39 protein-coding genes and 1 tRNA gene (1 of these 40 cut by a window edge) are annotated in these 57,671 nt (G+C 34.6%); 16 read left to right on the top strand and 24 right to left on the bottom strand.

Annotation, left to right across the window (positions count from 1 at the left end; translation table 11 throughout):
- The 7 genes from bglX to FFWV33_RS11125 all read left to right on the top strand — a co-directional run.
- Positions 1-1,177, top strand: partial view of a beta-glucosidase BglX gene (bglX, locus tag FFWV33_RS11095; RefSeq protein WP_108740958.1) — the 3' portion only. It extends 1,106 nt beyond the left edge of the window; only the last 1,177 of its 2,283 coding nucleotides appear in the window; its start codon lies beyond the left edge, outside the window; it ends in the stop codon at positions 1,175-1,177.
- Positions 1,178-1,408: 231 nt separating this feature from the next.
- On the top strand, positions 1,409-5,536 hold the full coding sequence (locus FFWV33_RS11100; RefSeq protein WP_108740959.1) for a hybrid sensor histidine kinase/response regulator transcription factor: 4,128 nt from the start codon (positions 1,409-1,411) through the stop codon (positions 5,534-5,536).
- Positions 5,537-5,947: 411 nt separating this feature from the next.
- The gene (locus FFWV33_RS11105; protein ID WP_108740960.1) at positions 5,948-9,046 is read left to right on the top strand and encodes a SusC/RagA family TonB-linked outer membrane protein; all 3,099 of its coding nucleotides are present in this window, start codon (positions 5,948-5,950) and stop codon (positions 9,044-9,046) included.
- Between the two features lie 61 nt (positions 9,047-9,107).
- A complete protein-coding gene (locus FFWV33_RS11110; protein ID WP_108740961.1) occupies positions 9,108-10,628 on the top strand; it encodes a RagB/SusD family nutrient uptake outer membrane protein in 1,521 nt (506 codons plus the stop codon).
- Positions 10,629-10,636: 8 nt separating this feature from the next.
- Positions 10,637-11,758, top strand: a complete 1,122-nt coding sequence (locus FFWV33_RS11115) for a CIA30 family protein (protein ID WP_108740962.1) — start codon at positions 10,637-10,639, stop codon at positions 11,756-11,758.
- A 127-nt stretch (positions 11,759-11,885) separates the two neighbouring features.
- A complete protein-coding gene (locus FFWV33_RS11120) occupies positions 11,886-13,286 on the top strand; it encodes an endo-1,4-beta-xylanase (RefSeq protein ID WP_108740963.1) in 1,401 nt (466 codons plus the stop codon).
- 75 nt (positions 13,287-13,361) lie between these two features.
- Positions 13,362-16,016 carry a glycoside hydrolase family 3 C-terminal domain-containing protein gene (locus FFWV33_RS11125; protein ID WP_108740964.1) on the top strand — a complete coding sequence of 885 codons (2,655 nt, stop codon included), beginning with the start codon at positions 13,362-13,364 and terminating at the stop codon, positions 16,014-16,016.
- A 543-nt stretch (positions 16,017-16,559) separates the two neighbouring features.
- Here the strand turns inward: FFWV33_RS11125 and FFWV33_RS11130 are convergent.
- Positions 16,560-16,644 (bottom strand) — tRNA-Tyr (locus FFWV33_RS11130).
- Between the two features lie 484 nt (positions 16,645-17,128).
- Between FFWV33_RS11130 and FFWV33_RS11135 the strand changes: the two genes are divergently transcribed.
- Genes FFWV33_RS11135 through FFWV33_RS11145 form a run of 3 tightly spaced genes read left to right on the top strand, consistent with a single transcriptional unit; the run spans position 17,129 to position 20,586 of the window.
- Positions 17,129-17,617: a SixA phosphatase family protein gene (locus FFWV33_RS11135; RefSeq protein WP_108740965.1), complete on the top strand. Its 489-nt coding sequence runs from the start codon at positions 17,129-17,131 to the stop codon at positions 17,615-17,617.
- Between the two features lies 1 nt (position 17,618).
- Positions 17,619-19,691, top strand: a complete 2,073-nt coding sequence (gene ppk1, locus FFWV33_RS11140) for a polyphosphate kinase 1 (protein ID WP_108740966.1) — start codon at positions 17,619-17,621, stop codon at positions 19,689-19,691.
- 4 nt (positions 19,692-19,695) lie between these two features.
- On the top strand, positions 19,696-20,586 hold the full coding sequence (locus FFWV33_RS11145; protein ID WP_108742531.1) for a Ppx/GppA phosphatase family protein: 891 nt from the start codon (positions 19,696-19,698) through the stop codon (positions 20,584-20,586).
- A 76-nt stretch (positions 20,587-20,662) separates the two neighbouring features.
- Here FFWV33_RS11145 and FFWV33_RS11150 read toward each other — a convergent pair whose 3' ends face one another.
- The 6 genes from FFWV33_RS11150 to FFWV33_RS11175 form a co-directional block, all read right to left on the bottom strand.
- On the bottom strand, positions 20,663-22,480 hold the full coding sequence (locus FFWV33_RS11150; RefSeq protein WP_108740967.1) for a BamA/TamA family outer membrane protein: 1,818 nt from the start codon (positions 22,478-22,480) through the stop codon (positions 20,663-20,665).
- Between the two features lie 75 nt (positions 22,481-22,555).
- Complete coding sequence (locus tag FFWV33_RS11155) at positions 22,556-23,092, bottom strand: mechanosensitive ion channel domain-containing protein (RefSeq protein WP_108740968.1); 537 nt, start codon at positions 23,090-23,092, stop codon at positions 22,556-22,558.
- Between the two features lie 4 nt (positions 23,093-23,096).
- Positions 23,097-23,681, bottom strand: coding sequence for a Maf-like protein (locus FFWV33_RS11160; RefSeq protein WP_108740969.1), 585 nt, complete (start codon positions 23,679-23,681; stop codon positions 23,097-23,099).
- A complete protein-coding gene (locus FFWV33_RS11165) occupies positions 23,674-24,600 on the bottom strand; it encodes a geranylgeranylglycerol-phosphate geranylgeranyltransferase (RefSeq protein ID WP_108740970.1) in 927 nt (308 codons plus the stop codon). The genes FFWV33_RS11160 and FFWV33_RS11165 overlap by 8 nt, the downstream gene beginning before the upstream one ends.
- An 8-nt stretch (positions 24,601-24,608) precedes the next feature.
- On the bottom strand, positions 24,609-25,136 hold the full coding sequence (locus FFWV33_RS11170; protein ID WP_108740971.1) for a KdsC family phosphatase: 528 nt from the start codon (positions 25,134-25,136) through the stop codon (positions 24,609-24,611).
- Positions 25,120-25,893, bottom strand: a complete 774-nt coding sequence (locus FFWV33_RS11175; protein WP_108740972.1) for a Rossmann-like and DUF2520 domain-containing protein — start codon at positions 25,891-25,893, stop codon at positions 25,120-25,122. The genes FFWV33_RS11170 and FFWV33_RS11175 overlap by 17 nt, the downstream gene beginning before the upstream one ends.
- Before the next feature lie 264 nt (positions 25,894-26,157).
- On the opposite strand from FFWV33_RS11175, the gene FFWV33_RS11180 reads away from it, so the two are divergent.
- The gene (locus FFWV33_RS11180) at positions 26,158-26,775 is read left to right on the top strand and encodes a Crp/Fnr family transcriptional regulator (RefSeq protein ID WP_108740973.1); all 618 of its coding nucleotides are present in this window, start codon (positions 26,158-26,160) and stop codon (positions 26,773-26,775) included.
- On the opposite strand, the gene FFWV33_RS11185 is transcribed toward FFWV33_RS11180, so the two are convergent.
- From FFWV33_RS11185 to FFWV33_RS11225, 9 genes are all read right to left on the bottom strand, one after another.
- Positions 26,767-28,125, bottom strand: coding sequence for an alkaline phosphatase family protein (locus FFWV33_RS11185; protein ID WP_108742532.1), 1,359 nt, complete (start codon positions 28,123-28,125; stop codon positions 26,767-26,769). The two genes, FFWV33_RS11180 and FFWV33_RS11185, sit on opposite strands and share 9 nt — an antisense overlap.
- A gap of 34 nt (positions 28,126-28,159) precedes the next feature.
- Entirely contained in the window at positions 28,160-31,321 is a 3,162-nt protein-coding gene (locus tag FFWV33_RS11190; protein ID WP_108740974.1) for a TonB-dependent receptor, read from the bottom strand.
- A 279-nt stretch (positions 31,322-31,600) separates the two neighbouring features.
- Complete coding sequence (locus FFWV33_RS11195) at positions 31,601-33,673, bottom strand: hypothetical protein (protein WP_108740975.1); 2,073 nt, start codon at positions 33,671-33,673, stop codon at positions 31,601-31,603.
- A 537-nt stretch (positions 33,674-34,210) separates the two neighbouring features.
- On the bottom strand, positions 34,211-35,050 hold the full coding sequence (locus FFWV33_RS11200) for a carboxylesterase family protein (protein ID WP_108740976.1): 840 nt from the start codon (positions 35,048-35,050) through the stop codon (positions 34,211-34,213).
- Positions 35,051-35,365: 315 nt separating this feature from the next.
- Positions 35,366-36,484, bottom strand: coding sequence for a DNA polymerase III subunit beta (dnaN, locus tag FFWV33_RS11205; RefSeq protein WP_108740977.1), 1,119 nt, complete (start codon positions 36,482-36,484; stop codon positions 35,366-35,368).
- A gap of 194 nt (positions 36,485-36,678) precedes the next feature.
- Complete coding sequence (gene gldG / locus FFWV33_RS11210) at positions 36,679-38,364, bottom strand: gliding motility-associated ABC transporter substrate-binding protein GldG (protein ID WP_108740978.1); 1,686 nt, start codon at positions 38,362-38,364, stop codon at positions 36,679-36,681.
- Positions 38,364-39,089, bottom strand: a complete 726-nt coding sequence (gene gldF, locus FFWV33_RS11215) for a gliding motility-associated ABC transporter permease subunit GldF (RefSeq protein ID WP_108740979.1) — start codon at positions 39,087-39,089, stop codon at positions 38,364-38,366. Before gldF ends, gldG begins: the two co-directional genes overlap by 1 nt.
- Complete coding sequence (locus tag FFWV33_RS11220; protein WP_108740980.1) at positions 39,089-39,919, bottom strand: class I SAM-dependent methyltransferase; 831 nt, start codon at positions 39,917-39,919, stop codon at positions 39,089-39,091. Before FFWV33_RS11220 ends, gldF begins: the two co-directional genes overlap by 1 nt.
- A gap of 6 nt (positions 39,920-39,925) precedes the next feature.
- The gene (locus FFWV33_RS11225) at positions 39,926-40,753 is read right to left on the bottom strand and encodes an SAM hydrolase/SAM-dependent halogenase family protein (protein ID WP_108740981.1); all 828 of its coding nucleotides are present in this window, start codon (positions 40,751-40,753) and stop codon (positions 39,926-39,928) included.
- A gap of 195 nt (positions 40,754-40,948) precedes the next feature.
- On the opposite strand from FFWV33_RS11225, the gene FFWV33_RS11230 reads away from it, so the two are divergent.
- The 4 genes from FFWV33_RS11230 (at position 40,949) to FFWV33_RS11245 (ending at position 44,781) form a co-directional block, all read left to right on the top strand.
- Positions 40,949-41,896 (top strand): PhoH family protein, encoded by a 948-nt coding sequence (locus FFWV33_RS11230; RefSeq protein WP_108740982.1) that lies wholly within the window; start codon positions 40,949-40,951, stop codon positions 41,894-41,896.
- Positions 41,897-41,984: 88 nt separating this feature from the next.
- Positions 41,985-42,797 carry an SDR family NAD(P)-dependent oxidoreductase gene (locus tag FFWV33_RS11235; RefSeq protein ID WP_108740983.1) on the top strand — a complete coding sequence of 271 codons (813 nt, stop codon included), beginning with the start codon at positions 41,985-41,987 and terminating at the stop codon, positions 42,795-42,797.
- 100 nt (positions 42,798-42,897) lie between these two features.
- Positions 42,898-43,731, top strand: coding sequence for a Cof-type HAD-IIB family hydrolase (locus tag FFWV33_RS11240; protein ID WP_108740984.1), 834 nt, complete (start codon positions 42,898-42,900; stop codon positions 43,729-43,731).
- A gap of 99 nt (positions 43,732-43,830) precedes the next feature.
- On the top strand, positions 43,831-44,781 hold the full coding sequence (locus FFWV33_RS11245; protein WP_108740985.1) for a phosphoribosylaminoimidazolesuccinocarboxamide synthase: 951 nt from the start codon (positions 43,831-43,833) through the stop codon (positions 44,779-44,781).
- A gap of 61 nt (positions 44,782-44,842) precedes the next feature.
- Here the strand turns inward: FFWV33_RS11245 and FFWV33_RS11250 are convergent, their stop codons facing one another.
- The 8 genes from FFWV33_RS11250 to FFWV33_RS11285 all read right to left on the bottom strand — a co-directional run bounded on the left by FFWV33_RS11250 (position 44,843) and on the right by FFWV33_RS11285 (position 55,590).
- Positions 44,843-45,448, bottom strand: a complete 606-nt coding sequence (locus tag FFWV33_RS11250) for a DUF2238 domain-containing protein (RefSeq protein WP_108740986.1) — start codon at positions 45,446-45,448, stop codon at positions 44,843-44,845.
- A gap of 142 nt (positions 45,449-45,590) precedes the next feature.
- Positions 45,591-48,689 carry an efflux RND transporter permease subunit gene (locus tag FFWV33_RS11255; RefSeq protein ID WP_108740987.1) on the bottom strand — a complete coding sequence of 1,033 codons (3,099 nt, stop codon included), beginning with the start codon at positions 48,687-48,689 and terminating at the stop codon, positions 45,591-45,593.
- 12 nt (positions 48,690-48,701) lie between these two features.
- Complete coding sequence (locus FFWV33_RS11260) at positions 48,702-49,970, bottom strand: carbohydrate porin (RefSeq protein WP_108740988.1); 1,269 nt, start codon at positions 49,968-49,970, stop codon at positions 48,702-48,704.
- A gap of 2 nt (positions 49,971-49,972) precedes the next feature.
- Positions 49,973-51,058: an efflux RND transporter periplasmic adaptor subunit gene (locus tag FFWV33_RS11265; protein ID WP_108740989.1), complete on the bottom strand. Its 1,086-nt coding sequence runs from the start codon at positions 51,056-51,058 to the stop codon at positions 49,973-49,975.
- 7 nt (positions 51,059-51,065) lie between these two features.
- The gene (locus FFWV33_RS11270; RefSeq protein ID WP_108740990.1) at positions 51,066-52,316 is read right to left on the bottom strand and encodes a TolC family protein; all 1,251 of its coding nucleotides are present in this window, start codon (positions 52,314-52,316) and stop codon (positions 51,066-51,068) included.
- Positions 52,317-52,388: 72 nt separating this feature from the next.
- Positions 52,389-53,750: a sensor histidine kinase gene (locus FFWV33_RS11275; RefSeq protein ID WP_108740991.1), complete on the bottom strand. Its 1,362-nt coding sequence runs from the start codon at positions 53,748-53,750 to the stop codon at positions 52,389-52,391.
- Positions 53,747-54,427: a response regulator transcription factor gene (locus FFWV33_RS11280; protein WP_108740992.1), complete on the bottom strand. Its 681-nt coding sequence runs from the start codon at positions 54,425-54,427 to the stop codon at positions 53,747-53,749. The genes FFWV33_RS11275 and FFWV33_RS11280 overlap by 4 nt, the downstream gene beginning before the upstream one ends.
- Before the next feature lie 74 nt (positions 54,428-54,501).
- On the bottom strand, positions 54,502-55,590 hold the full coding sequence (locus FFWV33_RS11285) for a M42 family metallopeptidase (protein ID WP_108740993.1): 1,089 nt from the start codon (positions 55,588-55,590) through the stop codon (positions 54,502-54,504).
- Positions 55,591-55,672: 82 nt separating this feature from the next.
- Here FFWV33_RS11285 and FFWV33_RS11290 point away from each other — a divergent pair, with 82 nt between their 5' ends.
- Entirely contained in the window at positions 55,673-56,356 is a 684-nt protein-coding gene (locus tag FFWV33_RS11290; protein WP_108740994.1) for a DUF4294 domain-containing protein, read from the top strand.
- Positions 56,357-57,671 lie beyond the last annotated feature (1,315 nt).

Below are 57,671 nucleotides of genomic sequence, written 5' to 3' on the forward strand. Positions count from 1 at the left end.
TTATAAATATTGTGACGAAGCTCGTGAGAAAGCAAGTATTGGTAGCAAAGCACACAACGATGATGTGTTAGATATGGCAAAAAAATCTATTGTTTTGCTTAAAAATGAAAAAAATCTATTGCCATTGAAGCAATCAGGAGCAAAGATTGCTTTGATTGGTGCGTTGGCTAGTGATAAAAATAGTCCTTTAGGTAGTTGGCGTATTGGCGCAGACGATAATACGGCTGTATCTGTACTTGAAGGAATGCAACAGTATAAAAACAACAGTTTGGTTTATGCTAAAGGAACAGAGGTTGCGACCAACAAGCAAGTTTTTGTGAACGAAGTTGAAATTAATTCAACTGATTTTTCTGGATTTGAAGCAGCAAAAAAAGCGGCAAAAGAAGCAGAAGTAGTAGTGATGGTTTTGGGAGAAATTGGTTTTCAAAGTGGTGAAGGTCGTAGTAGAACAGAACTTGGTTTGCCAGGGAACCAACAACAATTATTAGAAGAGATCTACAAAGTGAATCCAAATATCGTTTTGGTTTTAAACAACGGACGTCCTTTGTCATTGCCTTGGGCAGCTGAAAATATTCCAGCTATTGTTGAAGGATGGCAATTGGGAACGCAATCTGGTAATGCGATTGCTCAAGTACTTTATGGCGATTACAACCCAAGCGGAAAATTACCTATGTCTTTCCCAAGAAACGTAGGACAATGTCCAATTTATTACAATTCATACAACACGGGTAGACCGGTGAATAAAGAAAGTAATGTATTCTGGTCACATTATAGTGATGTAGAAAAAACACCTTTATATCCTTTTGGTTTTGGATTAAGCTACACTTCTTTCGAATATAAAAATTTGAAATTGAGTAATAGCTCTTATAAAAAAGGAGACAAAATTGAAGTTTCAGTAGAGGTTTCCAACACTGGAAATTTAGATGGAAAAGAAGTGGTACAGTTGTACATCAATGATGTTGCAGCAAGCATTGTTCGACCAGTAAAAGAATTGAAAGGTTTTGAGTTAGTTGCCTTGAAAAAAGGAGAAACCAAAACTGTAAAATTCACTTTAACAGAACAAGAATTAGGATTTTATGACAATCAAGGGAAGTTTTTAGTAGAACCTGGAGCTTTCAATGTCATGGTAGGATGGAATTCTAACGAAGGACTTACACTCAAATTTGAACTAAAATAGTGCTGAAAACGCCAATGTAATCCTAGTTTAGCCCACAACAATAGCCTGATTGTTTAAGCAAATACTAACCTGAGTTCGATTAATTACAACATAATTGATCGAGCTTGGGTTTTTGGCATATATAGAAATTTTGTACCTTCAGCAAGAGCCAATCAGTTTTGTTTTTGTACTATTGCTTGCCCCAATTTACACTTATTATTTTCGAATACAATTTTGATACGTATTATAACTATGTCCAATACCTTACGCTACTACCTATTTACCGTTCTTTCATTACTTTCGAGCGTTGTTTTTGCACAAGATAAATTTGAAAACTACCAATTTCAGAGCATTCAAGAAGCAAGTTCGCAAAGAGCAATTTCGTCGATAATCCAAGATAAAAACGGTTTAATTTGGGTTGGGACTAATGGTGCAGGGCTCTATCGTTATGATGGAGTGCACTACAACATGTATGGATACAACGCAAAAGTTGAAGGTACAATAAATAGTAATTTGATTTATAGTACGTATGTAGACAGTAAAAATGACTTATGGATAGGTACAGATGAGGGCTTGTGCAGGTACAATAGGGATCTCGATAATTTTACCAAAATTAACATTCAAGATATTGTAGCAAAAGGCTATGACGAACCTATATCTGTCAAAACCATTAACGAGGACAATCACGGAAATTTAATCATAGGAACCTTTGGCTTTGGTGTTTTTAAAATGAATACTAAAACATTGCAAGTAGCACTGATTCAGTCGCCTTTACTCAAGCGGTCCAACATACAAGTCAATTGCTCTGTAAAAAATAAGCAAGGAACTATTTTCTTAGGAACTGGTTATGGGCTTTTTTCTATTGATTATAAGGGAGTTGTAGCACAAGTATATAAAGATAGATTTAAAAAAGAACCTATAAATCTTGAAATTGAAAGTCTAGCTGTTGATAGCTTTGGGTTTTTGTGGGTAGGGACGACCAATCAAGGTTTGTTGCGAATTAAAACAGATGCGGATAATTATCAGTTCGAAATTTTTCCGGTGACTAAGAATAATATTTTGGCTTTAATCCAAAGCAAAAGTGGAGACATTGTTTGCGGTACAGAGAATGAAGGACTGCTCATTGTGAATCACAAAGGGCAGATTGTTAAGCAATTTTTACACAGTAAATACAATAATTTTAGTCTTAAATCCAATTCTGTTTGGTCACTATTTCAAGATAAAGAAAAGCGATTGTGGTTGGGTTACTACAATAAAGGTTTAGGGATTTTTTCCAAACCCAACAACAAGTTCATGGCGGTAGAGTCGCTCCTGAATAATGAAAATTCCCTTCAAACAAGTTCTGTTACTGGTGTCGTGCGTAACAAGGCAGGTAAATTGTTAATCAGTACTGAAGGTGGCGGACTCGATATTTATGATACCACTAACAAGAAATTTATTCATGTGAATAAAAAGAGTCAAGGTTATTATTCGGGTTTAAACTCAGAAGATATACAGACTGTATTTGTAGATAGTAAGCAAAATTTATGGTTGGGTAGTTGGAGCGGAGGTATTTACTTTCTAAAAAACGGAAGCAATAAATTTGTGAATTATAACACTGCAAATACTTCGGGCTTAAAGTCCAATCGTGTTTTTAGCTTTTCAGAAGATGCTAGTGGTCGTATTTGGATTGGTAGTTTTATACAAGGACTACATTATTATGACCCAGCAAAAGGTGCTTTTGTACATTGCGAGGCTAAACCTTTTGCAGCAAGTGCACTCGATGTAGCCTACGTTCGAAAAGTATTTGTAGATTCAGACAATGACATTTGGGTGGGAACAATTTTAGGACTCTACAAAGTTCATGTGGAGAATCAAAATAGTTTTCAAGTAACCTCTATGCGCGAGGCGATGTTCAAAAACATGACCAAGCATAACAGTATTCAAACTATTTTGTCGGTTTATGAATCGAATGATAAGATGATTTGGATAGGGACAGATGGCGGTGGTTTATTTAGTTATAATAAAAAAACGAAAGTCTTTACTAATTACAATGATTTTCCAGGTTTTAAAGAAAGGTCTGTGCGCGCTATTATATCAGACAATAATGGATGCTTATGGGTGAGTGGCGGACTAGGTTTGACGAAAATTGATTTTAAAAACAAAATAAGCACCAATTTTACCAAGGATGACGGACTCATTGTAAATGAGTTTAACAACAATGCCGTTTTTAAAGATGCTAACGGACTACTGTATTTTGGGAGTTATGAAGGGATGAATTATTTTAATCCGAATCAAATCAAAAAAACAGATAAGTCACCCAGTTTGTACTTAAGTGATTTTAAAATATTCAATAAATCAGTGAGCCCAAATGATGAAGGTTCACCGTTGATAAAGGTTATTTCGCAGACCAAAGAATTAGAACTTAATTACACCCAGTCTGTTTTTTCTATTGAATATGTAGGGATCAATTACAATTTTTTAAAAAAGAACCAATACGCTTATTATCTAGAAGGTTTTGAAAAAGACTGGAATTATGTAGGTAGTAACCGTGTGGCAACCTATACCAACCTTGCGCCAGGAGATTATGTATTCAAAGTGAAAGCGGCTAATTCAGATGGATCATGGACACAAAATCCTCTCGAATTGAAGATCAATGTCTTACCACCTTGGTGGAAATCAATTTGGGCTTATCTTGTTTATGCTCTAATAGTGTTTGGGGTTATTTTGTATCTCAACAAAATATATCAAAATCGTTTTAAGGCCAAGCAAGCTATTTTATTCGAAAAAGAAAAAATTCACCAGCTAGAGAAATTGAATGCTAAAAAATTGCAATTTTTCACTAACATTTCGCATGAATTTAGAACACCTTTGACCTTAATTATTAATCCGTTAGAGGATTTGTTGCGAACAAAAAAACTTTCGCCAGAGATTCATAGTAAGTTGGTTACGATTCATAAAAGTTCCGACCGACTTTCGAGATTAATTAATGAATTGATGGATTTTAATAAGTTTCAGTTCAATAAAGTCTTTCTACAAGTCAAGAAAATTGAGCTCGTTGCTTTTACTGAAGAGGTGATTAGCTATTTTGATGAAGAAGCGAATACTCGTAATATAACAATTGAATTCAATCCCTCGGTAGAGCGCTTGGTAGACTGGTTGGATCCAAAAATGGTGGAGAAAATTATTTTCAATATCATTTCCAATGCCTTCAAATTCACGCCCGATGATGGTTTTATTCGAATAGGAATTGACAAAGTAGAAGCGGAGCATTCATTGATTATTGATGGCGAGAAGGTGCCTACTTTTTCGATTACCATAAAAGACACCGGATCTGGAATTCAGAAGAAGGATATTAACAGAATCTTTGACCGATTTTACCAAGTCAATAGCTTGAATAAAGTGTATTATGGTAGCACCGGAATTGGTCTCGAGGTCGTAAAAGAGTTTGTAGAACTGCATAAAGGAAAAATTACTGTCGAAAGTCAGGTAGGAGAGGGAACAGAATTTAAGGTCTGTTTCCCGTTAGGGAATTCTTTTTACAATGATGCAGAGATTGTTGATGAAACCCATGTGATTGAAAAACATCAATCCAAAAAAATCTTGGAACCAATAACGGTTGATGAAGACGATGAAGAGGATATTGTTGAAAATGTAGAAAAGGTTTATACTGTTCTTGTGGTAGAAGACAATGCCGAATTGCGTAATTATTTGAAACAAGAATTGAGTAAAACCTATAAAGTTCTCGTTGCCTTAAACGGTAAACGCGGGTATGAAATGGCAATTGAAAAGCTACCTGATCTAATTGTCACCGATGTGATCATGCCTGTGATGGATGGCTTGCAATTGTGTAAAAAAATAAAAGGGGACCTTAAAACAAGTCATATTCCGTTGTTGATGTTGTCGGCAAAAGCGATGGTCAAAGACCGTTTGGAAGGAATTGATTCTGGTGCCGATTTGTATTTAAGCAAACCCTTTGAGATGGATATCTTGAAGTCAAGTTTAGCGCAGTTGATTACGAGCAGACAAATTATGTTCAAAAAATTCTACAGCGGAATCACAAAGGATGGTAAGGAGAAAACGACAACCTTGGACAATGAATTTATTCAAAAAACGCTACAATTCATAACAGATAATTTGAGTGATTCACAATTGAGCGTAGAGTCATTGTCGTCAAAATTATTCTTAAGTAGAAGTCAGTTGTATCGAAAAATAAAAACGCTTACAGGAGTTTCTGTAAATGAATTTATAAGAAACGTTCGATTAGAAAAAGCAAAGGAAATTATGAGTAAGGGTTATTCGAGTGTTAGCGAAGTAAGTTATACAGTTGGCTTTACATCGCCTTCTTATTTTACCAAATGCTACAAATTAAAATACGGCGATTTTCCAAAAAGAAGTTGAAGTCAACAAAATATCTACTGTGTCAAGGGGTTTCAAATATAGTTTGAAACCCCTTTTTATTTGCTTGCATTTTGCGAATCGTTATAATTTTTTTGATTTAAAATTAAGTTAATGAAAAAATAACTATATATTTTTGGTATTATGGTATTTTTGAAGCGTTTTAAGGTCGAGTTCTTGTCTTTCAGGCGCTTAACTTTTTATTTTGGGGTGTTTATGCATCAAATGGTCATAAAAACGCATCATTTGTTGTTGTTTAGGGTACGCCTTTGATGTAATTTGCTTAAGAATTAATTAACAAATTGCTTTCTTTTTATTTCGATGGAAAATGAAAAGGTATCTAGACAATTTGCAACTATTTAAATTTCACAAAACAACAACTAATTTACAAACGTCAAAAAACAACCAATTTTTATGAAGAAACAATTAATACAAAAGCTACTGTTTCTACTAGTAATCTTGTGGGGAAATGTATTCTTCGCACAGATTGTTAAAGGTAAAGTGACATCGGCTGGGGCAACTTTGCCTGGAGTTAGTGTCCTAGTAGAAGGAACTACAAATGGAACTATTACAGATCTAGATGGTGCTTTTATTTTAAATAAAGTAGCGCCAAAGGCAAGCTTAATATTTAGCTATGTTGGTTTCAAGAATGTCAGCATGAAAGCTGCACCAACAATGAATGTAGTCATGACAAGCGACTCTCAAAATCTTGAAGAGGTTGTAGTTATTGGATATGGAACATCGAGAAAAAAAGATGTAACGGGAGCTATTTCATCGATCAAAGCTTCTGAAATTCAGGACAAGCCATTTACTTCGATTGATCAAGCACTTATAGGTAAAGCCGCAGGCGTAAATGTTACACAAAACTCGGGAACACCTGGAGGAGGAATCTCAGTTCAAATTCGTGGTATTACCTCAATCAATGGTAACGAACCATTGTATGTTATTGATGGTACTCCAGTATTTGCAGACAAGAATAATGATTCGTTTTCGTTTAGCGCCTTAGGTGGAGGAAACGGTCAAACAAAAAACTCGGCTCTGTCAAGTTTGAATATTGCAGATATTGAGTCAATAGATATTTTGAAAGATGCTTCGGCAACTGCAATTTATGGTGCCAATGGTGCCAATGGTGTTGTATTGATTACAACGAAAAAAGGGAAAAAAGGAAAATCTACAGTAGTGTATGAAACCTATATGGGAATACAAAAAGCCAACAACTTTGTGTCGGTTTTAAACTTACCACAATACGCGCAGTACCAAGCTAATATTTATAAATTAAATGGAGAGCCTGTTCCTTTTCAATATCAAGCTCCAGAATTATTAGGTAATGGTACTGATTGGCAACAAGCACTTTTTAGATCAGCACCAATGTACAGTCACCAATTGGCTTTTTCTGGTGAGAAAGATGGAACACGTTATTATACTTCGTTGAACTATTTCAATCAAGAAGGAATTGTTCTGAATTCTGATTTCGATAGATTGTCCTTGCGTTTGAATGTAGATTCGAATGTGAAATCATGGTTGAAAATCGGTAACAATATGTCGATCAGTAAATCATCTCAAAAAGTTGTTCGTAATGATGACCGTGGAGGTTTGGTGATGAATGCATTAAGACAATCGCCAGAGTTGCCTGTTCGTGCATCTGATGGTTCGTTTGCCGGACCTACAACTGGTTTGGGTTCTTCTGCCAATGAGGCGACCAATCCAATCGCTTTGTCAGAATATAATAATGCAACAACAAATAGATACAAGATAAACGGGAATATGTTTGCAGATTTCACGCTTACCAAAGGTTTGGTTTTTAGAACAGAAGTTGGGTATGATTTAAACTTTTCAAAGAGTAGCACATTCGCTCCAAAATATACTTTAGGAAATGTGTCTGAATTGTTGAATAAATCTTTCAAACAACAAGATCAAAGTTTTTATTGGAATGTTAAAAATTACATGACATACAATAAAAGGTTGAATGATAAGCACAACTTCACAGTATTGTTGGGTCAAGAAGCGCAAGAAAGTCGTTATGAGTATTTGAGTGGATATAGAACTGGAGAATTCTTGAATACTAGTTTTACTAATTTGGATATTGGTGATATTGACACTGCCTTAAACGGAAATGGATCTGGAAGATGGTCAATGAACTCGTATATCTCAAGATTGAACTATAGTTTTTCTGACCGTTATTCATTTTCTGCTTCTTTGAGAGCAGATGCTTCATCAAATTTTGGACCTAATAACAAATGGGGGTACTTTCCAGCATTCTCTGGAGGATGGACAGTAAGTAATGAAAAATTCTTTGAGCCATTGGTAAATACAGTGAACTACATGAAATTTAGAATTGGTTATGGATCAGTAGGGAATCAAAATATTCCTGCAAACAGATACCAAACTATATTGACATTACTTTCATCTCCATTTGGAGGAGTGTCACCTACCATTGATAACCTAGGAAATCCAGATATTAAATGGGAGTCATTGAAATCATTAAATACTGGAGTAGAATTTGGATTACTAAATAACCGCTTAAAAGTAGATTTTGATTACTACGTTAAAAAATCATCTGATTTCTTGACGCAACAAATCAATGATGAGTCCAATCAAAGTGCACTTAACTTTTATTTGAATACAGGTGAGATTGTAACCAAAGGGGTTGATTTGACGATCAACACTAGAAACATTGTAGCCAAAGATTTTTCATGGGATACCACAATAATCTTTTCTAAATACAACAATGAGTTAACTAAGTTTCAAGGAGTAGGGAAATCACTATTAGGGAAAGTACAATTTGATTTGTACACAATTACCAGAACAACAGAAGGACAACCTGTAGGGCAGTTTTATGGATATGTAACTGACGGTCTTTATAGAAATGCTGCAGAATTGGCTGCTGGCCCAATACAAGAAGCGGGTACAGCTGTTGGAGACATCCGATTTAAAGATTTGAATGGTGATGGAAAAATTGATTCAAAAGATCAAGCAGCGCTTGGTAGTGCAATTCCAGATTTTACGTACTCAATGACTAATACTTTCAAATACAAAAACTTTAATTTCTCTTTTGTATTGCAAGGAAGTCAAGGAAACGAAATTTACAATTTTACACGTCATTATATTGATGGTATTTATCCAGGTTTTGGAGACAGATATAGTAATGTAAGTACTCAGGTTTTAAATGCTTTTCAAGTAGGAGTTAATGAAAACACAAACGAACCTCGCGTTACATTGAATGATCCAAACGGAAACGGAAGAATCTCCAACCGATTTGTGGAAGACGGGTCGTACCTAAGAATTCAAAATGTTTCATTAGGATATGACTTGCCATCTAAGATTTTTGATAAATCTATTTTTACCAAAGCAAGAATTTATGTAAACGTACAAAACTTGTACACTTTTACCAAGTACTCAGGATTTGATCCTGCATTGGGGAATTTAAATCAAAATGTGACCTTAAGCGGAATCGATTTAGGAAGATATCCAGTTCCTAGAACAACTTCGATAGGTGTTAATTTAGAATTCTAATTTTCGAAAAAAATAATAGTCACTTTAATGGTTTTATATCATTAAACAAAAAATAATAGTTATGAAAAAACGATTTAAAATTTTGATGTTAGGGGTTCTAGTGCCACTATTGTCTTTATCTTCTTGTTCAGATGAGTTTTTGGATGCACCATCCGAAAATCAATTGACACCATCTGATTTACCAGAAGGAATTACAGCATTTGATGGAATTGCAGAGAGTTTATACTTTAAACCTTGGTTCACTTTCAATGATAAATTTTTGATTGCAGTAGGCGACATGTATGCGGGAAATGCTTTTACTTTTGATGGTGCTTATGCACAATTTAAAGATGGCCAAGTAACGTCTCAAAATCCTATTTTGACAGAAGGTTATACATCCCTATTTTCTGTTGTCGATCAATCCAATAATTTAATGAAATTGGTAGAAGAAAGAAAAAGCGAATTGCCTGAGGCATCTTATAAAAGTTCAATTTCAATAGCGCGATTCATGAGAGCCAATGCTTATTTTTATTTGGTACGCACCTTTGGAGCGGTGCCAATTGTAGCAGGAGCTGGTACAGCAGCGCAGCCAAAAAGGAATTTGGTTGATGATGTGTACAAATTCATAAAATTGGATTTGGAATATGCAATAGCAAATTTGCCTGATACGTCTGCTAAAAAAGGGTATGTCAACAAAACGGTTGCCATGGGAATATTGGCTAAAGTACATTTAACACTAAAAGAATATACTGCAGCCGCTGCCCTAACACAGCAAGTGATGGGAAAATATTCTTTGATTTCAGAATACGGAAACTTATTCAGTAGTCCAGAGAATAATAACAGTGCAGAGAGTATGTTTGCTCTTCAATGGAAAGCTATTGCTACCCAATGGGGAACTCAAAATACCAATCAGGCGTATATTGTACCTGCTGGTACGGGTATCACTGGTGGTGGTGACGGATGGGGAGTTTACCTTCCTTCGATTTCTTTAATCAGTATGTATGATGCTAAAGATGTTCGAAAAACAAAAACGATCATGACAGATGGTGATGAATATCCCGAGTTGCTAATTAAAAGCGGAGGTTTCAAGTATAAAAAAATATTGTCTGCGACTGGTGCAAATTTTAGAAAATATATTGTAGGATCGGCAGCAGAAAGAAATGATGTCTTTTTTATGAGAACATCACAAAATACAATCATATTAAGATATTCTGATATTTTGTTAATGCATGCTGAGGCAATTATGGCTGGTGCTGCATCAACTTCAGACGGTGCTGCTTTAAGTGCTTTTAATGCTGTTCGAACAAGAGCAGGATTGGCAACTAAATCTATCTTGACAAGAGATGATTTGTTTAACGAAAGAAGGTTGGAGTTTGCTCTAGAAGGACAATACTTTTTTGACCTAAAACGTCGTGGATTGGCTGAAGCAAGTGCGATAGTAGCTCAGCAAGAAGTAGGATTTTATTCTGATGACGCTAGAACTGCTTTGATTTCGAGAAAAATTACGCCTAATGCTAACTTTTTTCAATTGCCATTGCCTCAATCTGCAATAGATACAAACCCATCTTTGTTAGAAGCCCCCGTTTCTTATAACTTTCAATAATTTATACTATGATCAATACATTAAAATATACACTGATCCTTCTGTTGACTTTTGCTTCTTTTACTAGTTGTCAAAATGACGAGGCTGTCACTGCCACTGTTGATGCAATGGTTGCAGAACCAGGAGATGCATTAAACCAATCGCTTCCGGGCAAAAAAATTAGAGTCGAAGGGCAAGGTTTAGGTGGATTAAAAAAAATCACATTGGACGGTAAAGTAAATGTGCCTTTTAATCCAAACTATAATTCTGATCAATCCTTTATTTTTTCAATACCTTTTGATGACAAATTAGGCAGTAGATTCGGATTGCAAAAAATCACTTTTGAAACAGCAAACGGAAGTGTAACTAAAGATTTTACTATTCTGCAGCCTGTACCTACAGTAGAGAGTACGGTTCCCGTAGTGCCTACTCCGGGCTTTCCTCTAGAAATTGTTGGAACATGGTTCTATAACGTTTCTTCAGTTACTTTGGGTGGTAAGGCAGTTACTTATTCTGCAAATACTTCTTCTTCTATCGTGATTGCACTTCCGGCTACAGCTGCATCTGGTTCAGAATTGGTGATTACAACTCCAGGAGGTTTGGCTAAGAAGATTATTAATTTTGAAACAGTTGTCATTGTTTCTGATTTTGATGGTGGAGGATTAAGAGCTGCTTCTGCATGGAGTGCTTACGGTGACGTTACATCATTTAGTGCAACTACAACGGGTGGACCAACGGGTAACTTTGCAACCTTTACATGGGCAGGATCAACTGCAAATGGATACAACGGAAGTAGCGGTGGAAACGGTGGTGGTCCAGGTGTTAACTTTTTACCAGCGGCTAGTACAGATGCTACAAGAGCGTTCTTAGACATTGATGTTAGCGCAAATGTAGTTGGTACAAACGTAGCAATACAGTTAAATACAATTGAAGGATTGAACTACGGTTACAATTTTAAAATAACAGATGTAAATTGGGCGACTAAAACAATTAAAATTTCTGATTTCAAAGACAACTATGGATTTGGTGCTAATGATGCTTCCGCTTTAAATGTTTCTAAAATCAACGAAATCAAGATTGGTATTGCACAAGGAGATTCTCCAAATCCATCAATTTTGAAATTTGATAATATCAAAGTTCGTTACAGATAAATAATTTCATTTTTAAGTTGTTAGTTGTAAAAGGGTTGTCCTCAAAAAATAACCTTTTTTATAAACAAAAAATAATCACAATAGTAAAGTTGTCTAGTGTACGGCTAACTATAAAATAATAAAAAGTATGAAAAAAATATTTTTACTAGTGCTATCCAGTTTCGTTTTCTTTGCGATGAGTTGTACAAAAGATGATGAAGCAGCTGCGATCACGCTAAAAGTACCAACTGCAATTGAGCCGTTGGATGTTAAAGATACCGGTTTTAAAGCCAAATGGTTTTTTGTCTCAAAGGCGCAATCTTATCTTTTGGATATTTCCACAGATGCCAGTTTTGCTACATTTGTGACCAATTATAAAGCGAAGCCTGTAACAGATTTGAATGAAGTAGTAGTTGGATTGGCTGCTGGAACTCAATATTTTTACAGAGTACGTGCGCAACGTGATGCACAAATTACAGACTACTCCAATGTAATTTCTATAATTACTACTGGTACCAATGCTACTCCTGAAGACCCTACGTTCTTGAAGGTAAAAGCGAACAAATTAGCTAATCCATTTTTTATTGGAATGGCGGTAAAAGCAAATCAGTTAACTGCGGGTAGTAAGTACGATGTTATTTTGAAAAATGAATTCAGTAGTATTTCAGCTGAGTACGAAATGAAAATGGATCAAATCTCGACAGCTAGTGGTGTATACAACTGGACTGTAGCAGACAAAATTGTTGCTTATGGAAACGGAAACGGAATCAATGTACACGGTCATGCACTTGTATGGCATAACTCGGTTCCAACTTGGTTAGCAAATTATACTGGTACTGATGCTGCTTTTGCATTAGAAGTGAAAAAATACATTACTGATGTGGTAACGCATTACAAAGGAAAAGTAAAATCATGGGATGTTGTCAACGAAGCTGTAGAAGATGATGGAACTATGCGTAATACTATTTTCTTGAAGAGAATGGGAGCAAATTATGTAAATGACTGTTTTAAATGGGCTCGCGCTGCTGCAGTTGCTGCTGGTGATACACAATTGTTATTGTTTTATAATGACTATGCAACATCAGATAATACTAGTAAGCAAAACAAAATGTATACTATTATTGATGATTTAGTAGCAAGTAAGATTCTTGATGGGGTAGGTTTTCAAATGCACAATACCATCTTTGCACCGTCAAAAGCGCAAATTGAATCAGATATCAATAGAGCTGTAGCTAAAGGATTGAAAATTCATATCTCCGAATTAGACATGCAAGTGAATCCTGGAAACGCACCAGCTAATTTAACAGCAACTTTTACCAATGAACTGCGTTTGGCTCAAAAAGACAAATACAAAGAAATTGTAAAAATTTATAACGCACTGCCTGCAGCCAACAAATACGCATTGACTGTATGGGGAATGAAGGATAATGAATCTTGGATTCCGTTCAGTACAGATCTAAACCATCCTGGTAACGACTGGCCTTTATTGTATGATGCAAATTTTGCTCTTAAAAGTGCACATACTGGTTTTTTACAAGGACTGGATTAAATACAGTAATTAATAAAGATAAACAGCCTATTCATTAGGCTGTTTTAATTTCCCTTATATTTTAAATACGAAATTATGATGATGAGAAAGAAGATCGCTCTCGTATGTCTGTCTGTTTTGGCTTTTTCTTGCCAAACCACAAAAGTGGCTGTTCACAAAGATGAGACAAAATCATTTGAAGAAAGAGCAAAATACATCGTTTCTCAAATGACATTAGAAGAAAAGGTATCGCAAATGAGTTATACCTCGCCAGCAATTGATCGTTTAGGTATTCCTGAGATGAACTGGTGGAACGAAGCTTTGCATGGGGTTGCAAGAGCAGGAACAGCGACCGTTTTTCCTCAAGGAATCGGGATGAGTGCAATGTGGGATCGTAGTCAAATGTTTAGAAATGCCAATGCAATTTCGGACGAAGCACGTGCAAAACACCAAGAATTTGTGAGCCGTAATAAAAGAGGAATTTATCAAGGTCTGACTTTTTGGACACCAAATATCAATATTTTTAGAGATCCAAGATGGGGTCGCGGAATGGAAACCTACGGAGAAGATCCTTACTTAACGGGTGAGCTTGGTGTGCAATTTGTAAAAGGGCTACAAGGTGACGATCCAAAATATTTGAAACTGGTAGCTACAGCAAAACATTTTGTTGTACACAGCGGGCCAGAAGGGGAGCGTCATAGCTTTAATGTTAATCCAACTTCTTTTGACATGCTGAATACTTACAGTCCGCAATTCGAAAAAGTGATAAAAGAAGGACATGTATATTCTGTTATGTGTGCTTACAACAGTTTTGAAGGCTTGCCATGTTGCGGAAACAAACAGTTAAGTGATTTGTTGCGTGAAAAATGGGGTTTCAAAGGCTATGTAGTTTCGGACTGTTGGGCTGTAAAAGACTTTTATGACAAAGGAGCTCACGAAGTGGTTTCTACTCCTGAAGAGGCTGCTGCCATGGCTGTAAAAGCAGGAACCGATTTGAACTGTGGCGATTCTTATCCAGCATTAGTAAAAGCGGTGGCTCAAAATTTAATCAGTGAGGCAGAACTTGCTGTTTCTCTGGAACGATTGGTTGTGGCTAGAATGCGCTTGGGACTTTTTGCTCCAAAAGGTACTGTGAAATTCGAAAGTATTCCGTTTAGCGTGGTGGATTCAGAGACTCATAGATTGTTAGCTTTAGAATCAGCTAGAAAGTCAATGGTTTTATTGAAGAACGCTAGTCTGCCGGGGCAAAAAAATAACATTTTACCATTAAGCAAAAACCTTAAAAAAGTGGCTGTCATAGGACCAAACGCCAACGATATTGATGTGCTATTGGGAAATTATAATGGGTATCCATCTAATGGAATTACGCCGTTTATGGGAATCAAAAACAAACTTCCAAATGCAGACGTTAAATTTGCACAAGGTTGCAGTGTTGCACAAGGTTTACCAAATTTAGAGGCCGTTCCTACTTCCGTTTTATTTACAGATCAAACGCTAAAAGCCAATGGTCTTCAGGCAGAATATTTTTCGAATACAAACCTTGAAGGTGCTCCTGTACACACCCGTATTGACCAAAACATTGATTTTACTTGGAAAATTATAGCACCATTTACAGATATGGCTTATGATAAATATTCTGTACGTTGGACAGGATATATGTCGGTGCCAGAATCAGGACAATATGCTCTTGGTGGCGAAGCGTTCTCCGGAATGAAATTGTACTTAGACGGTAAATTAATTACAGAAAGAGAAGATGTTCACGAACCAAAAAAGATTTATGAATTTGTAACGCTTGAAGCCAAAAAAGTGTACCAAATTAAATTAGAATACAAGCAAGACAATACCGAGCGTGCTATTATGCGTTTCTTGTGGGACACGCCATCAAACAATCTAGAAGCTGAAGCAATTGCTTTGGCCAAAGAGTCGGAGGTGGTTGTATTATGCATGGGATTAAGCCCAATGCTAGAAGGTGAGGAGATGAAAGTAAAAGTAGACGGATTCTCTGGTGGAGATCGTTTGGACATAAAATTACCAGCATCACAAACCAATTTGATGAAAAAAATTAAAGAATTGGGCAAACCAATGGTCTTGGTGATGTTAAACGGTAGTGCTGTAGCAATCAATTGGGAGAATGATAATATTCCTGCAATACTAGAAGCTTGGTATCCAGGACAAGCGGGCGGAACTGCAATTGCTGATATTTTGTTTGGTGATTACAATCCTTCAGGACGTCTGCCTTTGACTTTCTATAAAGATATTAACGATATTCCTGCCTTCAACGATTATAGTATGAAAGGTAAAACATACCGTTACTTTCAAGGGAAACCATTGTACGACTTTGGTTTTGGATTAAGCTATACTACTTTCGAATATACTAATTTGAGTGTTCCTGTTGAGAATCCTACGACTAAAAACATTGATTTTACAGTAGATGTAACCAATACTGGTGCTGTAGCAGGTGATGAGGTTGCTGAGGTGTATTTTACAAATCCGCAAGGAGATCAATTGAATACGATTCGTACATTGATCAATTTTGATCGCGTTGCTCTTAAAGCAGGCGAAACTAAAAAAGTATCGTTTTCAATTCAGCCAAAACAATTGGCACAATTAAATGCGAACAATAGTTTTGAGCTTTCGGCAGGTACGGTCAACCTATCTGTTGGAGGTACGCAAGCAAATCCGGAACGTTTGCAAGCTAAAAAAGTAATCGAAAAAAACATTAAAATAGTTGGGGATACTGTAGTTTTTTAGATTCGATTGGAATAAATATATATTTTAAAAGAGCTAGTATAATTTGTTTTTGGATAGTGATTAAAATGACATTTGTAAAGATATTTTACAACTGTCATTTTTTTTTGCCTTTTAAAGAATTCATCGGAGGTAAATTTAAATAGTTGCGATGGACTTTAGTGAGACACATTTAGAAGTTTTAAACCAAGTTGCAGGTTGGAAAAATTAAACAACGAAAATAAAGCAATTTAAGGACTAAACTCAATAACAAATATTTGCATCAAGAGAATTTTATTGAGTAGATACAGCAAAAAAAAACACTCATTAAAGGGTATTTAATTAAATAAATTAGAAATACTTATGTAGAATAACTCAATGCTGAAATAAAAGTTTTTAGAGGTCTCCCGATAGCTACAGGCATAGAGGAGTAAGGAAAATTGATTTCTTCTCATTTAGATTATCTAATCCTTTTGCTTAATCCCCAACTTTTGAACTTGATCCACTTAGCGTTCAAAATGGATAGTTATTGAATGAAAAAAGCTGCAATAAAATTGCAGCTTTTTTTGGTGGGGAGAGTAGGATTCGAACCTACGAAGACGTAGTCAGCAGATTTACAGTCTGCCCTCGTTGGCCGCTTGAGTATCTCCCCGTGACCATTGTCTTTGCTTATTGCTAAGCGGTTGCAAATATAAGAACAGTTTTGGTTTCTGCAAACAAATTTGAGAGTTAATTTAAAGATAAATTCCCTTTATTTTTTAATGTGTTGAAATTGAATAAAATATAAGACTTAAAAGGATAACTAATTTTGAATAGACTTGTTTAGGTAGTAAAAAAATTACTTATCATTGGTAGTTTTTGAAACCGAAAGCTTGTTTAATGTACAATTTAAGATTTCTGAGAAAAAGTAACACTTATAATTTTCTAGGTGAATACCATATTCGCACCCTATGACGGTCGTTCACTTGTTAATATATGATGTTTATTAAAATAGGCTTTAGTTTTTAAATATAACAAATAGCTACTTTTTTGATTGATCGAATTTAATGAGATATGAAATCCATTAATAAATTACAATCGGTGTACAATGTCAATAAAAATTGTATCTTTCTCTCTCTGAAATTAATTTGATCGCTATGAAAAATTTAATATTGATACGTCACGGAAAATCCAATTGGGATGTTCCATTTAAAGATATAGACCGTCCTTTGGATAAAAAAGGAATGCAAGATGCCCATCTTATGTCTTCAAATATTTGCAGTTTTATACCTAAGACCTATGTGTTTTGGAGTAGTGTTGCAAAACGTGCCGCTGATACCGCTATAATATTTAGTCAAAATTTGTCCGTACCTATTGAAAGTATTGTTTTCAAGAATGATTTATACACTTTCGATGATAGTCAACTCGAAAAAATCATTAAATCCTGTGATAATTCATTTGAAACGCTAATTCTTTTTGGCCATAATGGTGCTATTACAGATTTTGTTAATAAATTTGGTGATGTGTTTGTAGAAAATGTTCCTACAGCTGGATTTGTTTCTATGCAGTTTGCAACCGATAGTTGGAAAAACATAGCAGACGGACAAATAAAAAAAATAATAACTCCAAAAGATTTAAAAAAATAAAGTGTTAGTAAATAAATATATTGATAGAGAAAAAAGCTGGCTCGCTTTTAATGCTAGAGTGTTACAAGAAGCTTCAGATTCCTCTGTGCCTTTGCTTGATCGTTTGCGTTTTTTAGGAATTTTTTCCAATAATTTGGATGAATTTTTTAGAGTTCGTTTTGCGGCCATCAGAAGGTTAAGTAATTCAGGGAAAACAGGAGAAAAAATTCTGGGTGGTGTTACTGCTCAGCAATTAATTAAAGATATTAACGAAATTGTTATTAGGCACCAAACAGAAAGCTTAACCATTTTCAAAGAAATTGAAAACGAACTGGAAGAACAAGGCGTTTCAATTATTAATGAAGATGAAATCTCGGACGAACAAGAAGTATTCCTGAAAGATTTCTTTATCCAAAAGTTAAGTCCAGAGTTGGTTACCATTATATTAAATGACTTAGCTGAATTTCCATTATTGAAAGATAATATGGGGTATTTGGCAATTAAATTAGTAATGAACAGTCAGGAGGTTCGTTATGCTATTATCGAAATTCCGAAGACAATTAACCGTTTTTTGGTATTACCGTCTCAAGATGAGAAACAGTACGTGATCTTAATTGATGATGTTATTCGACACAATCTAAGAAGCATATTCAATATTTTTGATTATCAAAGTGTTTCTGCTCACATGATCAAGATCAGTCGTGATGCACAATTAGAGATTGATAGTGACTTGAGTAAAAGTATGCTCGAAAAAATTTCGACTAGTGTCAAAGACAGACGAATTGGTGAGCCCGTTCGTTTTATCTACGACCAAACTATCGAAGCTGATACGCTTCAGTTTTTCTTAGAAAAAATGAAAATCGTTTCTACAGATAGTATTATACCTGGAGGAAGGTACCACAATCGTAGAGATTATATGGATTTTCCAAGTTTAGGAAGAACAGATTTGTTGTATAAGACTAATTTACCTTTGCCCATTCCAGGTCTAAGTTTGGATGGAAGCTTGTTACAAAAAATTAGTGACAAAGATTTCTTGGTCAATGCTCCCTATCAGTCGTTTTCATATATCACTCGTTTTCTGAGAGAAGCTGCTTTGGACCCGAAAGTGACTTCGATCAAAATTACGTTATATCGTTTGGCAAAAAATTCGCAAATTATAAGTTCGTTAATTAATGCAGCAAAGAATGGTAAAAAAGTAACCGTTCAAATCGAGTTACAAGCTCGTTTTGATGAGGCTTCTAATATTTCCTATGCTGAACAAATGCAAACGGAAGGGATTCATTTAATTTTTGGAATTAAAGGTCTAAAAGTGCACAGCAAAATTTGTGTAATCGAACGTACAGAGAAAGAAAAAACCAAACGATACGGCTTTATTTCTACAGGAAATTTTAACGAAGCAACTGCTAAGGTATATACCGATGTAACACTTTTAACCAGTCACCAACAAATCCTGAAAGACATTAGTAAGATCTTTGAGTTTTTTGATATTAACTATCGTGTACACCGTTACAAGCATTTGATCGTGTCACCACATTATACAAGAGCTCGTTTTTATAAATTAATTGATAGAGAAATTTTACATGCGCTTGCAGGTAGAAAGGCGTATATGAAGCTGAAAATGAATAGCCTGTCTGATTATGCTATGATTGATAAATTGTATGCAGCTAGCAAAGCGGGTGTGAAAATTAAATTGGAAGTTAGAGGTATTTGTTCACTGATTCCTGGAGTTAAGGGTCTAAGCGAAAACATTGAAGCGATCAGTATCGTCGATAATTATCTGGAGCATTCTCGAATTTATATTTTTGGTAATGCTGGAGTGCCAGATGTGTTTATTTCGTCAGCCGATTTTATGACTCGAAATTTAGACGGAAGGGTAGAAGTAACTTGTCCTATATATGATGAGGATATAAAAAATGAGTTGATTGATAACTTTGATTTAGGCTGGAAAGGAAACGTAAAAGCACGTTACCATTCTGAGAAATTAGATAACAAGTATAGAGAGAGAGATGGTGCTCCTGTTTTTAGGGCACAATTAGAAACATACAAATATTACCAAAATAAATTGCATTTATTTGGTAAATCAGAACAAAAATAAGCACATGATTTCAATTAAAAAATATGCAGCTATCGATATTGGTTCCAATGCCATGCGGCTTTTGGTGGTCAATATTGTAGAGCAAGAAGGTAAGGATCCACAGTTTAATAAAAGTGCATTGGTACGTGTGCCAATACGTTTGGGGCAAGATGCCTTTACCGTTGGGGAAATCTCTGAGGAGAATATCTCTAGAATGTGCGATGCCATGAAGGCTTTTAATTTATTGATGAAGGTGCACAAAGTAGAAGCGTATCGAGCTTTTGCTACCTCTGCCATGCGCGAAGCTTATAATGGAAAAGAAGTGGCTGCCTTAATTAAAAAGAGAGCCGATTTAAAAATTGAAATTATTGACGGAAAAAAAGAAGCTGCTATCATTGCTTCGACAGATTTGATGCATTTGCTCGAAAAAGATCAAAATTATCTTTTTGTAGATGTAGGTGGTGGAAGTACTGAATTTACTCTTTTTTCTAACGGGAAAATTGTTAATTCAAGATCGTTTAAGGCCGGTACGGTTCGTTTACTTAATAATATGGTATGCGACGTAGTTTGGAACGAAATTGAAAAATGGATTAAAACCAATACCGAAGATTTTGAAGATATTGCCTTGATAGGATCTGGTGGAAATATTAATAAGTTATTCAAAATGTCGGGCAAAACGCAAGAGAAGCCCTTGTCATACATGTACATGAATTCACAGTACACTTTTTTGGATTCGCTTACTTATGAGCAACGTATTTCTGAGTTGGGATTAAATCCCGATCGTGCCGATGTAATCATACCAGCGATTCGTATTTATCTTAATGCTATGAAATGGAGTGGTGCGCGTCAAATTTATGTCCCAAAAATAGGGCTTTCTGACGGAATTGTGAAAGCCATGTATTATGGTAATATTTAGACTTTCTTAAATTGATATATTTAGCTGCTCCTTTTATTAGGCGCAGCTTTTTTATTTATAGGTACAAATAATGTTATTATTGGTACGGAACTATTTTTGGCTTAGAAAGTTCGAAAGTTTGAAATCCGAAATCTGAGGTTTGGATGGCATTGGTTTTGAACACCGAATCTCCTTCGAACGGAATAGTAGGATAGTACGAAATTGACAATTGAAACGAACTGAACACTAAATAATCATTACTTATGATGGCTCCAATTCCTATTTTCGAATATACTTTATTATTGGGTAGATTGTTTTTTACATTACCTAACATCGCTACTGAATAGTTTAAATATGGATTTAGTCTAAAGCCCCAAATGCTCTTTGGTGAATAGGTTTGTGTTTGAAACGTCAATAACATTTTATTCGAACCATAAACTGCACTATTAAAACCTCGTAACCCATTATCTCCGTTTATGGTTAATTGGTCTCCTATCGAACTTTGACGGTGAGATCCCCAGATCATCACGGGTTTTATAAATTGTCTAATTTTCCATTTTCCAATTTCTAATAAGTTGGTAAAATAGTTTAATTGAATGTTTAGCGCCGTTTGAGTGGCTTTTGACTGATTAAAAAAAGAGCCCCATTCTACATTGGTGCTCAAATATCCCCAATCATAATAATTTCCTATAGAATATTGTGTCCCAAAATAGGGATCCCAATTGTTGTTTTTGTACCGATATCCTCCAGTAATGCCGTAGGTTTGCCCCACGGGTACATCTTCAACAATACCGTACCTGAAGATGTAACTATCCTTGACAAATCGCCTTGTATTGAAACCAAAACCCATGAGTAAAAGCTTCTCATTGGTATAAAACCCTTCTGGATCAAAACTTATACTTGGCTGTTCAATATAATTTCGATTATAAATGCGACCAGCAAGAATGAAGTTTGATGTTTGTGCATAAACGGTATCTTTATTAAAAACAGAAAAAGCTTTTCCTAACCACAGATCATGTGTGCTATATTTAAAATTTAAAGACTCATAATTAGAAGCTGTACTTTGCAAACTATCGCGTCTAAAACGCTGCCCAACATAAAGTCCACCTGCCCATTTTGCAAGAGATGAGTAGAAAGGGCGCTCAATCGAAATACTTTTGTCGTAATAATTATCGAGGTCTTTATTATACTTAAAAACCGTCGTTACAAAACTATTTTTGATATTTGGTACCGTGTAGGTAATGTCATGAGCGTCCTTACCGTCAGCAAAACGATTGGTGAAACGGTACTCAAGTTGCTGTCCTGTACCCATAAAATTACGCTCGTTTAGTCCAATCTTTGTTTTTGAACTCGAAATTTGAAATGTTGGAACAATACTCCATGAGTCTAATACACGTACATACACGTCTACAGAATCTTTACCCACTAATTTTTCGGTAATGGTAGCTCGGTTGGCAAAACGTTGTGCACGAATAAGACGTTCAGATTCGTGTATAGATAAGTCGTTATAGGGTGTGTTTTTTTTGAAAAGCAAAACGTTTCTTATCGCAAATTTCTTCGATTTAACATGCAATTCATTTCCAATTCGTTGTTCCCATTTTGATGGTGTTTTGAGTGAGTCACTATCAGAAAAACCAAAGGGATCTAAAGTTGTGATGTTTATATTTCGAATAATTTTACCATTATACCTCTTGTGATTTGGTATTTTAACAGCTTGAGAAGGAGCAGGCTCGGCTCCTATAGGCTCAAATATTATTCGATGTAAAAAAGAAGTAAATTTACCCTTTTTTGAATAAGTTTGAATCTTTTTATACATACCAATGCTGTCATTATTCGATTTCTGAGTCTGAGCATTAGAAATCGAAAAAAGAAATAATAACAGTATTAAGAAAAATGTCTTTTGATTTTTCAGCATTCACTTCACGTTTAACGTTTACAGATCAATACAAATGTTTGATTATATTGGTAGAAACAACTATTCATTTAAGTTCTAATCTGTAAATTCGGTATCCTGATAATCACGCTTTAATATAGAAATACCTTTTTGTAATAACAGATTATTGGGATATACAATAATTTCGCCTTCTTTGGTCTTTAAGTCTACATGAAAAGCCTTTATATCTTCAATCTCCGCAATTATCGGAAAATCTTTGTCATGAATCTTTATAATATCTCCAATTTTAAAAGGGAAAGAAAAGAACAGAATAATTCCAGCGGTAATATTGCTCAAAATCGACCATTGTGCTACCATGGCAACACCTACTACGGTTGTAAAGGAAGATACAGCAATAATGATATCTTTGGGTTGAACTCCCCAGATGATTATCAACGCCAAAAAGGCAATAATATTGATGAGTAGATCCAAATATTTGATAACCAAATTAGTTCGATGTTCAATTCTATGCGTGGTTTTGACAAATTTTCGAACGCCAAAAGATACTATAAGGCGGAGAACAATGATTGCAAGTATTACAATTCCGGTTGAGATCAACTCTTTAGACGTAAAATCGATATTTATATTTGACATACTTTTATTCTAATGTATTTAGATACTGGTAGACTTTATCTACAGGCATTCCCATGACGTTTGCGTACGATCCTTCTATTTTTGATACTCCAATAAAGCCAATCCATTCTTGAATACCATAAGATCCTGCTTTGTCAAAGGGTTTAAATTTTTCGACATAGTACAAAATTGCTTCATCGCTTAAGGTATTAAAAGTCACTTTTGTTGTTTCACATAATAAATGCGTTTTTGCATTCGATGTAAAACAAACAGATGTGATTACCTCGTGAGTCGCATTCGATAATGATTTTAATATTCGAAAAGCATCCTCTTTGTCTTTCGGTTTACCTAGTGCTTGGCCATTATGCCAGACAATGGTATCACTAGTCACTACTATTTCATCGTCTTTTAGTGTTCCATCAAAAGCCGAAGCTTTGAGCTGGGCTAAATAATTGGTGATTTCACCTCCTTTTAATTCAGGTGGAAATATTTCCTCAATTTCTTTCAGCCGAATTTCGAAATCCAATTCCAGATCCTTGAAAAATTGTTGGCGTCTAGGAGAGCCCGATGCTAGTATTAATTTGTATTTTGAGAGATTCGAATTAAGCATTGTATTTGATATTTAGGTTGAGAACAAGTATAGAAAGGATTCCGAAAAGCAAAATCCATTTTAATAATCGGCTCAAAAAATGAAAGTCTTGTGTTGTTTTTGCACCAATTATTTTAACAATGAACAAAAATAATGGTGCTAAAATAAAAATCATACTGTAAGCAATGGTAGTATATAGGCGTGCGGGTAATAAATTTGTTTTGATATAAAATGCGATGACAATAATAGGAATAATGCTTAAAGCTAAAATGATGATTTGGGTTCTTCTTTGTCCCAAAAGGATAGGCAAGGTGCGCATACCTTGATTGTAATCACCGTTCATATCTTCGATATCTTTGACCAATTCGCGCAAAAAATTAATCATAAAAGCATATAAAGCATAATCTAATAAAACCGAAAATAAGCTTCCCATAACGGGCTGATTTGCCACTGTGATAGCTGGATATAAGGTGAAGACGCCAATAATAAGTACGCTGATCGCTAGCAATAAAGCGACAACAATATTACCTACCACAGCCATTTGCTTCAAAGTTGTGGCGTACATATACAATGTAGCCGCAATTACGATGAAAATAGCCGAAAAGTTAGGTTTACCAATAGTATTTGCTAAGTAAAACCCAATGGTTACACCTATGCAATTGAGAGTGATATATATGTTATAGGCAGCAGCTTCAGATATGTGTTTTCCAACAATTACATCCTGTGGCTTATTGGAACTATCTGTTTCCTGGTCTAGGATATTATTTATTACATATCCAGCTGCCGCAATCAAAACAGTGCTCAAGACGAGCAATCCATACTGCCAATCATTTATTGCTAAAGTGATATTTTGCAAATCCAAAAAACCATACTTAAATAGCAGTTGCATCAAAGCAAGCAAGAGTAAGTTGGGGTACCGAATAAGTTTTAAAAAGTTCATTGGACCAATTAATTATTGTTTCCATCAAAGTAGGTCATCCATTTTCCTTGTACTTTCATAACCTGCTCAATCACATCACGTACTGCACCTTTCCCTCCGTTTTTATGAGAAATATAAGTCGAAATGGTTTTGATTTCAGCGCAAGCATCTTGAGGACAAGTAGATAATCCAACCAATTTCATCACGTGGTAATCGGGTATATCGTCTCCCATATACAAAACATGAGCAGGATTGATGCTGTGTAAATCTGTATATTCTTGAAAAGTTGCAACCTTATTTGGAGCACCCAAATGGATGTCTTTTATTCCTAGATTACTCAAACGTAAGCGAACGCCCTCATTTTTTCCACCAGAGATAATGCAAACATTATAGCCACTGTCAACAGCTGCTTTCATGGCATAACCATCTTTTATATTCATTGTTCGGTGCATTTCGCCATCATTGGCAATAAATACAGATCCGTCTGTTAGCACACCGTCTACATCAAATACAAACGTGGTGATTTCATTCATTATTTCTTTATAACTTTTTGACATTGTCTTGAATCGATTGGGTTAAAATTGTGTATAATTGTTTTTGTGTTGGATCATTGAGCAAAGCTTGATGAGCCGCAATAGTTTTAGAATCCTTCCGAATTGCAGGACCAGTTTGAGCTTCACTTGGTGAAATATTTTTGATTTTCGCTGCTGTTTCTTCAATCAGAGGATGCAATATATCAAATGGTACTTGGTGTTCCTTGCAAATGGTTTCGCCAATTTGGTACAAATGATTGGTGAAGTTGTTTACAAAAACTGCCGCTACATGCAAGGCTTTTCGTTGCTCTGGATGGATCGTGATTCCTTTTTTCGAAATCGTTTTGGCAAGTGCTTCTAGGATATTTAAATCTTCCATTTGTTCTGTTTCTAGACAAATCGGAATACCATCAAAGGCTACTTTTTTGTTTTTGGTAAAAGTTTGGAGCGGATAAAAAACACCTCTTCGATTCTTAACATCTAGAGCATCCATAGGCATAGCGCCAGATGTGTGTACGACTAACTTATTCTCAAAGGGCAATTGCGATGCTACAGTTGCTATAGCATTATCAGAAACAGCAATTATGTAGACATCTGCATTTTGCAATGTATCAAAACTGGAAGTAATTTTCTCCGCTGGTAACAAATGTGAAAGGGTATCAGCTGAACGCGCGTACACCTGTAGCAGTTGTATTGCATTTCCAGATTTTTCAGCTTTTTGAAAAGCAACAATAAGATGTTGAGCCAAATTTCCCGAGCCTATGAGTACTACTTTTACCATGTGGCAAAATTAGCAAAAAAAATGGGACTATATAACATGTTCCTCTGTGCTTGGTCTTAAACTATTCTTAGAATTTTGATTATATTAATTATTTACATTTATACTAAAGTTAAATTTAATTAATACTTTATAAATCAAATAGAAATAATAACGTTAGTAGTTAATTTAGTGCAATAAAACTAACTAATAAGTTAATGAAAACTTAAAGTCTTATTAGATACTTAGTTGTTCGTTGTGGGTATATTTACAAATAAAGAAATAAAAATGAAAAGTATAGCTCCAGATTTAAGAAATTACGAAACATTTTCTCTTTATGATTTTCTCAAAGAAAAAAATAATTTTGAAATAAGTTCTTCAGTAAATGAAGTTTTTTTTGAAAAGCAAACTTATATTTATCAACCTCCTTTTAATGGTAATTATGTTTATGAGATTATTAGTGGATCAGTGAAGTTAGGTGGTTATTCAGATAAAGGAGAAGAATATATTTATGATGTCCTGTCTAAAGGGGATTTTTTTGGAAACTTCATGTATTTAAATGGTCAATTTGCTGAGTTTTCAAAAGCTATAGTTGATGTAGAACTAAGATTATATGAATTGAGCTTTTTTAAAATGGAAGTAAAAAAATATCCAGTATCTGCGGAGTGGTTCTTTAGTTACTTAACTAAAAGATGGTATTTGACAGAGAAAAAATTATGCAAAGTTAATGATAGTTGTGTTCTAGGAAAATTAAACTTTTTGGAAGAGGTGTATCAAACAAACTTCATGGATGCCCGTGGTAAGATTTATAATGTTTACAATCTTTTAACTCAAAAAGATAAGGGTGACCTTGTTGGGGCCACCCGTCAAACTATTGCTTCAGCTTTAAAAAGTAAATTACTTTGACTCTTTTATTATGCCAGGATACAAAACACCTTCAAGTGCTGTAAAATTTAGGTTTAATATACTGCTTACAATGGGGGCAATATCTTCTAATCCCATTTTTTCAATAACTATTCCTTTATTTACATCAGATCCAAAAGCTACAAAACCTGTTTCAATTTGCTGAAAATCGGGATAATATCCATGCATACCTCCCTTTTTAGGAGTTATCAGGTTGCCACTAGTGTTTCCAGACATTGAAATTCCTGGAATAGGATTTAAAGCTAAAACGGCATTAGGATCAGCTCCTATAATATCAAGTTGTTGTCTAGAAACAATTTTGAATAGTTTTTTCACGTTTGCAGGTAGATTGTTCAATTTCTTATAAATAGCATCAATTGTTTTTTTGTCATTCTTGTCCTTAACCATTAAAAAAGCTGATGCACCAGAAGTATGGAAAATAGCCTTCCAATTGTTTCTTTCTTTTTTATCTTCTAAAAGACCTTCTTCAACTAACCAAATATTTGGATTGAGTGCTGAATGAATGTCAACAAAACCATGATCACCAGTTACAATGATAGTTGTACTATCTTCTAGTCCAGCCCTTTTAGAAGCTTCTAGTATCTTACCAATTGCTCTATCGACAGCAGCAATTGATGTATGTACTTTTTCCCCTTCTCTCCCTTGTTCATGTTGAAAGTGATCAACAGCAAAAAGATGGATAGACATGAAATTGGGTTTGTATTTTTCGAGCGTGTACGCGGCCATTTCACCGATTCGATCTTCTCTATTTAAATAATCACCATTGAACGTTCTATCGTTTAATTTTCCAAGGACTTCTATTTCCATTTCATTTAAAAAACCTTTTGGATTTTCATTATCTCTCATTGGTTTAATACTTCCGTAATTACTTTCTAAGCTCCAATATTCGGGGATGTTGAAATCTATAGTCGCTCCAACTGTTACGGGCCACAAGAAACTTGCAGTTGTTTGGTTAGCTTCTCGTACTGCTGTCCATAATGTTTTAGTCTTAATTAAACTATTTTCCCAGTACCAGCGGCCTGTTTGTCCTGTTTCTTCAAAAGGGCTATTGTAATAAATACCATGGTCTTTAGGAAATGCTCCTGTAATCAAAGTTGTGTGTGAAGGATATGTAACAGATGGAAATATGCCTCTAACTCCTCTTGCAGATACGCCTTGTTTAACCATCATTTTTAAATTAGGAACAGGCCATTTTTCTTCTAAATAAAATTCAGGTCTAAATCCATCTACAGAAATTAAGACTACATGTTTAGGATCTTTTTTTTGCTGTGCTATAATTAATATAGACAGTTGAAGTAGACCTATTAAAAATATTATTTTTTTTGTTCTCATTTTTTTACAATTGATTGAATTAAAAAGTATTTTGTTAATTGAATGTATATCTTGCGCCAAGTTGTAATCGCCAAGGATTACCATTTATAGGTTCCGTACTACTTGCAGTAAGAACAGAATATTTATAGCTTTGAGTAATTTGATCAAACCCGGTTATATTCATTAGATTTTGATTACTATAATTATGTGACCTTCCCCATTCTTTTTTAAGAAGATTTGCAAAATTGAAAATATCTACAGATATTTCGAAACCATTTTTACTCTTATCAAAATTAAATTTCTTTAATAATCTTAAATCTATTATAGCCGAAAAAGGATTTTTACCACCATTACGCTCCGCAAATTTGCCATAGCTATTTCTTAAATAATTTTTAAATCCATCAGGAACAGTTGGGTCATTTAATATTTTATTATACCCGTCAATAACTGATTGCGGAGTTGCTGCATTAGAAGGGTCATATATATACGCTATATCATTACTTAAACTAAAATCGCCGTTAGCACTGGTGTTACTATTTACTTTAAGTGAATAACGAGTTCCCCCTTGTCCAATTATTTTTGTACCTAATGTAAATCCTTTCCAAGTGGGAGTTGCACCATTTATCACTAACTTAGTGTCAAATTGATCGTCTGAAAATCCACGATTTAATGCTCTAGGGTCACCTGAAACTGGTAAAAAAGTGGCTGTATTTGCGACGCAGCAATTATAGGATGAGTTATCTTTAGCTTTATTAACCGTAAAGCTCGTATTAATGTATCCATCTTTTCCTATTTGTGCACTAGCTTCGATGACTAATGCTACTTGGTCGAGTATACCATCAGAAGTTAGTACTAAAGTTCTACCAACTTTATCACTTATTCGTGATTTTGTCCAATCTGATTGGCCATTATTATTTATTGTATTAGCAGGGACAAATACTGCTCTGCCCTCAGGAGTTGTGAAAAAAGGATCTTGCACAAGATTTGCCTCCTGATATGTATAATTGTTCTTAGTATGACTTATTAAAGCGTTAAAGCCTATACTATATTTTTCACCAAAGAAATGGGTATAGTTTAAATTTGCTTTATAGGTGGTAGGTACTTCAAAATTTTTCCCAACAGCATTTATAGTTGAAAAAGGTGTAACTCCTGCTGGTACACCAGGTATTGTAGTTACATCGTTTCTGTACTGATTGAATTCTGGTTTGGGAACATTTGCACCTGTAACGTCAATTGCACCAAGTAAAGTACCACTATTTTGTATGTTATTTACTTGTGCGTAATAGTGTGGTTGAGCTGAAAATAATCCTCCACCTAACTTTATAACATTTTTATTAGCGCCATTGATATTATAAGTTAATTGCAACCTTGGCTGAATATTATTGTAATCATCTAATTTTTCGTCTGTTCGTACCCCAAGTTCTTTATCAACTACTGGATTATATTCTCCCGTATTCAAAAATTTGGTAGCATCCCACCGAACGCCAGCGACTAAATTTAGGTCTTTTGCGATATCTAAATCAACTTGTGCAAATAAAGAGAGATCTAGCACAGTTTGTTTAACAATTGGCAAACCTTTTAAAGGTACTTCTCTAGCATATCGAGAAGCTGCCTGGTTTTCAAAGTCATTTAGAGAATTGAAATAAAATCTACCATTTTGTTCATTTGATAGCAAAGTCTGTAAGGATGTAATCATATTGTCAGTTCCTATTGTAAAGTCTGCTTTATCAGTATTTATATAAGTAGTATTAATAAACTGGACTTGATTTTCTACATTTGTTTCAGGTGTGTAACGTTGACCTCCTAACTGAACACTTTTTGTACTTTTATTTCCATTCGGCAGGTCAGATGAAACTTGTACAATTGCTCTAGGTATATTTGATTGGGGTAACTGATTATTCGGAGTGTAAGCTCTTTCTGCGTGTTGATATTGAAATTTAAACTCGTTTGTAGTAGCACTATTAAACATAGATCTTAAAGATAACATAGTGCTATTTTCATAAGAGCTAAAATCTGAATAAGTTTCAGCTAAATTGATATTTGAATTATCATTGACGCTAAATGGATTATTCCACTTGTTATATAAATTACGTAATGTAAGTCTATGTTTGTCACTAATTTGCCAATCAAGACGAACAAATAAATTATTTGCTTCCGTTTTGCGATTAAATTGACCAATTTGTTGCTCATTTCCAAGTCCGTAAAGATTTCTACCAATATTTATAAAACGATCTAAATTTACTTGGGTGATACCTAAGCGATTTTCATCATCATTACTTTGTATGTCAGCAATATTTACTGGTTCTCCAGCATCTTGTCTTTCATAAACTGCAAAAAAGTGAAGTTTATTCTTTAATATGGGACCTCCGAGACTTAAACCACTTTGAGTTGTGTAAAAATCAGCTGTTCTTTTTTGTCCTTGAATATTATAATTACTTTGTAATTTATCGGATCTATTATAAACGAAGGCACTACCTGAAAATTTGTTTGTTCCTGATTTCGTTACTGCAGTTATGGAACCACCACCTTGTCTTCCTTGGGTAACTGCATAGTCATTAGTTGATATCTCAAATTCTCGTATAGCTTCTTGTGAAATAGTATAAGGCCCACTACCAATATCTCCAGCAGTTAACTGATTTCTAGCATTGGTTCCATCAATTGTTACATTAGTTGAAGTTGCTCTTTGTCCACTTAAATTATAGCTTCCGCCTCCTTGTAAAGCTGAAAGGCTAGTGAGAGTAGTAAAATCTCTACCTTCTGTAGCTAATTTTGCAATTTGTGAAGCACCTATCTTTGTTGAAGCACCAACTTGGTCTATACGCTTTGAAAGTCCATTAGTAAGAACTATAACTTCTTCGAGATTTGTTGATGATTCTTTCAATTTAAAATTAATTGTAACTAAATCACTCAAATTTAAAATTATGCCCTCTCTAGTAGATTCAGAGAAGCCCAGAAAACTTGCGTTTATACTATATGGACCTCCAAGGGGTAACTGAGATAATTTAAAATCACCATTGTCATTTGTTACAGTACTTGATTTAAAACCAGTAGATTTATCTTTAACTAAAATTTCTACTCCCATTATTGGAAGACCATTTTCATCATTAACAGTTCCTTTAATTGTTGCATTTGTTGATTGACCATATGAATGGTAGCAACTGCTTAATAGAATGAGCAAGACTTTTAAATAGAAGTACTTTAATCGATAATTTTTCATTTTACTTTTTTTTTATTTTGTTCAAAAGTAAAACTAGACATGAGGTAACAAATGTTAGAATTTAACATTTTACACATAGTTAACGGACACTTTACCAATTATTAAAATGAGTAAAAGAGAATTGGTAGCTGATTTATTATAAAGTTTATAATAGAGGATTTTATTAAAGTAGGTGTAAAGATGTTCTAATTCTCAAAAATAAAGACAGTGTTTCTATAAATCAAAAAAGTTCCCATTTACAACTGTAAATGGGAACTTGTGTTGGTATTGATTTTTGTATTAATTCAGTAAATCGGGGTTACTTAAAATTAATTCTATTTTTTTAATAGTAATAGTGATTTGTGTCATTTGCAATTCGATATTTCTAAAGAAAAGGCTAATATCACGATTGACCCAACTCTCAGAAATCACGCGTGCGCCTAAACTAATTCGTAAAACAGCAGTAGGTGATTTATCTTCATAAATAACATTTACAGCTTGACCAATATGACATTTTTGAGCTGCTAGTCGAATTATTTCTATAGAAGAGTCCGCAAATTGTTCTGACAAGTCCGAATTTAAAAGTGCGTAGAGTTTTTTTACTTTATCAACAGAAAGTACTTCATCATTATTCAAAATGAAAAACGGAAAAATGGTTCGAATGTTTCTGATTCCAAATTCCTTACTGCTGTAATTGTTTGTTTTTACTTCGTGCTCGTAGATTGGTTTTAAGAAAGTAGCATCTTTTATAGAGTCCTCAACAAAATTGCAAAACATTTCGATTCCCATATTTCGATACAAAACGGGCGTTTTATAGTACCTAAACATTTCGATTATTGCGGCATGCCAACGCATATACGAGCCATAATTATACCCGTCTGACAAGGCAGTAGAGCAGGACCATGATGCAGGCCAGTCGGAATGGTTGTAGTATTGTTTCAATCCCATTGGTAAACTATTTTTGGCTGACTGGGCTAGTTTACTCACATTTTTGGGTAAAAATAAAGCACCTGAATAGGGAGGACCTGTAAAAAATTTACTTCCTGTAATGGTTACAATATAACCTTTGCTCAAGTAGTTTTGAATGTCTTTGGGATCCAATCGAAGTTGCGATCCGTCTACAACAATTTGCATCGAAAGGGCTTCAATAGTATTCAGTTTTATGATGAGTTTATCAGTAGGAGATTGATAGCCTAATTTTGATTGATCCATTGTATGCAAAACGACATGTCTACCCAAAGCCGTTGTTTGAGCAACAGCATCAAAAACTTCTTGATCCAATTGGCTAGCCGATTTCAAAGCTCCGTTTTGATCCCTAAACGGAATCTTAATTAAATCAACTGGGCGGAAACCTTCAATGCTATCTCCTTTTTTGATAGGAATATTAAGAGCGGTCGTATTCTCAAAATGACAACCTTTCAATGCTGCCGCTACACCACTTCCGGTTTCATCTGAAGCTACTAATATATGTGTAATTTCTTTGTCGGATATTATCTGTGTAATTGCAGCAATTTGCAAAGCAGAATCGGTTCCTGATGGAGAGAAGATGATTTCACACTCTTCACTCAGTTTAAATATTTTTCGCAGATTATTTTTAAGTAAAGCGGCAAATTCTAATGTTGTTTTTTCAAATCCGTATTTTAGGCTATTTCGAATAAGAATACTTCTAATTTTATCTGTTTTGTCATAAGCAAAATTAGAGACGCTAGAGGCTGTAGACGAGGCAAATGTAAAAGCATCTGGCCTAGGAAATGGTCGGCAACCATACTTATTTAGTAACTGAATTTCATCTATATTCAAACGCAAATCTCCTCCGGCCATCAATAGATATTCTGTAGGTTTGGCTAGATTGTCTACAATTGTTTTCCAAGATTCTTGGCAACTTTTGCTTGGAGATTTCAAACGATGGTAGGCTTGTAATTCTTCATTTTTTAATAACGAAGCAGCATCTACTTTGACATCATTCTTTATTAAGTTTATTAAAAGAAAATCAAGATCCTCTAGTTTTTCTTTATCATCTTTAGGTAATAAATTATAAAAAATACGGGTTACTTCAAGAGCAGCCACGTCACACAAAGCAGCATCTTCTTTTTCATTGTTAAGTGCTTTGTACCACAATTGCCATTCGATACCAAACCTCAAATAGACTAAAGCCAATATTGGTTTGTCTAAAAAAGAAGAACCAATGATAATTGCTTTATTAGGTACAATTCGAAAAATATCCGGTTCCGTAGTAGAGGTAATAATATTTATATTATTTATTTTTGGAACTGTATTAAATCTTTTTAAAATGCGAACTAAGTAGTTTACATTCTCTTTTTCGAATAAACTTGAGCGGTTATATTGATTTTCAAGTAGAATGTTATTTGTCATAGGTTTTGTTCTTTTTTACACGTTCCATAGAACGATATTTTTATGCTGTGGCATTTATATGCAATCCTGATTAGTACCATTGCCTAATAAGCTTGAGTAGTACTATTGAATTAGGTAGTAATTTAGTGATTTATTTCCATTTTTTACTTCTTCTTTTATCAATAGAAATAAGGAAATGAAAACAAATGCAAAAATAGTCAGAATTATGTAATTGCGGTGCAGCTATTTGTAGTATTTGAATCTTTTTTAATCATAAGCACTGTTTTTTGTAGGGCAAAATCATGGATAGGGGTTAATCGTGATTCAGTTTGATTAATTTTCTTGAAGCTGAACAATTTTATTTCGAAAATGAAAAAGTACCAATCATATTTCCAGAGGCTAAATTTTATTAGAATATCTTATCAATCCTATCCCGTAGTGTTTAGTTTTAACGCTAATTATCATTTGATTTATGGTTAAATAAAACATCGTTATTTATGCCATCATAGATCAAATACCATTTTTTCAACATTGAATAGTTCATCTTCATTACTAGAATTATTTTTCTTTTGCAAAAAGCCATTGTGGAATTTCATCGGTTGTTAAAAAGGGACTTAGAATTGTATTATGATTTAGATTTCGAACAGTAGTAAAAGTCAAATTTTTACTTTTAGCTAATTTATCGAAAAAGACAACACTACCATCATACGGATTTTCATCATCTTGATCGCCGTGAATTAGCCAGATGTTTTTATTTTCTATCTTTTTGAGGTTCGAAAAATCAGGCACAGCAGCTACTGAAACTAGGGCAGCGAATTTGTTTGGCTTTAAACTCAACAAATTTTGAGCAGTAGATGCACCCATAGAATAACCTATTAAGTAAATGCGGTTCTTGTCGATATTAGGATATTCTTTTTGTAGATTTTCGATTAGCGTTAATAGTGCGGATACTTCATTAGATGGTTTTGAAGTTAAATGATTATCGTTAGTAGGTACGTAATTGGAACTTCGTTTATTAAATTGTGGTGCAACAACATAACATTGGTAATTTGCATAAATTTCGTCTCTGAGCCATATTTTAGCTAAGGGTTCAAGTTGTTTTTCATTGTCATTGCCTATCCTTGTAGAATTATGAAAGGTGATAATCAATGGAAATTTTTTACCTGTCTGATTGTCCTTAGGAGTCAAAAAACCAAACGGAATTCTAATGCTGTCTTTGGAGAATAGCCTCTTTTCAAATAGTGATGTATTTACATTTTCTAATTGTTTCCTAGTATTTATAAAAGTTAGACTGTCGATTTTTGCTTCTCTGTATTCTTTTTGCTGGGCAAAAATAAAAGTGCAGGTCAAGATAAATAATGCGGTAACTAAATTTTTAAAATTAGGCATACTGTTCATAGTTGACAATGGTTAATTTTTATTCGAATAATAAAATGATTATCCTTTAATTGATTTCGTTGTTAAGCACTCCAATTTACTTTATCAGCAAGTTTTGATTACTAAATTTTGGTCTTAAATATACATTCAAGTAATTGACAAATAGGTATTCTAATGTTTTACTTCTCGTGTTTGTGCTGTTTAATAATTTATTTTTGGAGTTAATCTTGAATAAAAAAAACCGCTTATTCCTAATGAAATAGCGGTTTCTATTATAAAAATAAAGTTTAAATATTGTTATGCGATGTAAAGCATCATATAGCACAATTAAATTTACTAACTATTTAGCATTACTGGCATTACCAACATTGTCACTGTTTCACCTTCTTCCAAACCATCAACAGGAGTTAAAATTCCTGCTCTATTTGGTAATGACATTTCTAGCATAATCATATCTGATTGTAAATTAGTCAACATTTCGGTTAAAAAACGAGAGTTGAAGCCTATTTGCATATCATCTCCTTGATAATCACAAGTCAATCGTTCTTCGGCTTTGTTCGAATAATCAATATCTTCAGCAGATACATTTAATTCAGCCCCAGCAATTTTTAAACGAATTTGGTGCGTAGTTTTGTTTGAGAAAATTGCCACACGACGTACTGAACTCAAAAATTGAGAACGGTCAATCATTAATTTGTTAGGGTTTTCTTTTGGAATTACAGCTTCGTAATTTGGATATTTTCCGTCAATCAAACGACACATCAAATTGTAGTTGTCAAACGTAAAAGTAGCGTTAGATTCGTTGTATTCTATTTTAACTTCCGCATCTGATGTAGAAAGAATGTTCTTTAAAATTGTCAAAGGTTTCTTTGGCATAATAAAATCTGCGACTTCAGAGGCTTTTACATCTGTACGTGCATATTTCACCAATTTGTGTGCATCTGTAGCAACAAAGATTAAACCTTCTGGCGAGAATTGAAAAAATACTCCTGACATTACAGGACGTAAATCATCATTTCCTGCTGCAAATATTGTTTTACTTATGGCAGTTGCCAAAACATCTGCAGGGACCAACGTTACCGATGGCTCTTCTAAGTTTACCGATTTAGGAAATTCAGCTCCTGGTGCATAAGCCAATGCATATTTACCGGAGTTAGAACTAATCTCGATTGTACTATTTTCTTCAACAGTAAAAGTCAAAGGTTGTTCTGGAAATGTTTTTAAAATTTCCAAAAGTAATTTTGCAGGTACTGCAACACTTCCTTGACTAGTAGAATCAATTTCTAAGGTCGCTGCCATGGTCGTTTCCAAGTCTGATGCAGAAACCGTCAGTTCATTATTGTTTAATTCAAAAAGGAAGTTATCCAAGATTGGTAACGTATTACTACTATTGATAACACTTCCTAAAACTTGTAATTGCTTTAATAAGTACGAACTCGATACTATAAATTTCATATGAAGATTATATTTTATTTTTTATTGGAATATGGTATCGCCATTGTTTGAAATAATTATCGTTTTGAAACATGGCGGTTTCATCTGTTCTCTTTTATTTTTTGAAATACGTATTGCAACTTAATTTTATAAAATAGAATACATTTTACAAATATATCGTAATCTAATTTAGTATTGAAAATTATTTATTAACACTATTTGCTATATTTTCTTTTGCGCACATAAGTGAATACAAAGCCAAAAACACCAAGAATAACAAGGGGAAGCCCTATTGTTAGGAGTTGTGTTTGGGTATAGTTCTCTGATACTTTTTCTTTGTCAAGTAATGGTAAATCCAAATCTTTGGATCTAATGTTAATAAGTCCGGTGTCATCAAGCAAATAATTGACACAATTGAGCATGAAATCTTTGTTGTCGTACAAATTTCCTGATCGTTGATCAAAGCCCAATTCTACGGGAGAACCATCCTTGTCCAATTGGTTTTTGATCAAATCCCCATCGGATATTACAATCATTTTATTTGGCGTACTTATTTTTTTAAAGTCTTTTTGATCGAAAGGTAAAATGCGATTCTCAAATACCGATTTAAAATCCCCTTCTAATAAAACACTCATCGGAATGTTTCCGGTTTTGATGTAATGATTCGGACTCGTTTCTTCGGTTACCATATTAAGGTTGACTTCAACCGGCGTTCCTATCTTTTTCGAATATTGTGAAGATTGCAACAAAACGGTTTTCTTTATACCATTTTTCAAAGTATCAATCGGATTGGCAAAGTCAAATTTAATTCCACCCAAGTTTTTTACAATTGGGTGTTGGCTAGTAGGGTAGATTAAAGGAGCAAATTTCCAGTTGAAATCTTGGTACTGTGTTGCACTTCCTTGCTCTCCTGTTGCGAGTTTAATCGGGCTTCCTTGTTCATCTTTAACAAGGTCAGGATTGATTCTAAATCCGTATTTAAAAAACAGATCATTCAAGCCCAAGTCTTTTGGGTAGGCAAGGGTCGCTCCAGCTGGATTGTATAAACTATCCATCTCCGCAGTCACTTGGTCAATTAACCATAAACTTTTTCCACCATTAATAATATATTGATCTAACACCTGCTTTTCGGCATCAGAAAAAGTTTCTGTAGGTTTTGCAATAATGGCTAAGTCGTATTTTTTTAAAGCTTCTAAACTATTTATAGGATCGGTAGCCACAGAGTCTAATGTAAAAGGTCCAATGTGGTAACTTTCGCGTATTTGCAGTAAAAACTTGGCCATTCTAATGTCTTGTAGTTCGCCATTGCCTTTTATTACTGCAATTTTCTTTTGTTTTGCCACCGTCACTTTATTCAAAGCATCAGCAATAGAGTATTCTAAATGTTGAACAGATCCAATTACTTTGTCCGTGGTAGAAGCTCCCATGATATTTTTTAGCAATGGGATATTCACTTCTTTATTTTTATAATACGCAATAGCCCAAGGAAAAACCATTGCTTGTGATTGCTTCCCTTTGTCATCTACCGTAATATTTACAGGAGTTAGCCCTTTCGAATATAACGATTTGATATTGTCCATGCTCGAATCTTCATTTTCTAAAGGATCAATAAATTCGAAAGAAATATTTTTGTTATAGGCCTGAAATTCTTCAAGCAATTGACGCGTTTCTTGTTGTAAACGTTTAAACTCTGCTGGCAAATCGCCTTGCATGTACACTTTTACAAACAAGGGCTCATTTACCTGATTTACTATTTTTAATGATGTTTCAGATAAGGTGTAGCGTTTGTCTTTGGTTAAATCAAAACGGTGGAAGAAAAAACTCCCAATCGTGTTCAGTACCACCAGAATCGCAAGGGTAACGAGTACGGTCTTGCTATTTTTATTTAGAGAATATCCCATTACAATTGAACGGATTTAAGTTTATAAACAGTAAAGGACAGAAAAGCGATTGTGATGCTCAAAAAATAAATGATATCACGCGTGTCCAAAACACCTCGACTCATGCTTTTAAAATGTTCTTGCATGCCCAATGCACTGATAAAGTTCGAAAACGTAGGGGATAGGGTTGCTATACCATCAAACCCAAAAAAGAAAAAGAAGGATACAAAAACAGCAATCAAAAAAGCAACAATTTGGTTTTCTGATAACGAAGAGGTGAAAATACCAATAGCCGAATAGCCTGATATTAGGAATAAAAGTCCAAAGTAAGAGCCCATCGTGCTGCCCATATCAATATTGCCTTCAGGCGAACCCAATGACGAAATGGTCACCACATAAATCAAAGTAGGTAGTATTGCAATCACAATTAAAATGAAAGCACCTAGAAATTTACCATTTACAATTTCCCAAATCGATAAGGGTTTCGTTAGCAGCAATTCAAGTGTTCCTTGTTTTTTCTCGTCTGAAAAACTGCGCATGGTGACAGCAGGAATTAAGAAAAGTAAAATCCAAGGCGATAAGGTGAAAAATGGACTCATGTCTGCGAATCCAGAATTGAGAATGTTGTATTCTCCCTCAAATACCCAAAGGAAAACACCGTTCAAAATTAGAAAAAGAGCGATTACTAGGTAACCGATAGGTGAACCAAAAAAAGATTTCAGTTCTCGTATTGCAATTGATTTCATTACAGTTTTGTTATAATTAATACATCTTGGTGTTCATTAAAGTCACCAGATTGTAGACCTGACCAGCTACCTCTTATAAAATGGTCTACTTTAAGATCATACTTTTCGAAAAGAGAATACAAAAAATCTTTTTTATAGCCTACGTTGGCTTCCTTGACATTTTTGTCCATTAGTGAGTAATCTCCATAGTTATGAGGGAAATTTTTAGATCCTTCTTTTATCATTGAAGCAGTACTTTCTTCATCCAAAATGAAAAAGGTGCTAAAACAGATGCAGTCTTTTTTTAAGACACGTTTAATTTCCTTGATATAATTTTCTACATCATCTGGCATCATGTGTGTGAAAACAGAAGTCAGAAACACAAAATCAAAGGCATCATTTTCATACGGGAATGTTAGATTAGCAGCCTTCTCAGAGGTTGAATGGTTGTACAAATCATTTCGAAGTGGAATCAAGGTATATTTGAAATTTGAGAAACGACTGCTGATGTTTTTAGTACACCATTTCACTCCCTTTTCTACAATGTCAAAACCTTCATAGCGCCCTTTAGAAGAGAGGTATGATGTAAACGGAATAGACATTCGACCAATGCCAGATCCTATATCAAGCACACTACTGTCAGGTGTTAATTTTCCATATTTCTGAAAATGGTTAAAAAAAGTTTGTCCAACTTGCAGATAATCACCCGATCCTGTGAAAATCATCCCTTTTGGAGGAACTAGGTCGTTTTTTTTTCGAAAAAGATCTGTCGGAAGATAGATTACCTGTCTCACTGCATAGCGCAGAGGGATTGGTAAAGCATAAAAAAGTTTCCTTATGACTGGATTCATGTATTTTTATTTAAATTGTATGCTTACCACATCGCGGTAATTGAGGCCTAGCAAACTTTTGGCAGATCCTACCGAGGAAGGATTACTCCTGAATATGGCAATTTCAAGAAAACCAGCTTCATTAAAAAGAGCAAGCTTTTGACCCTCATAATTTTTGATAGGATATTTTTCTGAAATAGCAATATCAGAATAACGGGCCAATATCGTTTTTATGTTCTTCGTTCGCAATACCACCTCATACGGGCGACCTTTGGCAACCTCTATAAATTGCTTTTTACTGATGTTGGTCACGACATTTCCCAGGTGGTCTATATAGATAACATGACCCTTGAGGGTATTATTGTCCACGGATACTGTTGCTTGCAAATCGGTTACTTCTTTGATTGTTGCAATTTCTTTACCTACAACGCTCAACGAGCCTCCACGAGCAATGTGACAGGCTACCTTTACAAATACATCCATATCAGTTGCATTATTAGGCAAGCGGTCGTGAATGTTTATAGCAACTATTTTTTGTGGTACAATTTTTTGTGACAACATACTCAATATACCATTGTCTGCAGCGATAAAATAGTGATCATTCCACTGCATAGCAATATGTTGGTTCTCTTTGTTTAATTCCAGATCGACTCCAATGATATGAACCGTACCTTTTGGAAAACTCGCATAAGCGGCTCCAATGATGTAACTTGCTTCTACAGTGTTGAATGGATCAATGTCATGCGAAATGTCGATAATAGTACAATCTGACTGTTCGGTCAACAACTTTCCCTTGAGCGCACCTACAAAGTGATCTTTCAAGCCGTAATCGGTAGTAAGGGTAATTATTGACATCATTTTGTTTATAACTATTACTGTAATCTAAAATTAATTTTTATTAAATTTGAGAAGTGCAAAGCTAATAATAGTAATCTCAAAAACGCAATAAAACAAAAAACAAATTCTACTTAATTAGGAAATAACTAGATAATCAATTCCTATTCGTATTACAATACTAAAGGTCTAAATGTTAATTTAAAACTGCAAAATTTGAACGAAAGAATCATCGAGCTCATAGACATCGCACCAAAAGAGTTTTGGGGCGCTCAAGACACTCATCTTGAAATGATTAAGAAGTACTACCCTAAATTAAAAATTGTAGCACGAGGCACAACGTTAAAGGCTTTTGGTGAAAAAGAAATATTAGATGAATTCGAAAAACGTTTTCAGCGCTTACTATTGCATTTTTCTAGGTATAATAATATTGATGATAATGTAATTGAGCGCGTTATTATGGGAGACGGCGAAGATAGAAAAACAACCATAAACGATAAGATATTAGTACATGGAGTAGGTGGTAAAATGATCAAAGCCATGACACCCAACCAACAATTGTTGGTAGATACCATCAACAAAAATGATATGGTTTTTGCTGTAGGTCCCGCAGGTACTGGAAAAACATATACTGGTGTAGCCATGGCTGTTCGTGCCTTGAAAGAAAAACAAGTAAAACGAATCATTTTGACTCGTCCGGCGGTAGAGGCGGGTGAAAACCTTGGTTTCTTACCCGGAGACATGAAAGAGAAACTGGATCCTTATATGCAACCATTGTATGACGCTTTACGCGATATGATTCCGAATGAGAAATTAGAGGATTATATAACTAAAGGTATTATACAAATTGCTCCGCTTGCCTTCATGCGTGGGCGAACTTTGGATCATGCTTTTGTAATTTTGGATGAAGCACAAAACACTACACATTCACAAATGAAAATGTTTTTGACTCGAATGGGAAAAAGTGCCAAATTTATGATTACTGGTGATCCAGGACAGGTCGATTTGCCTAGAAGAACAATTTCTGGTCTCAAAGAGGCATTACTAGTGTTGAAAGATATTGAAGGAATTGGGATTATTTATCTTGACGATAAAGATATTGTACGTCACAAATTGGTCAAAAAGGTTATTGATGCCTACAAATACACGGAGAATACCGATTAATAATTAATTGCAATTAGTATCTTTGTTACATAACGACCTCTTTTGAGGTCGTTTTTATTGATTGCCACTATAAAAAAAGGATTAGATATTGAAAACAGTTTTAATTACAGGTGCTTGCGGCGGCATAGGGAAAGCTACAGCCTTGTATTTTGCAGATCTTGGCTGGAATGTGATTGCGACCATGATTTGTGTCGAAAAAGCAGCAGCATTAGAAAAAGTACCCTCCATTTCGTGTTTTGAACTCGATGTTACCTCTACCGATAGCATTGAAAAATGTAAGGAAGCCATTCTACAAAAATATACCACCATTGATGTGGTGATTAACAATGCGGGAATAGGGTATCGGAGTTTTGTAGAATTATCAGAAGACAGTAAAATCGATGCCATTGTAGATGTAAATTATTTGGGCGTTGTTAAGGTTTGTCGCTCTTTTATTCCTGCTTTTAGAAAACAAAATCAGGGTTTGTTTATTAATATTACCTCGATTGCTGGTTTGGTAAATCTTCCTCTGGGAAGTTTTTATCATTCAACAAAGCACGCTGTCGAAAGCTTTTCTGAATGTATGGCCTATGAGGTGAAAGATTTCAATATTGGTGTTGCAACAGTTCAATTCGGAAATACACCATCAAATTTTCAAAAAAATGTATCAAAATGCCCAGAATCAAGTATTCCGTCCTATGATTGCTTGATGCAAAAAATCAATAGTTTATTAGAAAAAAAGACGAAGAAAAACAAAGATTTGAAAGCAGATATTGTAGAGAAAATTTTTGAAATAGCAAATCATCCTCCTCGCAATTTTAAAAGATATACAATAGGTTTTGATGCCAATTTTTTAAATATTCTTAGAAAACGTTTGGGGTATCAACTCTTTTCTCGAATCATCAGAAAGTCAGTTTTTTAAATCGAAATATAATAGGACCTTAAATTAACAATAGAATCAACTTGTGATGATCTATTTGTTTTTCGAATAAAATAGTTTTGCAAAAAAAATATAAGTTAGAATGACCAATAAAAATACGATTAAAGTGATAGTGACCGATTTGGACGGAACCTTATTAAATACGGATCATCAAATATCAGACTATTCTAAAACTGTTTTCAAAGCCTTGAATGACGAGGGTTATTTAATAATTGTTGCTACGGGTAGACACCATCTAGATGCTAAAATATTAGTAGATCAATTGGGTTTTCCTGTTTATTTGGTTACTTCAAACGGGGCTAGAATTCATTCGCCAAAAAATGAATTATTATATGCCATTGATATCAAGAGTGAGGTTATAAAATCTGTTTTTGATATCGGAATTCCAGATGAATTCACGGTTGTTTTGTATAAAGAAAAAGTTTGGCAGACAAACAAACACAACGAAAAACTGTTGAAATTTCAGCCTGACATGAAATACAAACCCGAGCTGGTTGATTTTGATAAACTATCAGATTTGAGTACAATCAAACTATTTTTCACCCATGAAAAGCATTCGAAATTAGTAGCACTTAGAGATCGTATAGTTGCTAAACACGAGGGGATTTTGTCCCATGCCTTTAGTTTGCCGCATTGTCTTGAATTCATGGATATCTCTGTTGATAAAAGTGTGGCAATCGCCAATATTTTGGAAATCGAGAATTTTACATACGAGCAAACTATAGCATTTGGTGATGGATATAATGATGAAGGGATGCTCAAAGCAGCAGCCAAAGGATTATTGATGGGCAATGCGCCTGAAAGTCTAAAGAGTAAATTATCACAATTAGAAGTTATTTTGGATAATGGACAAAATGGAGTAGCGCACTTTTTAATGAATACTGTTTTGAATCCATCAAGAACGGAGTCTAATTAAGTGCTGAGATTCTGTTAATATCCCTATTTCATTTTTAGTGCAGTTCTAAAAAATAATCCTAAATTTGTGACTTCTTAACAACAACACAACTTTTTACAAATGAGCAATACAATAACTACAACCAATTTTAATTTTCCGAATCAAAAATCTGTTTATAGAGGTAAGGTTAGAGAAGTTTACAATATCAACGATGACCTTTTGGTAATGGTTGCTACAGATAGACTTTCAGCTTTTGATGTGGTTTTGCCAAAAGGTATTCCGTACAAAGGTCAGATTTTAAATCAAATCGCTACCAAATTCATGGAGTTGACTGCAGACATTGTACCAAATTGGTTGATTGCTACACCAGATCCTAGTGTTGCCGTTGGACATTTGTGTGAACCTTTTAAAGTTGAAATGGTGATTCGTGGCTACTTATCTGGTCATGCATCTCGCGAGTATGCTGAAGGAAAAAGAAGTATTTGTGGTGTTGCTATGCCCGAAGGATTGAAAGAAAATGATAAATTTCCGGAACCTATAATTACACCTACTACCAAGGCGGATAATGGAGAACACGATGCAGATATTTCGAGAGAAGCAATCTTGGCAAACGGAATCGTTACAGAAGAAGATTATGTAGTGTTAGAAAAATACACACGTGCATTGTTCCAAAGAGGTACTGAGATCGCTGCAAGCAAAGGTTTGATTTTAGTAGACACTAAATATGAATTTGGAAAGACAAAAGGGGGTGTCATCGTTTTAATTGATGAAATTCATACTCCTGATTCTTCTCGTTATTTTTATGCTGAAGGATATCAAGAAAGACAAAATAGTGGAGAAGAACAAAAACAATTATCTAAAGAATTTGTGCGACGTTGGTTGATTGAAAATGGTTTTCAAGGTAAAGAAGGACAACAAATTCCAGAAATGACCGAGGAATATATTGCAACAGTTTCTGAGAGATATATCGAATTATACGAAAATATCATTGGTGAAAAATTTGTAAAAGCAGACATATCAAACATTAATGAACGAATAGAAAAAAATGTGGTTGCTTATTTAGCAAACTAATATTTATAAATTCATAAGAAGGCCGCAATTCAAAATAGGAATTGCGGCTTTTTTTATATAATTAATTTGCTTCAAGTAGATTTAGCTGTTTGTTTTGAATTTTAGAAAATAATAAAAGGCCGGAAATTGCGCCAATAGTAGCAAAAAGCATATCAGATTGTGTGTCCCAAATATCTCCTTGTGTACCCAAAAATGCATCTCCACCTTCGCCAGTGACCAATGACACTCCCCATTCAATCCATTCATACGCAGCGCTAATGGCCAGACAAATGGAAACAATTATAAAATTGAAAAAACTAGGATTGCTAATGACTTTTTTTCTAATAAACAATTCGCGAGTTATCAATGCAGGTACCAATCCTTGGGCAAAATGACCAACCTTATCATAATTATTTCGACTTTGATGAAATGTTTCTTTTATAAAATCAAAAAAGGGCACTTCGGCATAAGTATAATGACCACCAATAAAGAGGATGATACAATGAATAAGGATCAGGAAGTAAGTGAAATTAGTGAATCTAAATTTTTTGAAAGTAAGTGCCAACACTAGAGCACCAATAATAGCAGGAATTATTTCGAGAAAACAAGTAAAACCTTCTTTTGGGTTACTAATAGACCAAAGTAAGAAAACAAAAAATACGGTAATCATTAGATAAATAGTCTTCATAGAAAACGGGGATTAAATCAGGGCTAAAATATGATTTTTCCTTCTAGAAGCAATACGGTACGTTGTAAAAAGAAAAAGACCGTAGTTTTGAGTAAACTACGGTCTTTTGATCAACGTGGTATTTGATTCATCAAAATTTTATTTATACAATTGGAGCGTGTTTTTTTCTATTAAAAACCCAAAAAATGATAGGGAAGACTAATAAGGTCAAAATAGTTGCCGTAACCAATCCACCTATAATTACGATTGCCAATGGTTTTTGAGATTCAGATCCAATTCCGGTAGAAATTGCTGCTGGTAACAAACCAATTGATGCCATAAGAGCAGTCATGACTACAGCTCTTGTTCTGGCTTTTACACCTTTGAAAATAGATTCTTCCAACGTAAATTTAGCTTTCAGATTATGATGAAATTCAGTAATCAGGATCACACCGTTTTGAATACAAATTCCCAATAAGGCAATAAAACCAACCCCTGCTGATATTCCAAAATTCATTCCTGTTACATGTAAAGCTATAATTCCACCAATAATTGCAAAAGGAACATTTGCCAAAACCAATAAAGAATCTTTTATGTTTCCAAAAAGGATAAAGAGTAAAACGAAGATTCCAATTAAACTAATTGGCACTACTTGTCCTAGTCGGGCACTTGCTCTAACTTGATTTTCAAATTCGCCTGTCCAACCTACGCTATATCCTGTAGGTAATTTTAAAGTTTTTACTCTTGACTGTGCATCAGCAATCGTACTTCCTAAATCGCGATCACGTACTGAAAACTTTACACCAATAAAGCGTTTGGTATTATCCCTGTAGATAAAAGCAGGGCCTGTCACTGTTTTTAAATCAGATATTTCCCTTAACGGAATCTTCACACCGCGCAAAGTTGGAACTTTTAGCTCACCAATATCAACTTGATCATTTCGGTATTGCTTTGCATAGCGCACGCGCACCGCAAATTTCTTCTCACCTTCATATTTTTCAGTTGCAGTTTTTCCTCCAATCGCTAGTTCAAGGACTGCCTGTGCATCTTTTAGAGTCACACCATAAGCAGCCATTTTTTCTCGATCAAGTACTACGCTCATTTCTGGTTGTCCTATATTTCTAAGAATACCAACATCTCTTATACCAGGAACATTTTTTATTTTATTGATAACTTGGTTAGCCAATTTATCAAGTTCTTCTAAATCATCACCATAAATTTTGACAGCATTTGACGCATTAATTCCAGCAACAGCCTCAGCAACATTGTCAATAATTGGTTGTGAGTAATTGTAGCCTATTCCTTGATGTTTGGTTAGTTTTTTGTCCATTTGGTCCACTAGCTCATCCATGGTAATCTTGCGAGTCCAATCTTCTTTTGGTTTTAAATTTACTTGCATTTGAACATAGTAGAATCCGCTAGGGTCTGTTCCGTCATTACTTCGACCTACTTGTGATAAAACTCCAATTACTTCTGGAAAAGATTGTAATTCTTTCCTTAAAACAGCAGTTGTTTTTACGGTTTCGGTTAAGCTAGTACTCATCGGTAATTTTGCTTCAACCCATAGTGCACCTTCGTTGAGTTGCGGTAGAAATTCGGTCCCAAGAAAACCTGCCGAGAAAAATACAGCCACCAATAATACTAATGAAATAATTAACGATTGTACTTTGTGTTTAAAAGTCCAACCAAAACCTTTTGCAACTAAGTTATCCCAGAAAATAACAAATGGATTATGTTTTTCTTTGACATTTTTATTCAACAAAATATGAGAAAGTACCGGTACTAATGTAAGCGTAAAAAGCAATGCTCCGATCAAGGCAAAACCTAAAGTGTAGGCTAGGGGTGAGAACATTTTTCCTTCAACTTTTTGAAAAGAGAAAATAGGAAGTAAGGCTGTAATGATAATTAATTTTGAAAAAAAGATAGCTTTACCCATTTCAGTTCCGGTTCTTTTAATCAAGCTTCCTTTTGCTAACTTGTTGTATTTTTCCATTCCAACATCGTGAGATTTTTGATCTAATACTACAAAGAGTCCTTCGACCATTACCACCGCACCGTCAATAATAATTCCGAAATCAACTGCACCTAAGCTCAGTAAATTGGCGCTCATGCCCATCAATTTCAAGCATAGAAAAGCAAACAATAATGCTAAAGGAATAACAATAGATACCGTAAATGTTGTACGCCAGTCTGCCATGAATAGAAAAACGATACAAGTAACGAGTACGATCCCTTCAAATAAGTTATGCATAACCGTTTCAGTAGTGAAATTCATTAAACGATCACGATCATAAAATGTTTCCATTTTTACATCTTTTGGCAAAATGTTGTTGTTCAAATCATCTATTTTTGCTTTTACTAGAGCTAGAATCTCTTTGGCATTCTCTCCTTTACGCATCACAACAATTCCTTCAACAACATCGTCATTGCCATCAAGTCCTGCTTGGCCCACACGTGGCATGGCACTTTCATAGACATCTGCCACATTTTTTATTAAAATTGGATTTCCGTTCGCATCATCAACAATAATATTTTCTATATCTCTAATTGATTTAACCAATCCAACACCACGTACCACATATGCTTGTCCATTTTTTTCTATAACATCTCCTCCAACATTTAGGTTGCTAGCATTGATGGCATCGTAGACTTGGAGAGGCGTTATGTTGTATTGTGCTAATTTTACTGGATTAACTCCCACCTCATACGTCTTTTCTTGGCCTCCAAAAGCAACCAAATCTGCCACGCCAGGAATAGCACGAAGTTGTCTGTCAATAGTCCAAGACTGAATTGTTAATAAATCTCTTGAGTCACGATCTTTACTCTTTAATACATATCTAAAAATTTCTCCTGTCGGACCATAAGGTGGCTGAACGTCTACTTCTACACCATCAGGAAGAGATACGTTTTTAAGTAAATTATTAACTTGTTGCCTTGCAAAAGCATCATCAACTCCATCGTCAAAAATTATTTTGATAACTGATAATCCAAACATGGTAATACTACGAACACTTGTTTTCTTTTGTACAGAGTTCATTGAGATTTCAATGGGCGAAGTAACAAATCTCTCAATTTCTTCAGCACTTCGACCGTTCCATTGATTTACAATTATGATTTGGGTGTTCGTAACATCAGGGAAAGCTTCGATAGGCATATTCGAAAAAGAAATAAATCCTAAAACAGCCAATAGTCCAACCCAGAAAAAGGTGAATGCTTTATTCTTTAGCGAAAAAGCAATAATATTTTTGATAAACTTATTCATGATTTTTTAATTTTAAAATTGGGCATGAAAACGCAATGAGAAAAAGTTAACAGGACCTCGATCTTTGTTGTAACCTGGGTTAACAATAAATTGGTAATCAGGTGAAAGGGTTATATTCGACTTAGGAACAGAAAAGGAATAAAAGGCTTCTACTATTTTTTCGGTACCATAGTTTAGGTTCCCGTCACCAATCATAAAACCGTTTCCTCCCAGCTGTTGGTATTTTTGATGCGCTGCTGATAGTCCGTTGCTTGCAAATGCAATTCCAGCACCATCATTTTCACGCTGCCACATTTTACCTTTTAAATTAATACCCGCTGTTGCAGATTGATCAATCTCAGTAAAGGCCCAAGTTTCGTTTTTCCCGTCATTATAACTTAGCCTGGTAAAAGCGCCCCATAAATCTTTGTGCGCATACTCAGCATTTAATCCTAGTCCGTATTTTGTGCGACCGTTGGCACGTGTGCTTGTAATATCAGGTGTACCTACAAAGTTGGCATTGGCTTGATTGTAGTTTCCGGCTGCCGCTACATTTCGAAAACCTAAAAGTCTAATTACAGCTTGGTCGCTGTTCTTAAAATCAATTTGCCTTTCGACTTCTAAGTTAATAGCATTCGATTTTTTTGCATTAAATGCTACATTTGGTCCATTCGCTTTGGTAGGTTGAGCAGACCACGCGGCTCTAATTTGCCAATTGTTAAACTGATAATTCGCATATAATGCATCCGTGTATCCTCTTGTGTTTGCAGCATAATCCCAAGCGCCCATATCCATAAGTGACCAGTTTAAAAACTGAGATCGAACATCGTGACTGAAACTGTTTCCATCAAAATAATCTGCCAGTCCAAATTTTCCAAATACCATTTTCAAGGAGTGGCTAGTATCAAAGTCAAAATTTTGTTCGAGTAACATCCTAGCCATATAAACCACAGGCTTAGCATTCCCGATTCTAAAGGTTTCTCCGTTGGCAAAACCTCCTAATCCTTTGGCTTGCGAAACACCTTCACCACCAGCCAATTCGGGGTTTAGGGTGATAGATGCACCTTTCCACAATGGCATATCAAAAAATAGAGTAGAGGTAAGGGACAGTGCCTTTTCTTCCGTGTTCTGTAAACTACTTGCTCCCGAATACTGTGCTTTGAATGCCGAATGATATTGATAAATGGATGTAGTTTGATAATGGAGACTAAAGCTTTCTTTCTCTTCTTTTGGTGTATCTTGCGCTAATACCGAAGCAGAGAAAAGAATAATAATAGCTACTAATGATTTTTCTTTGAACATGATTAGTCGTTTAATGCGTCGTAAATGAACAATTGATTGTTGGTAATTACTTTTTCGTTTTCATCAATACCTCTTGATATATAAGTGATGTCACCCACTTGTCTAAAAACCTCTACAGGTCTAGTCTCGATATTTGATTTGCTTTTATAAACCATAACAAAATTTTTACTTTTGTCAAATATGATTGCCTTACTTGGCACGGCGATCATACTTGATGACTCTGTAAAGGATAGCTTAATAGTTGCACTCATATCTGGTTTAAGTAAAAAATCAGCATTGCTTAACTTAATACGTGCATTCATTGCCTTTGTATCAGGATTGATGATGTTAAAGATCTTATCTACTTTTCCTTTAAAGGTTTTATCAGGATAACTCAGGGTGGTAACTGTCGCTTCTTGACCTAATTTCACCTTGTCAATATCAACTTCATTTACATTGGCAAGTGCCCAAACTTCGCTGATCTCTGCGATATCAAATATGTTTTCTGATCGGTCATTACGTAGCAACATATCTTGATTGATACTTTTTTGAATGATAAACCCACTTATTGGAGCCACTACTTGGTACAATGAACCCACTTTGATGTTGTAGATTTTGTAGATTTCCTTGATTCGATCTAGTTCAGACTGTGCCTTGTCTACCTCACTTTTTGCACTAAGCACATCTCTTTCTGAGTTTAATTTGCCTTCAAATAATTCCTGAGCTACCTTCAGTCCATTTTTAGCCAATAATAAATCGTTTTTTGCATCGATTAATTCTTTCTCATAATCTGCAATATCTGTACTACGTATCACAGCTAGTACTTGACCTTTTTTTACATAATCACCAAGCTCTACATTTACCTTGATTACACTACCACCAACAAGAGGATATACATCTATAGATTTATTGTTATCGGCCGTTATTTTTCCGAAAAAGTCAAGCTCATTCTTCAAGGCAATGGTTGTAGCAGCTGCTGTGGTTGTAGTTTTTCGCATGGTATCCGTTAAAACGAAAGTGCTAACAATTTCAGGTTTCTGCTCTTCTTTTTTACAACTTGTTACTGCAAGCGATAGGATTAATAATCCAGATATAAGTTTTGTGTTCATAATTTCTTTATTTAAATAGTTCAGTATTGGTGGTAGCGTTCAACTCTTCTGCAGATAGCACTACTTTTTTCTTCAACTCATTAAGTAAAATGCTTGATTGATTATAACTTTCCATAAAATCAGTAAAATCCAAAATGCTGATATTACTTTTTTGGAAGTTAGTAAGCATGCTTTGATACACTTGATTAAAAGCTTCTGGAGATGTTAATTGTATTTGGCTATAGCTTTTTCTAGATTCGGTCCACTTATTTAATATCGAACTAATTTCTGTTTGCAATCCTAGAGTAGCACTTTGCTGATCGACTTTTGATTGCTCTAATGTTACTTTGGCAACAGCAATATTTCCTTTGTTTTTATTCCACAACGGTAACGGAATGGATAAGTTCACATTCTTTTGATTATTAAATGCAGACCCTCTTTGTGAGTAAGACAATCCTACAGTAGCATCTGGAATAGCAAGTGATCGTTGAAATTTGATGTTAAGTTCATTTGCTTCAATCTCTTTTTGCTTTATTAAATAGTCTGGTCGAAGTAAAGATGCTTTTTCCTGCAACGATTGCACATCAAATAATTGCTCCTTATTATAGCTGTCAAATTCAGCATCACTTACAATCGGAATTACTTTTGAAGTATCATTAAGTAGAAGCTTCAAATTGGCTTGTTCTTCATAATTTGCGTTGATAGCTTCAAGGCGTCCGTTTTTGAAATCTAAATAGAGAGATTGAAGTCGTACCAAGTCTTTCAATGGTAAATTGCCTTTTTCAACTTGTCGAGAATAGGATTTAATCAGGTTTTCAATATGTCCTAATTGAGAATCGGTAGTTTCAATGTTTTTGGAATTGTAGTAGACAGTAAAAAAACTTTTGCGCAATTGAAACTTTAATGTTCGCAATAAATTGCTAAATTCTAGCTCGGCAATTTGTTCGTTTTTCTTTGCCAAGTCTACTTCCTTAGCCTTTTTACCTCCCAAATAAATGATTTGGCTGATGCCAAAATCTTTAGCTCCTTGTTTCCCTACATCAAAATATTTTTGCCTTTCAGGATTGTATAAGTTAAGATCGGCAGAGAATGTTGGATTGTCCCAAATTCTTGCTTGGATAGTCAAGGCCTTTGCGGCATCAATATTATAATGCTCGGCAAGTAAAACCAAATTGTTTTTTAAAAAAAGCGCTTCACATTGTTGGACCGTAAGCGAATTTTGTGCTTGTAAAAACTGGAAACCAAAGAGAAGGAGAAAGATTCCTATTTGTTTTTTCATTGTATCTTATTTTATGATACAAAGATGTAGGTTGCCTCTTTATACAACCTTAAATTTTGCCTTAAAAAGGACTTAAAATAAGAATTTTATTCTGAAAAGGTTTGTTTTATCCTCCGTTACACTATACTGAATCTGTGCTTGATGCAGTCCTAATATGCGTTGCACGATTATCAATCCCAGTCCAAAACCCGTGGTGCCATTTGCGTTTTTACCACGCATAAAGGGTTGAAAGAGTTGTAGTTGTTCTGTACTATTCAAAGTTTTACCATCGTTATAAACAGATATTGTCAAGTTGTGTCTGTCACTACCAATCACTACGTGCGCTTGCTTGTTAGTCGAATAAACACAGGCATTTTTCAAAACATTACTAACTGCTATTTCGAGTAAACTTTTATTCCCTCGTATTTCCAAGGCTTGTTCTAGGTAATCATTGTCTTCAATTTCGAATGATATTTTAAAGTCGCTATAAATTTTGTTGATTTTTTCTATCGAATTAAACAATACTTCATCCATTCGAATAACTTCCTTTTCTGCTGATTGATTACTTTCTGTTTTCGATAAAATTAATAAAGAATGTATCAATTCGGTCAAATGGTTAACGTCTGATAAGATAACTGACAAAAAGTTTTTTGAAGCTTCACTTATGTTTGGGTCTGCAATTTTATTTTCAATCTGAGAGGTAATTCGTGATAGCGGCGTACGTAGCTCGTGTGAGGCATGTGCAGTGAATTCTTTCTGCCCTTTGTATGATGTCTCTATTCGATCCATCATAAAATTGAATTCATTGGCAATCAAATCTATTTCGTTCTTATCGCTTTTGGATTCAATTCGGGTTTCCAAATTGTTTTCATTGATGTTTTTTATCTTTTTATGAAACAAACTCAAGGGTAGAATCGCCTTTCTGACCATCCATGAAGTAATCAACCAACAAATAAGCGTGAATGCAAAGTAAGATATGAGTAGAATATATTTTAGATAAATTGTTTTTCGATTCCCGTAACGGTCATTTGCAGATATTAAAACATAATAGTCTTTAGAATTGGTGTCTATCAAAATACCATAAAATTCATTTTCGCCAATTTTTTTAAAAAAAGACCTGTTTTGTTTCAAGTATTTAAGATCAGAGACATTCCAATTTACCTTTTGTCCTTCGACACTACTATAAATTAATCCAAAATTATCATCAAAAATAAGTGTTCTTTCATTGGTTAATTTATAGATAGAGCTATTATCTAATTTTCGTAACAGTTCGTAATCAGGTGTTTTGTTGTCAGATAAAAATTTTAAGGTTCTAAGCGCCTTAACCTCTAATCGATCTATAAATTCTTCTTCTCTAAAATTTGAAGCCAATAAGAATATAAAGACACATGCAATTCCATACAAAATTGCAAACAAAATACTAACCAATAGCGAGATACGATTTTTTAAGCTCATTCAGTTTCACTTAGGTAATAGCCATAACCAATTTTGGTATGTATTAATTTAACGTCGTGATCTTTGTCTATTTTTTTTCGAAGAAAATTAATGTAGACTTCAATAGTATTTTGGTTGGTTTCAATATGGTAATCCCACAATTGATCTGCAATGATAGCTTTGGACAATACTTTTCCATTTGCCAATGCAAGCATTATGATTAGTTTAAATTCTTTTGGCGTTAATTTAATTTCAACACCAGAACGGTACACTTTCATATCTGCTTCAAACAATTTCAAATCATTAATTTGTAACGATTCTTTTTTCTGTTGCGGAATCTCCTTTCGACGTAACAAAGAGTTAACTCTAGCAAATAGTTCTTCAAAATGAAAAGGTTTGACCAAATAATCATCTGCTCCATTGTCAAATGATGTTAGTTTATCATCAATTTCACTAAAGGCACTAAGCATAATAATGGGTGTCTTTTGATCGGTTTCCCTAATCGCTTTACAAACCTCAAAACCATTTCTCCCAGGTACATTAATATCCAGTATAATTAAGTCGTAGTCAAAAGCATTGTATTTTTTAAGTAAAAGAGACCCGTCATAATAAGGAATGCACTCAAAAAATTTAGAGCTAAAAAAAGTACTAATCTCTTTTGATAAGGTAAAGTCGTCCTCTAGTAATAAGATTTTCATAGTTGATAGATAAAAGAACCCGACTAAAAATAGTCGGGTTCATTATAATATAAAACAGCTGTTGTATTGAAATCTTATTTAAAATACGAGAAAGTTTCGTTATTCTCAATCTTCAATAGTGTTTCATATATCAATTTGATCACGTTTTCTACATCCTCACGGTGCACCATTTCTACAGTAGTGTGCATATAGCGCAAAGGTAGCGATATCAAAGCAGAGGCAACACCACCATTACTATATGCAAAAGCATCAGTATCTGTTCCTGTAACACGTGACGAAGCCAATCTTTGAAACGGAATGTTTTTTTCTACAGCCGTGTCTAAAATTAGTTCTCTCAAATTATTTTGTACTGCAGGAGCATAAGTTACAACAGGTCCTTTTCCAATTTTAGTTTCACCTTCAATTTTCTTTTCGATCATTGGTGTTGTAGAGTCATGACATACATCAGTAACAATAGCAACATTAGGTTTGATAGTCTGAGTAATCATTTCGGCTCCACGCAAACCTACTTCTTCTTGCACAGAGTTTGTAATGTACAATCCAAACGGAAGTTTAATATTGTTTTCATGTAGCAAACGTGCAACTTCTGCAATCATAAATCCACCCATACGGTTGTCTATAGCGCGACAAACAAATTTGTTTTCGTTCAAAACCATAAACTCATCAGGATAGGTAATCACACAACCCACATGAACTCCCAATTGCTCAACCTCTTCTTTAGTTTCACAACCGCAATCAATAAAGATATTATCCGTTTTTGGCGTCTCCTCTTTGCTGCGGTTACGGGTATGAATTGCAGGCCATCCAAAAACTCCTTTTACAATACCTTTCTTAGTATGGATATTTACTCTCTTTGATGGCGCAATTTGATGGTCAGACCCACCATTACGAATCACATAGATCAATCCATCTTCTGTAATATAGTTTACATACCATGCAATTTCGTCAGAGTGACCTTCGATCACTACCTTATAAGGTGCGTCTGGATTGATAATCCCTACAGCAGTACCATAGGTATCAGTCATAAACGTATCAACGTATGGTTTCAAATAGTCCATCCAAATTTTTTGTCCTTCTGCCTCATATCCTGTAGGCGATGCATTGTTCAAATAGCTTTCCAAAAAGGCCAACGACGTTGGTTTTAATATAGATTCTGTACTCATAATAATATTTTTTTGCTAATTTATAAATTTGGTATCAGACTTGCGTATATAATGTATAATTTTACCCAATAAATATTGCCTCATGAAGTTATTTTTAGTCATAATTTGTTCTTTTGTGTTTTCAATTACAAGTTTCGCACAAGAAATTCCCGCGCGTCCATTAGATATGGTTCGCGAAATTGATGAATCCATAGATGTCGAAAAAGACACCATACAGTTAGAGGAAATCCTTATTTCCAAAGAAAAACTGAATCCCGACGCCAAAAAACAGTTTCTCATTTTACAAAATAGAGTGTGGGTTACTTATCCCTATGCAAAACTGACCGCAGAAAGATTGGTCGGACTAAAGGCTGGTATGGATAAATTAAAGACAGCCAAAGAAAAGAAAAAGTATTTCAAAATTGTAGAAGATTATTTAACCAATGAATTCGAGGCCAAACTCAAAAAGCTATCCCGCAGTCAGGGCCGAATATTAGTAAAATTGATCCACCGTCAAACCGGCAAAACAACCTTCGACCTCATAAAAGATCTAAAAAGTGGGTGGAAAGCCTTTTGGTCCAACAGCGCAGCAAGTTTATTTGATATAGATTTAAAAGCAAAGTACCAACCTTATGACGTCAACGAAGATTTTTTAATCGAAACCATACTATTTAAATCATTCAATTCTGGTCGACTAATCAATCAACCACCTGCCAACTCAGTAAACATGGATGCGCTTAGTGATGCCTGGTTATTAAAGTCCCAAAACAAAAACCAAGAAAACTAATTCAGGTATCTATACCTATATATGGATCGATTTTTTTTTCAGGAGCAGTACATCCAGTCTTCCATTTGTTAATTCAGTCCCGTTATCCGCTCCAATCTTTTTTGCGGCCAAAAAAAGCCTCAAAAAAGGATTTACACTACTACCGGGGCTAGAAGGGAAGTGTAGTTCTTCTTTGTTAGTATCCTAAAGCACTATTTCAAACTACATTATATAGGTATGTTATTGGAATTAAGCTGTAATGTTTGCATTTGTACAGCAGTTCATTTTGTATGCCATAGAAAAATGTCAAGTACATTATACTGATTTGAATAGATCAGTTAGCTTTTTGGTTATCGAAGTATTGATAGACTACTTGTTGACAGGTATAGATTTTTCAATAGTTAGATGCATCAGTTATAAATCCATTTTTTTAATTTTCTTGGATAAATATATAACGCATTAATACCTATCGTCTGGATTTACAATAATTGTTATATACTGGTTTAATTTCAAATTGTTCTGCTCATGAAACTTCAGAATCAGGATGGGTAACTATTTTAGGTTATATTTAATAGGTTTGGTAAATTCAGCTGCTTAGCGTTACAGGTAGTATATGTATGTATGTATGTATGTATGTATGTATGTATGTATGTATGTATGGTATGTATGTATGTATGTATGTATGTATGTATGTATGTATGTATGTATGTATGTATGTATGTATGTATGTATGTATGTTGAGCTAAATGAACGTTCATGAATCCACATGTTATTAATAGTATCCAATTTCAGCTTACAAACATCTTCGTATAATATAATACAATTTTCAATGCCGTCAGGCATGACATATCGGTAGTAAAAAGAGATTTACGTTATGGAGTTAGTGCCGTAGGTACGGTATATCATTTATAGATATGTTTATTTTGGTACTTATATGTAGAACAATGCCGTTAGGCATGACATATCGGTAGCAAAAAGAGATTTACGTCATGAAGGTAGTGCCGTAGGTACGATATAGTATAACTGCAATACATGTTGTCACTTGATAATACATTCTCATTAATATATAAATTACGTCATAAAAGCCGTGAGACCTACCATATTTACAGAATGAGCAGCAATACAAGCTAGAAATACAACATAAAAGAGTTAATCCAATAAGCAAAACCACCCAATCCAACAGAACTCATACAAAGCAAACAATAAAACCACCCAAAATAAACTCCAAATTCGCACAAATCCAAAAAACGTAAAAACTCAAAGTTCACTTTTCCAGCTAATTAAAAAATAGATTAAAAAAAGGTTAAGAAAAAGTATTGAATAACGGGGAAGACTC

Source organism: Flavobacterium faecale, from assembly GCF_003076455.1.
GTDB classification, from domain to species: Bacteria; Bacteroidota; Bacteroidia; order Flavobacteriales; family Flavobacteriaceae; genus Flavobacterium; species Flavobacterium faecale.

Coding starts and splice junctions, on each gene's coding strand:
- FFWV33_RS11190 (WP_108740974.1), bottom strand. CDS start 31,321: ATGAAAAATTATCGATTAAAGTACTTCTATTTAAAAGTCTTGCTCATT.
- FFWV33_RS11255 (WP_108740987.1), bottom strand. CDS start 48,689: ATGAATAAGTTTATCAAAAATATTATTGCTTTTTCGCTAAAGAATAAA.
- dnaN (WP_108740977.1), bottom strand. CDS start 36,484: ATGAAATTTATAGTATCGAGTTCGTACTTATTAAAGCAATTACAAGTT.
- FFWV33_RS11180 (WP_108740973.1), top strand. CDS start 26,158: ATGAAAAGTATAGCTCCAGATTTAAGAAATTACGAAACATTTTCTCTT.
- FFWV33_RS11100 (WP_108740959.1), top strand. CDS start 1,409: ATGTCCAATACCTTACGCTACTACCTATTTACCGTTCTTTCATTACTT.
- FFWV33_RS11250 (WP_108740986.1), bottom strand. CDS start 45,448: ATGAAGACTATTTATCTAATGATTACCGTATTTTTTGTTTTCTTACTT.
- gldG (WP_108740978.1), bottom strand. CDS start 38,364: ATGGGATATTCTCTAAATAAAAATAGCAAGACCGTACTCGTTACCCTT.
- FFWV33_RS11155 (WP_108740968.1), bottom strand. CDS start 23,092: ATGTCAAATATAAATATCGATTTTACGTCTAAAGAGTTGATCTCAACC.
- FFWV33_RS11170 (WP_108740971.1), bottom strand. CDS start 25,136: ATGTCAAAAAGTTATAAAGAAATAATGAATGAAATCACCACGTTTGTA.
- FFWV33_RS11145 (WP_108742531.1), top strand. CDS start 19,696: ATGATTTCAATTAAAAAATATGCAGCTATCGATATTGGTTCCAATGCC.
- FFWV33_RS11265 (WP_108740989.1), bottom strand. CDS start 51,058: ATGAACACAAAACTTATATCTGGATTATTAATCCTATCGCTTGCAGTA.
- FFWV33_RS11110 (WP_108740961.1), top strand. CDS start 9,108: ATGAAAAAACGATTTAAAATTTTGATGTTAGGGGTTCTAGTGCCACTA.
- FFWV33_RS11260 (WP_108740988.1), bottom strand. CDS start 49,970: ATGTTCAAAGAAAAATCATTAGTAGCTATTATTATTCTTTTCTCTGCT.
- FFWV33_RS11105 (WP_108740960.1), top strand. CDS start 5,948: ATGAAGAAACAATTAATACAAAAGCTACTGTTTCTACTAGTAATCTTG.
- FFWV33_RS11285 (WP_108740993.1), bottom strand. CDS start 55,590: ATGAGTACAGAATCTATATTAAAACCAACGTCGTTGGCCTTTTTGGAA.
- FFWV33_RS11120 (WP_108740963.1), top strand. CDS start 11,886: ATGAAAAAAATATTTTTACTAGTGCTATCCAGTTTCGTTTTCTTTGCG.
- FFWV33_RS11165 (WP_108740970.1), bottom strand. CDS start 24,600: ATGAACTTTTTAAAACTTATTCGGTACCCCAACTTACTCTTGCTTGCT.
- FFWV33_RS11225 (WP_108740981.1), bottom strand. CDS start 40,753: ATGTCAATAATTACCCTTACTACCGATTACGGCTTGAAAGATCACTTT.
- FFWV33_RS11115 (WP_108740962.1), top strand. CDS start 10,637: ATGATCAATACATTAAAATATACACTGATCCTTCTGTTGACTTTTGCT.
- FFWV33_RS11195 (WP_108740975.1), bottom strand. CDS start 33,673: ATGACAAATAACATTCTACTTGAAAATCAATATAACCGCTCAAGTTTA.
- FFWV33_RS11280 (WP_108740992.1), bottom strand. CDS start 54,427: ATGAAAATCTTATTACTAGAGGACGACTTTACCTTATCAAAAGAGATT.
- FFWV33_RS11220 (WP_108740980.1), bottom strand. CDS start 39,919: ATGAATCCAGTCATAAGGAAACTTTTTTATGCTTTACCAATCCCTCTG.
- FFWV33_RS11275 (WP_108740991.1), bottom strand. CDS start 53,750: ATGAGCTTAAAAAATCGTATCTCGCTATTGGTTAGTATTTTGTTTGCA.
- FFWV33_RS11150 (WP_108740967.1), bottom strand. CDS start 22,480: ATGCTGAAAAATCAAAAGACATTTTTCTTAATACTGTTATTATTTCTT.
- FFWV33_RS11175 (WP_108740972.1), bottom strand. CDS start 25,893: ATGGTAAAAGTAGTACTCATAGGCTCGGGAAATTTGGCTCAACATCTT.
- FFWV33_RS11270 (WP_108740990.1), bottom strand. CDS start 52,316: ATGAAAAAACAAATAGGAATCTTTCTCCTTCTCTTTGGTTTCCAGTTT.
- FFWV33_RS11185 (WP_108742532.1), bottom strand. CDS start 28,125: ATGAGAACAAAAAAAATAATATTTTTAATAGGTCTACTTCAACTGTCT.
- FFWV33_RS11290 (WP_108740994.1), top strand. CDS start 55,673: ATGAAGTTATTTTTAGTCATAATTTGTTCTTTTGTGTTTTCAATTACA.
- FFWV33_RS11160 (WP_108740969.1), bottom strand. CDS start 23,681: ATGCTTAATTCGAATCTCTCAAAATACAAATTAATACTAGCATCGGGC.
- FFWV33_RS11240 (WP_108740984.1), top strand. CDS start 42,898: ATGACCAATAAAAATACGATTAAAGTGATAGTGACCGATTTGGACGGA.
- FFWV33_RS11200 (WP_108740976.1), bottom strand. CDS start 35,050: ATGAACAGTATGCCTAATTTTAAAAATTTAGTTACCGCATTATTTATC.
- FFWV33_RS11135 (WP_108740965.1), top strand. CDS start 17,129: ATGAAAAATTTAATATTGATACGTCACGGAAAATCCAATTGGGATGTT.
- FFWV33_RS11125 (WP_108740964.1), top strand. CDS start 13,362: ATGATGATGAGAAAGAAGATCGCTCTCGTATGTCTGTCTGTTTTGGCT.
- gldF (WP_108740979.1), bottom strand. CDS start 39,089: ATGAAATCAATTGCAATACGAGAACTGAAATCTTTTTTTGGTTCACCT.
- FFWV33_RS11245 (WP_108740985.1), top strand. CDS start 43,831: ATGAGCAATACAATAACTACAACCAATTTTAATTTTCCGAATCAAAAA.